Origin of the sequence: Paenibacillus sp. FSL R7-0198 (assembly GCF_038000415.1) — a bacterium.
GTDB lineage: Bacteria > Bacillota > Bacilli > Paenibacillales > Paenibacillaceae > Paenibacillus.
This window is the reverse complement of record NZ_JBBOCB010000001.1, coordinates 346,028-403,698: the sequence shown is the minus strand read 5'-3', so window position 1 is coordinate 403,698 and position 57,671 is coordinate 346,028. Positions and strand designations below refer to the sequence as shown.

The 57,671-nt window shown below is 44.9% G+C and carries 40 protein-coding genes (2 of these 40 running past the window's edge); 10 read left to right on the top strand and 30 right to left on the bottom strand.

Annotation, left to right across the window (positions count from 1 at the left end):
- The 4 genes from MKY87_RS01535 to MKY87_RS01520 form a co-directional block, all read right to left on the bottom strand.
- On the bottom strand, positions 1 to 933 hold the 5' end (the start) of the coding sequence (locus MKY87_RS01535) for an endo-1,4-beta-xylanase (RefSeq protein ID WP_340962606.1). 1,740 nt of this gene lie to the left of the window's left edge; only the first 933 of its 2,673 coding nucleotides appear in the window; the start codon lies at positions 931 to 933; its stop codon lies beyond the left edge, outside the window.
- Positions 934 to 1,301: 368 nt separating this feature from the next.
- The gene (locus tag MKY87_RS01530) at positions 1,302 to 2,153 is read right to left on the bottom strand and encodes a PRD domain-containing protein (protein WP_340962605.1); all 852 of its coding nucleotides are present in this window, start codon (positions 2,151 to 2,153) and stop codon (positions 1,302 to 1,304) included.
- Positions 2,154 to 2,170: 17 nt separating this feature from the next.
- On the bottom strand, positions 2,171 to 3,613 hold the full coding sequence (locus MKY87_RS01525; RefSeq protein WP_340962604.1) for a glycoside hydrolase family 1 protein: 1,443 nt from the start codon (positions 3,611 to 3,613) through the stop codon (positions 2,171 to 2,173).
- A 60-nt stretch (positions 3,614 to 3,673) separates the two neighbouring features.
- Positions 3,674 to 5,632 (bottom strand): beta-glucoside-specific PTS transporter subunit IIABC, encoded by a 1,959-nt coding sequence (locus MKY87_RS01520; RefSeq protein ID WP_340962603.1) that lies wholly within the window; start codon positions 5,630 to 5,632, stop codon positions 3,674 to 3,676.
- Positions 5,633 to 6,033: 401 nt separating this feature from the next.
- Here MKY87_RS01520 and MKY87_RS01515 point away from each other — a divergent pair, with 401 nt between their 5' ends.
- A complete protein-coding gene (locus MKY87_RS01515; RefSeq protein ID WP_339783662.1) occupies positions 6,034 to 7,254 on the top strand; it encodes a cytochrome P450 in 1,221 nt (406 codons plus the stop codon).
- 71 nt (positions 7,255 to 7,325) lie between these two features.
- Here MKY87_RS01515 and MKY87_RS01510 read toward each other — a convergent pair whose 3' ends face one another.
- The 6 genes from MKY87_RS01510 to MKY87_RS01485 form a co-directional block, all read right to left on the bottom strand.
- Positions 7,326 to 8,732 (bottom strand): MFS transporter, encoded by a 1,407-nt coding sequence (locus tag MKY87_RS01510; protein ID WP_340962602.1) that lies wholly within the window; start codon positions 8,730 to 8,732, stop codon positions 7,326 to 7,328.
- A 290-nt stretch (positions 8,733 to 9,022) separates the two neighbouring features.
- Entirely contained in the window at positions 9,023 to 9,796 is a 774-nt protein-coding gene (locus MKY87_RS01505) for an SDR family NAD(P)-dependent oxidoreductase (RefSeq protein WP_339790604.1), read from the bottom strand.
- A 408-nt stretch (positions 9,797 to 10,204) separates the two neighbouring features.
- Positions 10,205 to 11,188, bottom strand: coding sequence for an alpha/beta hydrolase (locus tag MKY87_RS01500; protein WP_340962601.1), 984 nt, complete (start codon positions 11,186 to 11,188; stop codon positions 10,205 to 10,207).
- Between the two features lie 207 nt (positions 11,189 to 11,395).
- Positions 11,396 to 12,625, bottom strand: a complete 1,230-nt coding sequence (locus tag MKY87_RS01495; RefSeq protein ID WP_340962600.1) for a cytochrome P450 family protein — start codon at positions 12,623 to 12,625, stop codon at positions 11,396 to 11,398.
- 199 nt (positions 12,626 to 12,824) lie between these two features.
- Positions 12,825 to 15,665 (bottom strand): alpha-L-rhamnosidase, encoded by a 2,841-nt coding sequence (locus MKY87_RS01490; protein ID WP_340962598.1) that lies wholly within the window; start codon positions 15,663 to 15,665, stop codon positions 12,825 to 12,827.
- 52 nt (positions 15,666 to 15,717) lie between these two features.
- Positions 15,718 to 17,367, bottom strand: coding sequence for a hypothetical protein (locus MKY87_RS01485; protein WP_340962596.1), 1,650 nt, complete (start codon positions 17,365 to 17,367; stop codon positions 15,718 to 15,720).
- A 220-nt stretch (positions 17,368 to 17,587) separates the two neighbouring features.
- Between MKY87_RS01485 and MKY87_RS01480 the strand changes: the two genes are divergently transcribed.
- Together MKY87_RS01480 and MKY87_RS01475 are read left to right on the top strand one after the other, a co-directional pair.
- A complete protein-coding gene (locus MKY87_RS01480; protein WP_340962595.1) occupies positions 17,588 to 19,243 on the top strand; it encodes a histidine kinase in 1,656 nt (551 codons plus the stop codon).
- A gap of 163 nt (positions 19,244 to 19,406) precedes the next feature.
- Entirely contained in the window at positions 19,407 to 20,057 is a 651-nt protein-coding gene (locus tag MKY87_RS01475; RefSeq protein ID WP_340967360.1) for a TetR/AcrR family transcriptional regulator, read from the top strand.
- Here MKY87_RS01475 and MKY87_RS01470 read toward each other — a convergent pair.
- From MKY87_RS01470 to MKY87_RS01450, 5 genes are all read right to left on the bottom strand, one after another.
- Positions 20,047 to 20,916, bottom strand: a complete 870-nt coding sequence (locus MKY87_RS01470) for a DegV family protein (protein ID WP_340962594.1) — start codon at positions 20,914 to 20,916, stop codon at positions 20,047 to 20,049. The two genes, MKY87_RS01475 and MKY87_RS01470, sit on opposite strands and share 11 nt — an antisense overlap.
- A gap of 52 nt (positions 20,917 to 20,968) precedes the next feature.
- Complete coding sequence (locus tag MKY87_RS01465) at positions 20,969 to 23,170, bottom strand: MMPL family transporter (protein ID WP_340962593.1); 2,202 nt, start codon at positions 23,168 to 23,170, stop codon at positions 20,969 to 20,971.
- A 190-nt stretch (positions 23,171 to 23,360) separates the two neighbouring features.
- Positions 23,361 to 24,008 carry a response regulator transcription factor gene (locus tag MKY87_RS01460; RefSeq protein WP_315935581.1) on the bottom strand — a complete coding sequence of 216 codons (648 nt, stop codon included), beginning with the start codon at positions 24,006 to 24,008 and terminating at the stop codon, positions 23,361 to 23,363.
- A gap of 21 nt (positions 24,009 to 24,029) precedes the next feature.
- Positions 24,030 to 25,232 (bottom strand): sensor histidine kinase, encoded by a 1,203-nt coding sequence (locus MKY87_RS01455; RefSeq protein WP_340962591.1) that lies wholly within the window; start codon positions 25,230 to 25,232, stop codon positions 24,030 to 24,032.
- A 177-nt stretch (positions 25,233 to 25,409) separates the two neighbouring features.
- Positions 25,410 to 27,692: a beta-glucosidase gene (locus MKY87_RS01450; RefSeq protein WP_340967359.1), complete on the bottom strand. Its 2,283-nt coding sequence runs from the start codon at positions 27,690 to 27,692 to the stop codon at positions 25,410 to 25,412.
- Positions 27,693 to 28,045: 353 nt separating this feature from the next.
- Here MKY87_RS01450 and MKY87_RS01445 point away from each other — a divergent pair, with 353 nt between their 5' ends.
- Together MKY87_RS01445 and MKY87_RS01440 are read left to right on the top strand one after the other, a co-directional pair.
- Positions 28,046 to 29,647: a response regulator transcription factor gene (locus tag MKY87_RS01445; protein ID WP_340962589.1), complete on the top strand. Its 1,602-nt coding sequence runs from the start codon at positions 28,046 to 28,048 to the stop codon at positions 29,645 to 29,647.
- A 243-nt stretch (positions 29,648 to 29,890) separates the two neighbouring features.
- On the top strand, positions 29,891 to 30,274 hold the full coding sequence (locus MKY87_RS01440) for a hypothetical protein (protein ID WP_047843165.1): 384 nt from the start codon (positions 29,891 to 29,893) through the stop codon (positions 30,272 to 30,274).
- A gap of 70 nt (positions 30,275 to 30,344) precedes the next feature.
- Here the strand turns inward: MKY87_RS01440 and MKY87_RS01435 are convergent, their stop codons facing one another.
- From MKY87_RS01435 to MKY87_RS01410, 6 genes are all read right to left on the bottom strand, one after another.
- The gene (locus MKY87_RS01435; RefSeq protein ID WP_340962588.1) at positions 30,345 to 32,084 is read right to left on the bottom strand and encodes an ABC-F family ATP-binding cassette domain-containing protein; all 1,740 of its coding nucleotides are present in this window, start codon (positions 32,082 to 32,084) and stop codon (positions 30,345 to 30,347) included.
- A gap of 295 nt (positions 32,085 to 32,379) precedes the next feature.
- Positions 32,380 to 33,006, bottom strand: coding sequence for an ABC-2 transporter permease (locus MKY87_RS01430; protein ID WP_340962587.1), 627 nt, complete (start codon positions 33,004 to 33,006; stop codon positions 32,380 to 32,382).
- On the bottom strand, positions 33,003 to 33,863 hold the full coding sequence (locus MKY87_RS01425) for an ABC transporter ATP-binding protein (protein ID WP_338586908.1): 861 nt from the start codon (positions 33,861 to 33,863) through the stop codon (positions 33,003 to 33,005). Before MKY87_RS01425 ends, MKY87_RS01430 begins: the two co-directional genes overlap by 4 nt.
- A 5-nt stretch (positions 33,864 to 33,868) precedes the next feature.
- Positions 33,869 to 34,243, bottom strand: coding sequence for a GntR family transcriptional regulator (locus tag MKY87_RS01420; RefSeq protein ID WP_338586907.1), 375 nt, complete (start codon positions 34,241 to 34,243; stop codon positions 33,869 to 33,871).
- A gap of 18 nt (positions 34,244 to 34,261) precedes the next feature.
- Positions 34,262 to 34,438: a DUF6440 family protein gene (locus tag MKY87_RS01415; protein WP_338586905.1), complete on the bottom strand. Its 177-nt coding sequence runs from the start codon at positions 34,436 to 34,438 to the stop codon at positions 34,262 to 34,264.
- A 200-nt stretch (positions 34,439 to 34,638) separates the two neighbouring features.
- The gene (locus MKY87_RS01410; protein ID WP_340962586.1) at positions 34,639 to 35,502 is read right to left on the bottom strand and encodes a LysR family transcriptional regulator; all 864 of its coding nucleotides are present in this window, start codon (positions 35,500 to 35,502) and stop codon (positions 34,639 to 34,641) included.
- Positions 35,503 to 35,653: 151 nt separating this feature from the next.
- Between MKY87_RS01410 and MKY87_RS01405 the strand changes: the two genes are divergently transcribed.
- The 4 genes from MKY87_RS01405 (at position 35,654) to MKY87_RS01390 (ending at position 39,232) form a co-directional block, all read left to right on the top strand.
- Positions 35,654 to 36,493, top strand: a complete 840-nt coding sequence (locus tag MKY87_RS01405; RefSeq protein ID WP_340962585.1) for an alpha/beta fold hydrolase — start codon at positions 35,654 to 35,656, stop codon at positions 36,491 to 36,493.
- Between the two features lie 306 nt (positions 36,494 to 36,799).
- Positions 36,800 to 38,530 (top strand): methyl-accepting chemotaxis protein, encoded by a 1,731-nt coding sequence (locus MKY87_RS01400; protein ID WP_340962584.1) that lies wholly within the window; start codon positions 36,800 to 36,802, stop codon positions 38,528 to 38,530.
- Between the two features lie 176 nt (positions 38,531 to 38,706).
- Positions 38,707 to 38,958 (top strand): (4Fe-4S)-binding protein, encoded by a 252-nt coding sequence (locus MKY87_RS01395; protein ID WP_091020981.1) that lies wholly within the window; start codon positions 38,707 to 38,709, stop codon positions 38,956 to 38,958.
- A complete protein-coding gene (locus MKY87_RS01390; protein WP_036615433.1) occupies positions 38,951 to 39,232 on the top strand; it encodes a GNAT family N-acetyltransferase in 282 nt (93 codons plus the stop codon). The genes MKY87_RS01395 and MKY87_RS01390 overlap by 8 nt, the downstream gene beginning before the upstream one ends.
- 97 nt (positions 39,233 to 39,329) lie before the next feature.
- Here MKY87_RS01390 and MKY87_RS01385 read toward each other — a convergent pair whose 3' ends face one another.
- The 8 genes from MKY87_RS01385 to MKY87_RS01350 form a co-directional block, all read right to left on the bottom strand.
- Entirely contained in the window at positions 39,330 to 40,997 is a 1,668-nt protein-coding gene (locus tag MKY87_RS01385; protein ID WP_340962583.1) for a glycoside hydrolase family 13 protein, read from the bottom strand.
- 59 nt (positions 40,998 to 41,056) lie between these two features.
- A complete protein-coding gene (locus tag MKY87_RS01380; RefSeq protein WP_340962581.1) occupies positions 41,057 to 42,685 on the bottom strand; it encodes a glycoside hydrolase family 13 protein in 1,629 nt (542 codons plus the stop codon).
- A gap of 21 nt (positions 42,686 to 42,706) precedes the next feature.
- Complete coding sequence (locus MKY87_RS01375) at positions 42,707 to 43,600, bottom strand: carbohydrate ABC transporter permease (protein ID WP_340013044.1); 894 nt, start codon at positions 43,598 to 43,600, stop codon at positions 42,707 to 42,709.
- Between the two features lie 13 nt (positions 43,601 to 43,613).
- Positions 43,614 to 44,528: an ABC transporter permease gene (locus MKY87_RS01370; RefSeq protein ID WP_340962579.1), complete on the bottom strand. Its 915-nt coding sequence runs from the start codon at positions 44,526 to 44,528 to the stop codon at positions 43,614 to 43,616.
- Between the two features lie 61 nt (positions 44,529 to 44,589).
- Positions 44,590 to 46,326 (bottom strand): sugar ABC transporter substrate-binding protein, encoded by a 1,737-nt coding sequence (locus tag MKY87_RS01365; protein ID WP_340962578.1) that lies wholly within the window; start codon positions 46,324 to 46,326, stop codon positions 44,590 to 44,592.
- Positions 46,327 to 46,576: 250 nt separating this feature from the next.
- Complete coding sequence (locus MKY87_RS01360; protein WP_340962577.1) at positions 46,577 to 47,983, bottom strand: response regulator transcription factor; 1,407 nt, start codon at positions 47,981 to 47,983, stop codon at positions 46,577 to 46,579.
- Complete coding sequence (locus tag MKY87_RS01355) at positions 47,980 to 49,692, bottom strand: sensor histidine kinase (protein ID WP_340962576.1); 1,713 nt, start codon at positions 49,690 to 49,692, stop codon at positions 47,980 to 47,982. The genes MKY87_RS01360 and MKY87_RS01355 overlap by 4 nt, the downstream gene beginning before the upstream one ends.
- A 285-nt stretch (positions 49,693 to 49,977) precedes the next feature.
- Positions 49,978 to 56,364: a rhamnogalacturonan lyase family protein gene (locus MKY87_RS01350; RefSeq protein WP_340962575.1), complete on the bottom strand. Its 6,387-nt coding sequence runs from the start codon at positions 56,362 to 56,364 to the stop codon at positions 49,978 to 49,980.
- 208 nt (positions 56,365 to 56,572) lie between these two features.
- Between MKY87_RS01350 and MKY87_RS01345 the strand changes: the two genes are divergently transcribed.
- A complete protein-coding gene (locus tag MKY87_RS01345; RefSeq protein ID WP_074095228.1) occupies positions 56,573 to 57,445 on the top strand; it encodes a helix-turn-helix transcriptional regulator in 873 nt (290 codons plus the stop codon).
- A 130-nt stretch (positions 57,446 to 57,575) separates the two neighbouring features.
- Here MKY87_RS01345 and MKY87_RS01340 read toward each other — a convergent pair whose 3' ends face one another.
- On the bottom strand, positions 57,576 to 57,671 hold the end of the coding sequence (locus MKY87_RS01340; protein ID WP_340962574.1) for an SDR family NAD(P)-dependent oxidoreductase. It continues 642 nt past the right edge of the window; the window shows 96 of its 738 coding nt (coding positions 643-738); its start codon lies beyond the right edge, outside the window; the stop codon is at positions 57,576 to 57,578.

Genomic DNA, 57,671 nt, shown 5'->3' with positions numbered 1-57,671 from the left:
CTGAATCCGGGCAAGTAGTAATTCTCGACTCGCAGGGTTACCCTGAGGATCCTTGAACATCCACTCTGCTGCATCAATATGCCACAACAGCGCATGTGCGCGTACACCCATACCATGCTCCTCGGCGAACTGAACATATTCATCGGCTGCCTCGAACTCATAAACACCTTCGGAAGGAGACATGTACTTCGGTTTCATCTCATAGGTTGCGGTCAAGCTGTTAAAGTGTTTGGTGAGCAGTTGTCCATATGCGCCTTCCAACTGCCAGCGATACACCGCTGCACCAATGGGGAAATCATCTTGATACAGGTCCTCCAGAGACAGAATCCCTTCTTCTATCTCCAGTTGCTCGGCCAAAGTAAAAGATACATCATCCACGTAAAACGATAACGTATCTACGCTATCTTCAGAGATGTAGGGTGTTTCGATGAACAAATTCAATTCAGTAGGATCATCGCTATACTGAAATTTTCCGGTGATCTTGTGCCATGTATTCCATTCTGCTTTGGTAATCTTCACGCTACCGATCGGGTTCCAGCTTTCGCCCGTTGTTTTTTTATATGTGGTGAGCTGTAGTGTTTGATCCGTGGTGGGCTCCTGGGTAAGTCTTACATATGCCGTAATTTCATACTCTTGGTTACGCTCAAGCAGATCCTTCATGGATAACATCGGTCCATGATAGGAACGCTCACGGTTGGCGACCAGCATACTGGACTGACCTTCGTGTGCTTCCTGCTGTGTCACTGTAAGATTTTCACTACCGACACGTGGAGTCCATCCCTGAAGTGTACCGTCTTCAAAGTTTGTGCTCAAATGACTTCCCTCCACTTCCGTAACTGCCTTGGCTGCATGTAAGACATTCGAAAATGGAAGCATGGCGAGTACGAGCACAAGAACCAAGGCTGTAATATTCCATTGACGTAACCGTTTCATACATTTCCTCCTCATGATTTGGTCTAAGTATTTCTGAACGGATTAACATCCAGATAAATAGATTATAGTTCTTTCGATAGCGCTTACATATAAAAAATTCCCAATAATTATAATAAAAAGTTATCATTTGGTAATCTCATGTGAGTTTAGGAAGCTGGAGTTCGTTCGCGTGGAATATCAAAAAAGCCGCTACATATTTGCAAAAATAAAAGACCGCTTCCCGATAAAATACGAGAAAACGGTCATAGTTAAAAAGTATCTTTTTTCCTGTCTGCTAACAGGCATATAAACATGCTGGAAATCAAGGGCGTCAGATATTCAAAGAATCGCTTTCCCCAAAAATAAGGGAATATAACTTTAACTTTGTTTTATAATCGTCCCTCGTCACCCTGTTCCTCCTGCACAATTCGTGCAATGTGAATCATCAAATATAATAATTCCTCGTTTGATATGGAGATGTCCAGCATATTCTGCACGTAGGTTTTGATCATCTCCGCGCATTTGTATTCAAGCGGATGCTCCTTCACCATGTGTTGAAATATAAAATCTTTCGTCGAATTGCCCAGACGCCCTTCTTGTAAACGCTGGATGAAGAATTGCAGATGTGTGACAAGTCTCACATAATGGATAGAATTTTTGTTCAATTGCATATCAAAGGTGTATTGAATCAGGTTAAAAATATCTTTTAACATCTTAACGGATTGCATCGTGCGCTCCATATTCTGTTCATGCGTTTGGGCATTCACGAAATGAAAAGCGATATTCCCTGCTTCTTCTTCCGGCAGTTCAATACCCAATTCTAAATTCAGCATCTGAACGGCTTCAAGGCCCAGTTCGAATTCGACAGGATGAAACCTCTGTATCTCCCATAACATGCGATTCTGTAATGCTACACCTTTTTTCCATCGTTCAATGGCAAACGACAAGTGATCCATAAGCGTAAAGAAGATTTGGTCGTCAAGAGACAGCTTTTCTTTTGCATTGGTAATCAGTTTGTTTATGACATTCACATGTTTTTCTGGCATGTTTTCGATGGTTCGTACGTAAGCCAGGGCAGACGGATTATTTTGCAGAATGAATCGTTTCTGGATATGCTCCTCATCGAGTCGCTCGCCGACTTTGCCTTTGAATGCCAACCCTTTTCCCATGACAATCATCTCTTGTCCTTGTTCATCTTTGGTCAGAAGCAAGCTGTTATTTAATATTTTGATTACTCTCATGAATTCATCACGATCCTTTATTCTTTCGTGACCGCCTGATCCGAATTTCCGATACATCTGCCATTCTGTTTAATGACCTCTTGATACCACGAGAAGCTTTTCTTCTTCAAACGCTTCAAGTCTTTCAGATCCTGTTCACCGCGGTTTACATAGATCATTCCATAACGTTTCCCATACCCCTGATGTGTGCTTACCACGTCAATAACGGACCAAGGGCAATAACCAATCACATCTACTCCATCCGTTAGAGCCAGTCTGATCTGTTCCAGATGTTTCTCGATAAAATCAATCCGGTACGTATCGTTAATGGTGTAATCTGCCTCCAGTACATCTGGGGCTCCTATACCATTTTCCGTAATTAAAATCGGGAGACCATATCGTTCACATACCTTACGCAATGTCAGCCTTAGGCCAACCGGGTCAATGACCCAGCCATATTTCGTTTTTTCCGTATAAGGATTCTCCGCGGCCCGGTATACTCCCTGCTCGCCAAGCATAATTTGCTGATCACCCGCACGAGCTGTAACATCCGACGCATCACCCATACTGGCGGCAATGGTTGCCGTCGAGTAGTAGTTGATTGCTATCAGATCGGGGCGGCCAGACTGGATATCTTCCATGTCACCCTGCTCAATAACCGGCTCGATGCCGCGTTCCTGTAAATAACTCCAGAATAATGGATTATACCGTCCCCACACCGATAAGTCGAGAAAACCCCATCCACGAATCGTCTCCCAGTTATGAGCAGCGATTGCATCGGCTGGTCTGGAGGTTGCCTGGTACATGGATGTCATGTTTAATGCAGGACCAATCTTGCCTTGCGGGAGCATATCATGAAATAGTCGCATCGTTCTGCCTTGAGCTACAAACATGTGATGATTTTGCTGATACAGTTCCTTACTGGAAGGCAAACGTCCGCCCTTCGGTGTACCAATAGCACCGGGATGGAGAATCATCGTATTTTGCTCATTAATGGTCAACCAATATTTCACTTTATGCCCGTAATGCTCAAACAAGATACGCCCATACTCGACGAAGGCATCGATCGTCCCCCGGTTGTTCCATCCTCCGGTTTTCTCAAGCTCGTAGGGTAAGTCGAAATGGTACATGGTCACAATGGGTTCAATACCATGGAGCAGCAATTCGTCAATTAATTGGTGATAAAAATCGAGTCCCTTCTCATTAACAGCCCCTGTGCCTGAAGGCAAGATTCGAGTCCATGCAATTGAAAAACGATATGCTTTGAGGCCCAGCTCTGCAAAAAGCTTTACGTCTTCTCTGAAGCGGTGATAGTGGTCGCTCGCTACTGTGAAATCGGCGGTTCCAGCCGGATGATCACACATATCGATGACGGACAGGCCTTTGCCATCTTTGTTCCAGGCTCCCTCCACTTGATAGGCCGAGGTAGAGCCTCCCCACAGAAATTCATTGGGGAATGGTTTGATGTGTTGATATAACATCTCAAACACTCCTTCATTTTAAATGTTGATCAAGATATGTGACGGACCATATTACGGTTGTTACGAAAGGTGGATAATCGTCGCCCCAACCTCCACAGGGCTCTGTTTCTCCAGCTTAATGTCCGGGAAACGATCCGAATTGGCGATAATGATCGGGGTTATGACTTCATACCCTTCCGCCTTGATGGCATCGATATCAAAGCGGATCAACAAGTCACCCTGTTGTACCCGATCCCCTACTTTAATGGAAGAGTCGAAATGTCGCCCCTTCAGGTTGACGGTATCCACTCCAATATGAATGAGCACCTCTTCTCCATCATAACCGTTTAATTTGACCGCATGTTTGGAGTCCATGAAAGCCGTAACTTCACCTGCGATTGGTGCATACAGTTCTCCTTTTGAAGGAATGATTGCAGCGCCTTTACCCAGTAATCCCAAAGAGAAGACATCGTCTGGTACACGGTCAAGGTGGACTAATTCTCCTTGCATCGGGCTGGCGATTGTAAGTGGGCGTAATTCATTTTGGCTCGGCCCATTTGCATTTGTTGTTGTAGAAGACTTAGTGTCAGTGCTGTTGTCTTGAACAGGCTGCCCGGAAATTGTCTTGTCATCGTTAACATTGGTATTTCCTTCTTCTTCATCGTCCACTGGATCCTCAAAACCAATGATCCATGTCAGAGCAAAGGTAACGATAAAAGCGATCAGACAAGTCACAATGGCATGAACGATGTTCATCGGATTGCTGCCAATGAATGCAGGTAACGCGGCAAGACCCGGAGAAACGAAGGCATAACGTACTAATCCAGTCAGACCAGCATATATCCCTGCTACACCACCACCAATCATTGCGGCAATTAAGGGTTTCTTCAGTTTCAAAGTTACACCGTACAAGGATGGTTCCGTGATGCCCAGTACGGCGGTGAAACCGGATGAAGCAGCGAGCTGTTTCAGTTTTTTGTTTTTTGTTTTCAATGCTACAGCAAGGGTGGCCCCACCTTGAGCAATATTGGACGCGAGCATTCCCGGACCGTTGATCATTTCATATCCATTTTTGGTTAGTTGGCTAGTTGCAATCGGCGTCATCGCCCATGCAGTGCCTGTTACGATCAGGAAGGGTTGCAAAGTTCCCATTAATAAAGGAATCAGCCAACTGGCTCTGGCATTAATCGTTTCTGCACCCATGGCAACCAGATCATTCAGGTACGTTCCGAAAGGTCCAATCGCCACCAATGCAAGTGGTGCTGTAATCAATAGTACAATCATTGGTTTCGTGAAAAATTTGATCATGGAAGGCGATACCCGATCGGCAAAACGTTCAATGTAAGACATGAGCCAAACAACAATAATAATCGGCAAGACGGAGCCTGCATAGTCAGTTAATCGAACCGGAACACCGATGAAAAACACGTCTTTTCCTTCCGCCATCAGTGCGCTCCATCCTGGGTGTAACAATACGCCAGCAACCGTCATCGCCAGAATGGGACTTGTTTCAAACTTAATGGAAGCTCCATAAGCCAACAGAATAGGCATGAAATAAAAAGCCGCGTCCGCAATGGTATTAAGGATATAGTAGTTTTGGCTTTCCGTCGTTACAAGGCCTGTCAGCACAAGCACGGCTAATATCGCTTTGATCATACCCGCGCCAATGATTGCCGGAATGACCGGAGTAAATGTCGTTGAGATTACGCTGATGAATCTGGAGATCCAGCTCTGTTTTTGTTTTGGTCCGTTATTTTTGCCAGAAGCCGATTTGGAGTCCGCACTTCGGGTTGCAGAACCCATCTGTTGAGTGATAACACGATAGACCTGTTGCACCTCATTGCCCACGACAACCTGGTATTGCCCGCCATTATTCACAACGGTAATGACACCTGGAAGTGCTTTAAGCTTTTCTGTCTCTGCTTTGGAGATGTCGCGCAGTTCGAACCGCAGTCGGGTTGCGCAGTGCGTAAGCCGGGCGATGTTGTCTTTTTTTCCAACCAACTCCGTAATCTCTTGTCCCAATTTGCGATAATCCATACGTTTGCCTCATTTCTGAATTTGGATATAAAAAAAGACCAAAACGATATGCTTCCCCTACTCACATAAGGAAAATGCAAAATCATTTTGGTCATGCCTGCTTTACCAGTAACAGCCAAACACTGCTAATATTCAATTCGCTTTTGATGTAAACGTTTACTGGATCATAATATCACACAATAAATTAGTTAGCAATCACTTTATTCGACATTTTTCTGCATTTTGATATGAAAATGGTTCTCTATTTGCGGCTATAAATAGCCCTAAATAATTGATATTTATCAAAACATTTCATTTAATTGCTAAATAAGTATGGTTATGGTAAGTTTAAATTAAATAATGATAGGTTGACTATCATTATTTTGTGATTTCCAATCTACATTAAAGGATGGCGAGGAGACATGCGGGCTAATAACAGATCGATCGTTATTCATAAGGTATCTAATTTAGAGACACCTGAAGAGCTTTGGAATCCATATGCTTACTATGAGGACATGCTGGAGAATCATCCCATCTATTTTGACGAGGAGCAGCAGGTATGGAATCTGTATCGTTATGATGATGTCAATTCCGTTCTAACAGACTGGAAACGGTTCTCTAGTGTACGAAAACGGAGTGTATCCCCGGTTCCACCGGTAGTTACCCGAGTGGACATCAATTCTGTCGATCCTCCTGTTCAACGTGATATTAGAAAGTTAGTCTCTAGCGCCTTCACCCCACGTCAGTTAAAAACCTGGGAGCCTCAAATCGCGGCTATCGTTGATGAGTTAATGCTTGAGATGAAGGCAAAAGATGATGTGGACATCGTTCGAGACCTTGGGGTCCCACTTCCTGTTACTGTCATTGCCGATCTGCTTGGGGTGGAGAGGCAACACCGGGCACAGATCAAAGCCTGGTCTGACATGTTATTTTTCCCCAATGCTGCAGGTAATGAGCAGGAGCAGATGAATGCGAAGTATGCGGCTATGCAGGAATTTAACGAATTTTTGCTCCCCATTGTTCAGCAGAAGAGAAAGCATCCTGCCGAGGACATTATTTCCGATCTCACACTTGCCGAGCTGGATGGGGATCAACTGACCGATGAAGAGGTTGTTACCTTTAGCTTGGGCCTGCTTGCTGCTGGGAACGAAACTACAACCAATATGATAAACAGCCTATTCTACAGTTTTATGTATGATCAACCCGGAATCTATCAGGATATTGCCGCAGATCCAGAACTGATAGAGAATACTGTTGAAGAATCGTTAAGGTACCGTTTTCCAACGACACTTGATCGTGTGGTAGTAGAGGATACAGACATCCTGGGCGTGCCTATGAAAAAAGGAGACGTTATATTAACCTGGCTGGGTGCAGCCAACAATGACCCTAGACATTTTCCCGAACCTTCCCGCTTTGATATCTACCGTCCCAACAGCAATCGTCATCTCTCCTTTGGCAAAGGACCTCACTTTTGTCTGGGCGCTCCATTGGCCAGGCTAGAGGGCCAACTGGTGCTGAGAGGGTTCACGAATCACTTTTCCAATATTACTGCAAAAATCAAATTTGAAGCGGCAAGCCAGCTCTACCCGGGTACACAGACTCTTCAAAACCTGCCGGCCATCTTAACACCCAAGCTTTCTTGAACTAATTGTATCAACTTAAAAGTGCCCTTACACACAAGCGATTGGCTGTGTGTAAGGGCACCTTTATGTTATTATGCCTTTCTTCTATCTTCAAGCTCTCTAATAATAGTTGGATATTCCTTGTCCAGCTTGTTTTTATAAAGGAATACTGCAAGAAGAATGAATACAACAATCGGGACGTATATATTCAACGCAATGATGGCCTGCTTGGCACCTTCTCCTTGGGTTGTGGCTTGTTCAACATATCCTCCTAATGCGAGGAACCATCCAATCATGGCTGTACCAATGGCTGTGCCTACTTTTGAACCGAAACCGATTACACTATTCGTTAAACCAACGAGTCTTTTGTTAAATTTCCATTCACCGTATTCAATCGTGTCTGTGACCATTGCTCCACCTACTGCCATGAGCGGAATTGTACCAAGCGTTTGGAAGATAGAACAGATCAGACCCAAAGTAATGCTCTCAGGAGCGACTAACCGAACGGTTGCTCCGAGGAGTCCAATTACAATACCGCCAAGGGCCGTGGTACGCTTGCCGTAACGTTTAATGAATGGTCCGGATAAGGCAAATCCGATAATCACGGGAATCAAGCCAATAGCGCCCATGATGCCGATCAGGCTGACATTACCCCAAATGTACTTGGCATAATAACTTCCTGCTGCTACACCCAGAGCAAACAAAATGTTGGCGAGAGCCATTACGAAGAACATGTACACCCAGTATTTATTGGCAAAAAGCAATTTCAGTCCTTCACGAATCGGCGTTTTATCCTGAAACATGCCAAGTTCGTCCAGTTGAACATTATTGTACTTTTCTTTATTGGACAGGAATGCAATGAAGATCCCGATTGCTGCAACACCAGCAAAAATGGCTGCGAGCAACGTCCAGTCACTTCTGCTATTCCCCATGGTTGTAACGACTGGAACAAATGCAACGGCAACAACCATACCTGCCAGATACCCGCTGCTTGAACGGATGATACCCATTAAGGAGCGCTCGTAACTGTTACGCGTTGTTAACGCCATCAAGCTGGTATATGGAATCGAGGTTGGAGTGAACACCAAAATGTAGAACACAAGATTTGTAATAATCGCATATATAATTTTGCCTGTGGAACTTATATCCGGCACGGAAAACATTAAGAATAATGAGATGAACATTGGAATGGTCATCCATAACAACCAGGGACGGGCTTGCCCATATTTGGTTTTGGTTCGATCCACCAGTACACCCATACCGATGTCTGCAAACGCATCCAAAACTTTGGTCAGCAGCATTACTGTACCGACTACCGCGGCAGATACACCAACGACATCCGTGTAATAATACGTGATCAAACCCAACAATCCACTTGAAATGTTTAACCCGAACTGTCCCATTGAATCACCAATTAACTTTCTCGTTGGTATTTCCCGGGGTGGCTGAGTCGGCGTATTATCTACTTTAATATGCTTCTCATTCACTGCAACTCCCATAACACTCGCCTCCGTTACTCTTCATGTTGAATTTCTCTTCCTCTTCTATACTTTCATTTTATGTCCTGGCACATATAACAGATATAGCGCATTGTTAAGATCAAATAACGCAATCCAAATAGAAAGTATTGCTGCTGTTTGAACGACAAAAAAACTGATTCAGGTATGCTGAATCAGTTTTTTTGTCTTTATATTTTATGCACGATTCTTATGAATAAAATGAAACGAAATAGACCAGGAATCTGCTTTAAAATCGCTAGAAACATGATTGAAAGACTTGTTGTTAATCCTTAAAGTGTCAATCCACCGTCTGCTACAATGATGGAGCCTGTCATATAACTGGAGCCGTCCGATGCCAAGAATGCTACGAGTTCAGCAAGCTCCTCCGGCTCTGCAAAACGCCCAATTCTCATATTCGGGAATTCTTCAGGCATGTAGTCGCTCTCTTGCAACATTTGTGGAACAGCTGCGGTCAGCGTAGTGGCTACACCCCCAGGGCAGATGGCATTTACACGAATGCCTTTTCTGACGTACTCAATCGCTGCGGCTTTTGTCAATCCGGCAACACCGTGTTTACTCGCTGTATAAGCGGCCAGACTGTGCTCAGCACGCAGTGCTGTTGTTGATGCTGTATTAATCACATGGCCATAGCCTTGTTGAACCATCACGTTGAGCGCATGTTTCATCCCCAGAAAGATCCCTTTCAGGTTAACGTCGATGATTCGTGAGAAATCGTTTAGAGACGTCTCATGAAACGGTTGGAACTTCTGAATGATACCTGCATTGTTAAACGCGACATCGATTTTGCCAAACGTTTCAACTGCTTTTTGAATATAGTTTTCTACATCCTCTTCCTTGGATACATCGGCTTGAACAAAGATGGCCTCGCCATCCTGCTCCTTCACAAGCTCAAGTGTCTCTTCCCCTGTTGTTACATTGTAATCCACCAGAACAAGCTTGGCTCCTCTCGCTGCCATCAACACTGCACTTGCTCGGCCAATACCGCTGCCAGCGCCTGTGATGGTAATCACTTTACCTGCAAGCGAATCGGATTTGGATTTCATAGCTTTGCTCGCTTTAGGAGCCTCTGCGGATTCAAAGGTTACGTTAGCCAGATCCGCTTTCAGTGCGGATAAAATGTCTTCTGGGAGATCGACCTGTGGAATGGCTGCGAGTTGATCCAGCGTAAAATGGGAAGCCATTTTGAATGATGGCTCGTTAATGAATTCAGGCAGATGTTTGGTAAGCAATGCTGTTGCTTCTTCATTATTCAATAGTTCCGAAATTTTAATGTTTTCATTGTAAGTTGTCATGGTTGTTTCCTCCGAATTTTTATTTTGATAGTTATACTATTACATAGATATAAATACTATCATTCCATCTCAATTTTTGCAATTCGTCGTTTTAATAGATTTGGAACGAATCCGAAAATGGTTAAAGGGTCATCCTGCTTCTGCTGTGTTGCCTTCAGGTTATGTCACCGAAATAGTCTTTAGCGCATCGTTAAGCTGCTTCTGCTCTTCCTCAGTCAGCAGGTCCCCGCCATAACTTAAAATCGTGCGAAGTGGCACTCCCATCGCATCAGGATGTGGAGTTTCCCCGAGTTCAGGAATAGCGGCAAGAATCAGCTTTTTACATTGCTCGTTGTTCCATAGAAGACCCAGCTTCACATCGAGACTGTACTCGTGGACCTCTTCATCGAGAACATGCTCAATAGAAGAGGGAAATTCACCAAATACACTGCTGATCCAGCGTGTACACAGACCAAACCACTGGGCGACGGCAGGCTCAACCATACTTTGAAGACCCGAGGAAGTTAGTGGACGGGCAAGGGACAGTCCATGGGTACCTGTAGGGAAAATATGCATTTCAAATGGAATATTCTTGCGGTTAAGCGCATCGGCAAACGCAAGGGAATTCTGTACAGGTACACGTCTGTCGTCAAACGTATGGAATAGGAACGCTGGTGGTGTAAGCTCGTCCACCTCCTGATCAACGCCTGGAACGGGCGCAGGGAAAATATCACTCATCTCCTCCAGAATACAAGGATAACCAAGAATCATCGCATTAGGCCGAGTAGAACCCATCGTCCCCAATGCGGCAGCAAGATGGCCCCCTGCGGAGAAGCCACATACCGCTACTTTTTGAGGATCAATGCTCCAGTCCGCACTGTTGGCCCGTATGAGAGTCAACGCTTCCTCGGCATCGTTCAATGGCCTTGGAAATCCAGCGTGCTGATTAAGTGAATATCGCAGGATAAAGACTTGATAACCTTCAGCCAAAAATGCCATAGCGACGGGTTCAGCTTCTCGATCCGAACAAGCTCTATACCCTCCACCTGGAAGCACAAGTACCGCTGGCCGCTTTTTAATATTTGGCATCTCGGGTGAAGAATCCAGCAGGTAGGCAGTCAATGTGACGTTGGTATTGCTCAGATTAACCGAATGTATTTTCATTTAAAATCTGTCTCCTTAACTCAGTGAATTGGCAGGGCTAAAAGGATACGTCTATTGTAGATTTCAAGGGAGACGATCGACTATAACGCGATACAAAGATCGTGTAGCGTAATTCAAGCCTATTGCTAGTCGAAGACAAAGAAAAAACCGCGAAATCGCGGTTAAGTAAGGCTATCCTGTTTTATAACAAATGATATTGTAATTGGATTAAAAGGAAACCGGAAAATCGTACAGTCCGCGAATAATCATGCCTGGACGCCATTCCAGTGAATCAGGCTGTGTCTTAAATTGAATATCCGGCATTTTACGAAGCAATGCGTTAATAGCGATCTCTCCTTCAAGTCTGGCGAGCGGGGCTCCAAGGCAAAAATGAACACCTTTACCAAAGGCAATATGATGATTGACCTTCCGTGTGATATCAAATGCATCCGGGTCAGCGAACTGATTCTCATCCCGGTTCGCTGAGGAAAAGGAAACAAAGAGCATGTCGCCCTTACGGATGTGCTTGCCCCCGAATTCAACATCCTCTGTAGCCCAGCGAATATTACTCACCTCAGCAGGCCCGTTATATCGCAAGATCTCTTCAATGGCCGGTCCAATCATGTCTGGCTTCTCCAGCAGCAAGCGCTTCTGCTCCGGATTTTCGAGCAAGGCCAGTATACCGTTGCCAATCAGATTGACTGTGGTTTCATGTCCTGCAATGATCAGGACAAAAACAAGGGCATACAATTCCTGTTCGGACAATATGTCCCCTTCCTCTTCTACAATGATGAGGTCGCTAATCAGGTCTTCCTGAAGAGATTGTCTTCGTTCTGTAATGAGCTTCTGCAGATACTCGACAAAGGCACGCATGACTTGATCACTCTGTTCACTCATTTCGGGGCTATTGAAGCCTTCCATAATTGTATTGGACCATTCACGGAACTGCTCCTGATCATCATGGGGAACCCCTAACATCTCGCAGATTACAATGATTGGAAGAGGGAAGGCGTAGTCCTCGATCAAATTCATTTCTCTTTTACCTGTGGCGAGTACACCATCAAGCAAATCTTCACTGATTTCATGGATGCGACCACGGAGGCGTTCAATCATACGTGGTGTAAAGGCCTTCTGGATCAACCTTCTCAACCGACGATGGTCCTCTGGCGTTACACTAAGCAAGTTGCGAGAGATGATCTCCTGATGCGGTGGAACTGAGCCGTCAGCTTCTCCCATGTAGGGAGAGTTGGTTACAAAGCGTTTGTTGTCCTGCAAAATGGCAGAAGCGTCATCGTAGCCAGACACTAACCAGGCAAAGTGGCCGCTTGGCAGAAGAAAACGGTGTACCGGATCTTCTTTACGTAACTGTTCATATACCGGAAACGGATTTTGGATAAACGCTTTATCCATAAAATCAACTTTGGACTTGGGATCGTTTTTGCTCTCGTTTGTAAACATCGTAACGCCTCCTGAATGATAGAGTAGGTATCAATACAATATGAATTCTATCATTTCACCATTCAGCTTTCAAATTTTGATAAAATACTCATTTTTTGCTAATCAAAAATGCACACAAGATCAACTTGTGTGCATCGGTATGAGATGATTTGCATTTAAAGAACGCTATCCTGTTTTGTATCAACGAACAATGATTTCTCTAAACGAGTTGAATGGTCTCCAGCTTGAGATCGAGCTGGTCGAGTTCTTCCTCTGGGGTACTGAACGAAGGATAGCTGGATAGCTCACGCAGGCTTGCTTCCCCCATTGGGCCAATTGTCCCCGGGTCCAACGAAGCCAGCACCGGTGAAAGCTCGTGCAGCATACTCCGGCTATGCTCGTTACGAAGCAGTACATTCAGAGGTGTACGGGTGCTTAACGTTTGTTTGTATGGCACGGACGGTACATAGCTGAAATCATACGTGCCACTCACCACTTCGATGATCACTTCATCTTCACCCTGAACAACAGTCAGACCTGCATCCGAAAGTGTAATTCCGTTTATCATCACCTGATCAACCACGGCACGTGGCAGCTTGATCGTTGCTGTTGCATTAAACGGAACAGAGAAGCTTAAATACAGCCTGCCTGCTTCGTCAAATTTCCATTCACTGCGATAAGTTCCTGCTGTGGTGTCAATGCGGGCTTTGGTCCACTGGATTCTGAAATCAGGCATCGGTGCCAGCAGTGCATGGCGGAAGCCAGGCCGATCCTCTACTGGATTGATCCCCGCCATATGACGATACATCCATTCAACAACAGCACCGTAGGCATAGTGATTGAGCGAGTTCATACCATTTTCACTGATTGTACCATCTGGCAAAATGGAGTTCCAACGCTCCCAGATTGTTGTTGCTCCCATATTGACCGCATATAACCAGCTTGGATAATCATCATTGAGCAGAAGTGTATAGGCGATATCATTGCTGCCATGCGCTGACAGCACTCGGTTTAAATAAGGCGTACCTACAAAGCCGGTTCTCAGATGATTTTGATCTTTTCGTACACGCAAGCGAATAGCTTCTGTAGTCCGTGCCTTATGTTGCTCAGGAACGAGATCCATATACAACGCTACAGCGTATGCGGTCTGTGTATCTACTGCCAGACGTCCATTTGCAGTAAAGTATTCCTTCAGAATTGCAGCTCTAACCTCTTGCGCCAACTGCTCATAGGATGCGGCAAGATCATGATGTCCAAGTACCTTGGCAGCCTTGGCTACGATATCTGAAGAATAGGCATAGTAGGCTGAGGCAATAAAGTAATTATCTGTTCCCCCCATCGGAGAGTTCGGATCATCCCCATCTAGCGCAAGCCAGTCACCAAAGTGAAAACCTACCGTCCACAAACGTGTACCACCGGATTCGTCATCTGAATGCTTGATATAATCTACCCATGCCTTCATGCTGTCAAACTGCTGCTCCAGAATGGACTGGTCCCCGGAATGCAGGTACGTATTCCAAGGAATAATGGTTGCCGCATCTCCCCATGCGCTGGACCCTCCGCCCTGCACACGTCCAACCGGAATGACCATCGGAACCATACCGTTCCGATCCTCCTGTTCCATCCATAGATCATATCCATACTTGTTAAAAAAGGCATACGTGTCCATATTATAATTTGCTGTACCGGAGAATACCTGTGCATCCCCTGTCCAGCCCATGCGCTCATCGCGCTGTGGACAATCGGTAGGGGTATCTAGGAAATTTCCCTTTTGCCCCCATAGTGCATTTTCGAACAAACGATTCACGCCAGCATGACTAGTTTCCAGATATCCCGTGCGCTCCATATCCGAGTAAACCACACAGCCTGTAAAGTCATTTAGATCCAGTTCACCTACCCAGCCTTCAACCTTAACATATCGGAACCCGTAAAATGTGAAATACGGACGCACAATAGCTTCTTCACCGTTTGCTGTATAGATGTACTCCGCCTTAGCCGAGCGAAGGTTCTCCCGGTAGAAATTACCTTCCTGCAACACTTCGCCATATTGCAGATGAATGACCGTTCCGCTTGATGCCGTAGTACGGAATTGTAGCCAGCCTACCATATTTTGGCCCATATCAATGACCGTTTCGCCAGCAGGCGTGGTTAAAATTTCGATCGGCTTTAAGGTTTCCTTGATCACGACCGGGAGACTTTTTCTTGCTTGCAGGCGCTCATAGCCCAGATCACTTTCCCGAACGGGGAAAGTCTCGTTCGCTTCCAGCGTGGCATCATAGATTTCTCCGTCATAGATGTTTCCGTCCAAGACATTCGAGCGGATGGCATGCCAGGACAGATCTGATGGAACAACGTCTTCTGTTCCATCCGCATACGTAATCACCAGCTCGGACAGCAATGCAAAATGATCACCATACAAATTGGCAGTGGTATCTCCTTCAAAACCAAACCGTCCCTTATACCAACCATTCCCTAAACGAACATCTATTGCGTTGGCCCCTTCTTGCAGCAGGTCGGTAATATCGTAGGTTTGATACTGAAGCCACTTGTGATAGGCATTATAATGAGGGGCCAAGTACTCATCCCCAGCCTTGACTCCGTTTAGTTCCAATTCGTATACGCCCAAACCACAGATGTACGCCCGTGCTTTGGCGATGGGACCTTTGACTTCGAACGTTTTTTGGAGGACTGGATGAATCGTCGGTTCCAGCTCAGGTGTAATCCATTTTGCTGTCCATGGCTCATCCTGCTTCGCTGTTTCAAACCAAGCCGCTTCACTGGTCGCCTTTTCTCCAAGCTCGTTCCATACTCGAACTCTCCAGAAGTAACGTGTCCGTGCAGCCAATTCCAGATCCGGCGAATACGCGAGCGAATCCATATCCTCTGTTATTCCGCTATCAAATACAAGCTCTGTAAAGGATTCATTTAGTGAAATTTCTACCTGTGCGGCGATCTGCGTTGTTGCTGTCGTATCCGTAACGGTATACGAAAAGGTTGGCTTGATTACCGCAAAACCGAGCGGATTAGTGATGTGATTTGTTTTCATATGAGTAATGTTCATTGATGAAACCTCCCGCTGTCGATTACCTTTCGGAACGTTTAACCATCCTGTTTTAAGGCTGAGTCTGTGCCGATTGGTACCATTCATTCACTTCTTTCGTGATCTGCTTTCCACCTGAATCCATCCATTTTTTCACGAACTCATCAAAAATGGTGAGTGGCTCCTCTCCATAAATAATGGAGTTAAAGGTGTCCAGTTCCAATTTTTGCAAATAAGTGTTTCGAGCTTGCATTGTTTTTGTCGGGGGCCCCTGAAACAGATTGACTCGATCAATCTGCCGCTGCCTGGTCTCTACAACGTTTGCCTTCATAGTGGCATACTGCTTCTCATCCTTAGGGTCAATTCCCATACTGTACAAAATGGCGCTATCATGCGAGCTGAGCTCTTCTCCCTTGCCCATTCTCAGAAGTGCTGCTCTGAATCGGGAAGGGTAACTCGCATATTGTCCCATGAGGGTATATTTAAACGTTAACACTTTCCCCCCAGGAATAACGCGGCTGTCACTATCCACGGAACCATCCGGGTTCAATACATAATCATATCCATTCTGATAAGCACTTAGATACAACGGATTATCCGTCACAGTAGCCTCATACAGATAGTTCTGATACTTGAAAAAAGCCTGCACGGCTTCTTCAGAAATGTCAGCGCTGATCATTATGGCCCCGCTGTATGAATTTCCTTTGAATCTCGCTGTGGTTCCGTCCATTCCTGCAGGAATCGGATAAGGTACAAACTCAGCCTTCGGATCCTTTTCATTAAGTTGTTGCAGCGGATAATCTCCAAACCAGCGTGGACCAGCCACCATGCCAACTTTGCCATCAAGGATATTTTTATTGACCTGATTGAAGTCTTGCAGAGCTATGTTATTGCCCACATATCCTTTTTTCTTCCAGTCTTGCAGTTTTGCCAGCGCGCTTTTGATCTGAGGCTGAATACTTCCGTATACGAGCTTGTCTTGTGCATTCTTGCTCCATATACTCGGAATCGCTCCATACGCACCAAACACCCAGGATATGTCTCCTGTGGGCGAGGCCAGATACTGGTCCTTGATTGCAAAATCAATACCGTAGGTATCCTGTATGCCATTACCGTCTGGATCATCATAGGTAAAGGCTCTCATTACCGTTTCCAGTTCGTCGAGATTGCTTGGTGCCTTCAGGTTCAGATGATCTAGCCAATCCTTGCGAATCCAGAGTACGGACTGCGAGGCTTGCTCCGTAATGATCGGAATCGCCATCCGTTTCCCGTCAATCTCAAAGGGCTTCCATACCTCTGGCACTTCAGCCATAGCCGCTTTCCAGGTGGATGAGGCATATCGATCAAAGGCTTGTCCAGCGTCCAACAGTTTGCCTGAGATCATGAATCCATTGACCGTGTCCATGACATTGGATGAGAACACATCAGGTAACGTATTGTCGGCAGAGAGCATTAATCGAAGCTTCATATCGTAGTCATCGACAGGAGCACTCCATTTGGTCCGAATATCCACGCCAAGCGTTTCTCTGGCCCAACGGATATGAACATTATCCGCGGCGGTTTCGCCATTTTTGTAGATCGTGGTTGGATCATTCATTTTGACCGTTGTTACGACCACACCTGTTTTTACAGGCTTAGGCTCCTGTGCTTTACCACTGCAAGCGGCGGTAAACAGAATCAAACAAGCAACAGAAAGAGACAGGTATATTTTGCTACAGCTCATGCGAAATGCGCTCCTTCATCTAATTCATCTTCATCATATCGTGCCAGTTATACAGTCGAAATAACGCTTTTCCAACATTAGATAATTCATTCTTAACCTTCATCTATATTACATTCCAAATCACTTGTATTTCATCCAATGCCAGCCTACAATAAGGTGAATTTACATCATTGGCAGGAGGCGTTAAGGGTTGCAAAAGAAATACAGGACCTTTATAAACATGGTGACCATCACGCTGATTATGCTTGTCGCCGTCCTGGTCATGTATACCTTCTCGGTTCAATCCAGTCTGGATACCGTTCAAAAGGATATTGAAACCAACAATCTCAATCGCGTGCAGTTTGTTGTTAACTCACTTGATCAGAGCATAAATCGGCTGAATATGTTATCCATCTCCATGGAAACGGACAATTCTATTGCCCTGCTGCGATCCATTGACGTGATGAGTTCCTTTGAACAGGTACAGTTGATTCAAAATGTTGCTGCGAGAGTTAATCTGCAAAGTCTGTCCGAGGGATGGAATAACAAAATATCGGTCTACTCGGTTCTGTTGAATCAATGGATCATTTCTTCGGAGTTAAATATGAAGACTCCCTCTGTAGATTCACTGAAATCAGGTTGGAACTATGATGCAGCTACAGCTAAATATTATAGATACAAGGTCAGTCCACAGATCATTATTCGGTTGGAGTTCCCGCGCAGCAATCTGGAGGATATAGTTGAGAACTCACATCAGGGCGAGAATGAGACGTTATTTTATAACCCGGACGAACAATTGATTACTCGCAAAGAGGCCAATCCCATTACCCCTCTTATCATGAAGGAACTAACCGGATATCTACAACCATCCTCTGGTACAGAAACCGTTTCGGTTAACGGAGCCCAGTACATTATCAATTATGTTTACTCTCACCAGCTCGGCTGGTATTTAATTGATTTTATGCCACTTGATAAAGCTTTGAAGCCTATACGAATGACCCAATTCTGGTTTTACTCTGCCTGTGTCATGCTGTTTATGGCGGGTGTCACGATTATCGTTGTTCTTTTTCGCAAGGTACAGATTCCCATACTTGCTCTATTAAAAGGTGTTCGTCTTTTGAAGCATGGCGACTTTTCTTATCGGATTCAACGACAGAGTGGTAATGAATTTGATTACTTATATGGTCAATTCAACGATATGGCCGGACAGATTGAGGATTTGATTGAAAAGGTATATAAGGAAAAAATCGTCGCTCGCGAGGCTGTGTTGAAACAGCTACAAGCCCAGATTAATCCTCACTTTTTATATAATTGTCTCTTTTTCATTAATAATATGACAAGATTGGGCAATGAGGAAGCGGTTACTGCTATGACCCAGAACCTGGCCGAATATTTCAGGTACACCACGCGCCTTGATGAGCCGATGACCCATTTGGAAAAAGAGTTGGGCATCGTCCGTAATTACCTTGAGATACAGAGCTTACGTATGGACCGCCTCTCCTATAAGATCGATCTTCCGAGTGAGCTGAGGTCTGTTCCAATTCCCAAGTTACTGATTCAACCTTTGGTAGAGAACAGTATTATCCATGGCATAGAAGCCAAGCGGGATTCTGGTTCCATCCAAGTCTCCGTTGAGCGTACCGAACAAGGGATTTGTATTGTGGTTGATGATGACGGGAAAGGCATGACGGAGGAAGAAATTAACGCACTTAAGGCAAGAATAGCCGAGCCACCTGTGGACACGATGGGATGCGCGCTTTGGAACATTGCAGAGCGTCTACGTATTCATGATGCTACCCATTCGGGTCTTCAGTTTGAACAGAGTCCTCTTGGGGGTATGCGTGTCCGATTAAACTGGTCGCTCGCTACATCGAAGCATCAAGAAGACTCTTTATAATAGAACAAAGCCTCTAATCATCACTTCCAGTGACGGCAGAGGCTTTGTTTGGGTTCAAATTTCTTTTTCGATCGTCAATTGGCAGAACGAATCCTTGCGTTGACAGAAAAGAGTCTAGTTTGATAGCATAGTTTGAGTTCATTCCAACAAGGAGGTTTTTACAATAGAACCCCGTCAACGGCTTCAACAAGAGCGCAGTGACCTCAAAACAAGAAGACGAGCAGCTATAATTGAAGCAGCTAAAATAGCTTTTTTGAATAAAGGCTTCGAGCAAGCGACCATGCAGGATATTGCGGACGAGGCAATCCTGGGGGTGGCGACAATCTTCCGCTACTTTCCGCGGAAAGAGCAGCTTATTGTTGCCGTAGCTTCAGATATTGTCCAGTCCGAGGTACTGGTATTCTCCGATATTATCAGAGGTGAAGGCACCTGCTACGACAAGCTTGGCCGCCTTTTTGACTCGCTTATTTTTTTCCAGCAGGTGGAAAGCCAGCGAAGCTCCAAATTAATAGAAGCGTTTGAGTGTTACGTCGCAATGTCCAAGTCCCCGTTGGAGGATATCGAGATGTATCATTCTAACTACCAACAGATTATTTTGCTTTGTGCAGAGCTGGCTGAGCTTGGTCAAAAGGATGGATCTGTTCGTAACGACGCCAATGTGGTTGAAACGATTAACACGATGATTAATGTCTTTGGCAACTTCTCCAAAAAAACAGCGATGCTCCATGGCATTGAAGCCTTCCAAACAAAAGTGGACGAAGCCGAGCAATTTAATATCCTCAAGAACATATTTTTGGATCATCTCAAGCCCTGAACAGCGGCTCCGATTTTAAGATATAACTGATCGCTATGCTATGAGGACCGCTGTGAGAGCAGATAGAGCAACCTCCTTCGATGATGTGCACATGTTGAATGGAGGTTTGTTCCTGGATGAAGTTGCGGACCCACTCCGCCTTCTCCTCCTCTAATGTTTGGGCGATAATGATCTGTGCGTGATCAATACGGTGGATCTGACTCAACATGTCATTTAACAACTTGTTCACGACCTTGTCCTTGCTGCCTCTGTATTTGACTCCGGCATGAACCAGTCCATCTCGAACATACAAGCCCGGTCGAATTCTCAGCAAGCTGCCCAGCATATGCTGAATGCTGCTGACTCGTCCTCCCCGATGCAAATAATCCAAATTATCCACAAGCACATTTAGTTGTACCTCATGACGTACTGCTTCCAAAGCCTGAGCGATGGTTAGTGCGCTTTTCCCTTCCCTAGCCATCTGCACTGCAAGCAGTACATGCATTGCGGTGCCTGCCGATACATTGAGAGAATCCACCACTGTTACTCTGCCTGGGGGGAACTCTCTGGCCGCACTACACGCATTCTGGTACGTGGATGAAAGGTGAGAGGACATACTGATGCACAGTATATCTTCTCCATTTTCAATGACCGGGCTGAAAGCCTTCATAAAATCTGCGGGTGGAGGAGCCGCCGTTTTGGGCAGCTCTTCATATAATTCGACCATGTTATACATCTCTTGTGGAGTGATTTCGATCCGATCCAAATACGAATCTTGCTGGAAAACGATATATAGTGGAATAATCCCGATATCATACTTTTCTACCCATTCCTTGGGTATATCAGAGATACTGTCTGTGAAAATGCGAACATTAGCCATTGGACTCCTCCTGCTCACGGTGTTCTATGATCTATGAGATGCAAACCTTGTTTTATTTGTTGTCATTATCTGGAGTATTGGATGAGTGATGTCCTTGAGCATCTTTCATCACAGACTCTCCCTCGATATCAATGTTAGGCAACAAACGATCCAACCATTTTGGCAAATACCATGCACTTCGACCCATGAGTACCATCAGCGCTGGAACAAGGGTCATTCTTACGATAAATGCATCAACAAGGATACCAAACGCCAGCGCAAGTCCCATCGATTTGATAATCGTATCCCCTGCAAAGATGAAGCTGGCAAATACTGCGATCATAATCAATCCAGCAGCCGTGACTACAGGACCGCTATGGGATATACCACTTCGTACCGATTTTACAGCATCTCCGGTATGTGTATAATCCTCACGCATCCGGCTAACAAGAAACACCTCATAGTCCATCGCCAGACCAAACAGAATACCTGTAACCAAAATTGGCAGGAAGCTTAGTACAGGTCCTGGCTCAGGGATTCCGAAGAAGCTTCCAAGATAGCCATCCTGTATGACCCAGACAATAAAGCCGAGCGTTGCACCCAGAGTGAACAAAAATCCGGCTACAGCTTTGATTGGAACGAGAATGGAACGGAATACAAGCATGAGCAGAACAAAAGCAAGACCAACAATCAACAAGGCAAACTTTGGTAAAGCTTCGGACAACTTCTCTGAAATATCGATATTAACGGCAGTTCCACCTGTAACCATGATCTCGACATCATGATCCTTGAGGACCTGCTCTGCCTGATCACGAATCGTTTGAACAAGTTCGGTTGTTTTAATATCATTCGGGCCGGATTTGGGTAACACCGTGATAATCGCCGTAGTGCCTGAAGGACTTGGAATCTGCGGAGCTACAGAGGCTACATCCGGAAGTTTGCTGATGAATGTGGTTGCCTTTGTAATGTCTACCTGTGCCTCCTCACTGTTTGAAGCCTTGGCAACGACGATGAGCGGACCGTTAAATCCTTTGCCGAAACCTTCGGAAAGCAGATCATAACCTCGGCGTTCTGTCGTTTCTTTGGATTTCAGACCATTATCGGGTAGGCCAAGCTGCATATGTGTGAATGGAACGGTACACACCGCCAGAATACCAATACACAGAATGGTTGTGAGCCATGGCTTGCGAGTAACCATTTTGCCCCAACGATTTTCTGCTTCGGCAGATTTTTTGCGACCAGACCACTTGCGTAGCCATTTGTTCTCACGAGCAGGATGGATGCGATCTCCTGCTGCTGCCAGCAGCGCCGGGGTAAATATAATAGCGATCAATACAGCGACCAGTACACTGATTGCCGCAGCGAGTCCCATCATGGTGATGAATGGAATCTGTACAACGGACAGCCCTACGAGGGCGATAATAACGGTTAAGCCTGCAAATACAACGGAGCTGCCTGCTGTTGCATTAGCTTGTGCAATAGCGGTAGTCCGATCATAACCTGCGGCCAATTGCTGCCGATATCTGGACATAATGAACAAGGCGTAATCGATCCCTACCGCAAGTGCAAGCATAACAGCCAGCGTAATGGAGAATGAAGCCATCGATACCGTGTTGGAGCCGATGATGATAATCATGAGTCCTATGCCAAGCCCAACAACCGCAGTCAAAATGGGAAGTCCTGCTGCAAGGAAAGACGTAAAGGTGAACGCCAGAATCACAAATGCAATCAGGATACCAATCACCTCGGACACGCCGCCAATTTCAATCTCTGAAAAGGCTACGCTTCCTGCAAGTTCGGTTTGAACACCCTTGTCACGTAATGTATGGACAACATCAAGGATATGCTCTTTGGACATCTCACTTACATCTGAGGCTGGTTGCGTATATGTAATGTCCGCATAACCAACCTCTTTGTTTGCACTGATCGTGCCCCCGTCATAGGGGTTAACAACAGCTTTTACAGAGGAATCGGACGTAACCTCTTTCAGCGCTGCGAGAATTGCTTTTTGGGTGGAGTCTGTTTCAAGCGTGCCCTTCTCCGATTTAAATACCATTCGAACCTGTCCACCGTCATCTGATGACGGGAATTCCTGCTTCAATACATCGGCCGCCTGCTCCGACTTGGTTCCGGGAATCGTCATCTCTCCTGTAAAGGAGGTCCCCAGCCCCATGCCGATTGCTGCCAACAGCAGCAGGACGACAAGCCCTCCTGTAATTACTCCCTTTTTCTTGGAGACAGCCCATTCACCTAATTGATACAAAAATTTAGCCATGTATATGATAGCTCCCTTCTAATCTGAAACTCAGGTTCTCTTGTTCGGACAACCTCATGACATCATCATAGTGGAAACTAAAATAAAAAAAATCGTACGTAGGGGCATGCCCTTCATGTACGATCGTGTTGAACCAAAGGGCAGCCTGCGTACAGGCTGCCCTTTGAAACCTACAACATTATTCTATATTCTACAGATGCAGAATGCCCCTCTCTACGGATACAGCAACCGCTTCGGAGCGCGAGTCTACCCCCAGCTTATTATAGATATTAGTCAGTTGAGCTTTTACTGTTCGTTCTGCAATGCCCATGTCAAATGCGATTTCCTTGCTTCGTAGTCCGCGAGCGACTGCCTGAAGAATTATAAGTTCTTTTTCTGTCAGTAATGTATCTTTGTGCTTGTGCACCACCGCCGGCTTCTGGTGAAAGGCAAATACCCTTGCCGAAATTTCAGGTTGCAGCAATGTTTCACCGCGAAGGGCCGACTCCAGCGTACGGAATAAATGATCACGACTTGTATCCTTGAGCAAATACCCTTTGGCCCCCAGCCCAAGCCCGTTGATCATTAGTTCATCCTCATTGTAGGTCGTCAAAATAATAACTGGAATGTTAATTTGTTCTACGTTCATCTGTTTTAACGTATCCAGACCGCTCAAGCCGCCAGGCATGTTCAGGTCCATCAGGATGACATCAGGCTGAAGTTCCTGCATCAGCTCCAGCGCCGTGTGCCCCTCTTCAGCCTCGCCAATCACTTCATAATTGTCGTCCGTCCCCAAAATCATTTTGATGCCTTCACGTACAACCCAGTGGTCATCTACAATCAGAACTTTATGACTCATTGTTTATGTCCTCCCTTCTATTCAAAATGGTATAGATAAGGTTATACATGTACCTGTATCGCTGCTTTCAACCTGAATCTGTCCTCCGATGAGTCTGGCTCGTTCATAAATGCCAATGAGACCGTAATGCCCGGTCTTTTTTCCGATAGTTGCTGTATTGAATCCTCTGCCATTGTCCTTAATCACCATTTGGAGTGAGCCGGAGATTTCTATAATAGATATATGAACCTGATCAGCATGGGCATGTCGTGCCACATTCATAAGTGTTTCACTCAAAATATGTAATACATGTTCCATGGTAAAACCGGTCAGAGCCGAACGAACCTGCAACTCCAGTTGGATTTGAACGCCTGTAGCAATTCGAAAGCGTTGTAATTGGTCTTGTACTGCCTCGTTGAAATCAAACACTGGAGTAGCCCTTGTTCGCAAGTCATCAATTGCTTTTCTTGCATCACCCAACGTTTGCCGAGCTTGCCCCATCGATGTCAGAACAATCTCGTGAGCACGCTGGATGTTTCCCCGGCTGAGGTATGCATCCACGGCTTCAAGCTGCATAATGAGACCTGCCTGTCCCTGAGCGAGTGTATCATGTAAATCTCTCGCCATACGTTGGCGCTCGTTAGCGAGTGTAAGCTCCTCAACTTTCTGATGGGTAAGCTCCAGATCGCGCAAAAACGTTTGTGTGCGCACCCGGGCATTAACCTGCCTGTAGTACAGGAGTGCATAGGCCATTACCACAACAATCATCAGGAATAACAAGGGGATAAACAGCGCAAGATCCTTAGCGTCCTTAATCCAAAGCGTAACCAGACAGAAAAGGAAATAGAGGACAAACGCAAAAAAAACAACCTTTTTGGGTTCAAACAAAATAGCTACGGTCTGTCCAATCAATACAGGAATCAAACCAATGAGTATGACGGGAAGACCATCTGGCATCAAGGCAGCGCTCCCGAAAATCAAGCCGGCCTGAAGAAACAGATATAACACCTTGGATACCTGAATCAACCTGCTCACTCGCCAGTATAACTGAATATGTGCCGCCATCAAGCCTACAAAAAAAAGGCTGGGCACCAGCAACGGTCTTAACAAGGTTTGCATCGCTACCGTAACCATAGTGACCAGTATAATCCATAACGCAATGGGAAGTCGGGATGAAGCGATTCGGTCATCCTCGGCATCCTGGCTCATTTGCAAGAAGCTGGATCGTTCCGTCCTCTCATTCATAAGTTCACCTCTTCTCCAATGATTATATTACGGATGGTTGTCCTTTTGTATGTACGTTGGTGCATGCCCTTTCGTGCATGAGCTAACGTCCCATAACATCTTAAATGAAAAACGCTCATAAGTCATGACTTATGAGCGTTTTTCGATGTTGTATAGTGAAAGCTGTTGTGTAGTGTTTTACTGACGAACAGCCGCATTTAATCCAGCAAGCAACTGGGAAAGAGTTTCCTCCGTAAGAGCCCCTCCCGTAAACGGAATCAACGCACGAAGCGGCATATATTTCATGGATGCCTGAATCATCTCGGAGGATATGGCATCGGATTGGGCCTCTTCCGTTCCCTCTGGAGCCAGTCCCTGTAATTGACTCATGACAGCCATCGTTTTTGGATTGGCGAGCAGCTCACCCAGCGTTGTATTACGGTCAAAGGTAGGTACTGGCCCGGTTGTCGTGGACTCCACGTTGACCGTCTGTTGCAGCAGAATGGAACGAGAGGATGAGCCAATCAAAATATCATAGGAGCCACTCTCTACATGCCAGTCCTTCAAATCAACATTATAATAAGCAAAGCTGCGTTTATCCAGTGTGAAGGAAACGCTACCCTCAGCGCCCGGTTCCAGTCCGATTTTGGCAAAACCTTTCAGTTCCTTGTCCGGTCGACTTACTACGGTTTGCTGATCCCGCACATATAGTTGCACAACCTCTTGACCGTAACGTTTGCCCGTGTTTCGAATTGTAACAGTTACCGTAACCCGATCCGTATCCTTGAACTGTGTATCGTTCAGACTCAGACCAGTATATTCAAACTGCGTATAGCTCAATCCATAACCAAACGGGAACAACGGTTCAATGTCCTTACGATCATAGTAACGATAACCAACATATATGCCTTCACGGTATTCCACACGATCTCCGTCCCCGGGGAAGAACAGAGCCGAAGGGTTATGATACACCGATTGCGGGAACGTTTCCGCCAGCTTACCGCTTGGATTGGTTTCTCCGAACAACAGATCCGCCATGGCTCCTCCAGCTGCCTGACCACCCAGATACGCCTCCAGTACTCCCTTCACATCAGCAAGCCAAGGCATCACAATCGGTGATCCGTTGCTTAACACGACCACAAGGTTAGGCTGCTCTGCTGCAACGGCTTTGATCAGCGCCGATTGGTTAGCTGGAATGTCCATGTGAGAACGATCATATCCTTCCGATTCATAGCGGTCAGGCAGACCGATGAACAGCACAGCGACTTCCGCTGCTTTGGCCGTCTCGATGGCTTCCTTCATCAATAACGAGTCACTTTCATCTGAAGCAAGCTTATAGCCCGCAGCATAAGTCACCGATGCATCCGCTTCAGCAAGTAAAACCATCTGTTCATAAGGGCTATCCAGTTGAGTCGGATGGATATGCGAACTGCCGCCGCCCTGATATCTGACCTTCTCAGCTAGCTCTCCGATAACGGCGATGCGGCTATTCTTGCTCAGCGGAAGAATATCGTCCTCGTTTTTCAACAACACCATCGTTTCTCTTGCCGCCTCTCTGGCAATCTGATGATGCTGCTCAGAATCAAAGGTTGCTTCTGGACGTTTATTTTCTGCCGCCTTGAAAATAATAGCTAACAACCGTTCCACGGCTTGATCAAGCTTTTCTTCGGATAACTCGCCGCCATTCACCGCCTCCACAATTTTGCGTGGTCCTTCTCCGTTGGAGGAAGGCATCTCCAGTCCAAGTCCCGCAGCGATGCTGGCTGCGATCTCATTCACTGCGGACCAGTCTGTCACAACAAAGCCCTCATGTCCCCATTCTTCCTTCAAAATGGTATTCAGCAAATATTCATTTTCCGATGCATATGTTCCATTCACTCTATTATAAGAAGACATTACTGTCCAAGGCTGCGCCTGCTTGACGGCTTTCTCAAAACCGGTCAAATAGATTTCTCTTAACGTCCGCTCATCGAGTACCGCATCGGTAGTCATCCGGCGATGCTCCTGATTGTTCACTGCAAAATGCTTAAGTGAGGTACCCACACCCTGGCTTTGCACACCTGAGATATGAGCTGCAGCCAGCTCACCCGTCAGGTAAGGGTCCTCTGAGAAATATTCGAAGTTGCGCCCGCACAACGGGGAACGCTTGATGTTCGCCCCTGGGCCGAGCAGAATGGCGACATCCTCCGCCTGCGCCTCTTTACCAATGGTTTCCCCGACAAGCTGCACGAGATCCCGGTTCCAGGAGCTGGCCAGCCCAACCGCCGAGGGAAAACAAGTGGAGGGTACACTTGCATTCAGTCCCAGATGGTCGGCATCACCTGCTTGCTTGCGTAATCCATGAGGACCATCCGTCATCATAATGGATGGAATATTCAAACGTTCTACAGCATGCGTTGTCCAAAAGCTGCTACCTGAGCAGAGTGTTGCCTTTTCGTTTAAAGTTAACTGTTTCACAATTTGCTTGATATCACGATTCATCATCCAGACACTCCTTCATCTATCGGCAGGTATCCTTGACATGTAATACGGCTATGTAAGGTCCCGCATAATATTATAGGGCTTGAGTTTAGTTCTCTTTTTAATAGTACTGTCTGGTTTAATGACATGAAATAGCGCTTTCTTAATGTGATATAACGCAATCCGAATAAAAAGAAAGATCTCTCATGCCTCGCTGGCCACTTGCAACGCTAATTCGCATAAGTATATCTGAACATCTGTATCGTTTTCTTAAGATTACAGGTTAGCCGAGGCTGCATGCATTGAAATGATAGTTCGGCCATCATACAATACAATAAGTGTTGTAACAGCTTGTCTATAGAGGGGGAATTAGCTTGTACGGTTTATTAATAGTGGATGACGAGAAATCGGTTGTTGATAGTCTCGCGCTGACAATTCCCTGGGAAGATTATGGCATCCAGGAAGTACATAGAGCTTACTCTGCTGCGGAGGCTCTCGATATCGCTTCCAAATACGCTGTTGATATTATGATTACCGATATTCGTATGCCCGAGATGGATGGATTGGAGCTTATTTTGGAGATTCGCCGATTCTCCAGTAAAATTAGATGCATTATTTTGTCTGGTCACGATGAGTTTGAATATGCCCAAAAAGCAATTCAGTATCAGGCTGCTAATTATCTCCTGAAGCCGATTAATACCGATGAGCTCATCCAAGCTGTAACAAAGGCTATCGCCAATATTGAGCACGAATGGGAGCGCATCAGTTCATTTCGGCAAATTCAGCATGCCCTTCATGCCAATATGCCCTTGTTGCGCAATCAACTTCTTAAGGAACTTCTTCAGAACAAAGCCATGAGCCATAAGATTCTGGCCGAGCGTCTCAACATGCTGGAGATTCCCTTTGCGTCCTCTGACCCCTTTATTATGATGGTCATTCGGATGGAGGAAGAATTCTCCGGTTATGATCTGCGGTCATTATCCTTGCTCGAATATGCTGTAACCAATATAGCCGAAGAAGTGTTTCAGCATCCGTTCAAGCTGTGGCATTGTATTACAGAGCAGGGATATCTGGTATTTCTGATCAAAAACAGTGATCTGCATGCACTCGATTCAGTCGACTCCCACGCGGTCAGACTGCAAAACAATGTGCAAAAATTTTTAAAGGGAGCCATCTCCATTTGTCTGAGTACAGAGCAATGCTTCCCTGACCACCTCTCCGATCTGTATTTAGCCTCCGTGTCAGCCATCAATCGGAATGTGGGCAGTAACAAAAGCTATTTTATTACGCTGGACAAAAAGGATGCGGATTCCCATGAACAGCAAAATCTCATTAATTTGTATGAGCCGCCCTTGCTCTCTAACTTGCTGGAATCAGGTAATTGGGATGAGGCCATAAGCAAAATTTCCAGAATTCTTTTCTTAAACGAAGTTGGCAAAGAACTCTCCCACGATCAATTGTTTACAGTACTACTCTACCTGTCCTCCACATTCTCAATTTCACTAAAATCGCAGGACACAACGGTTGAGGAAATGCTGGGGGAGGAGTTCGAATTTTTGCTTCGGAAAAAAAGCCAGTTATCCGGCCAACGCATATATAGCTGGGCAGAGAAAATGATTAATCAGCGGCGCAAGCAGGCTTCTAATCAGTTGATGAATGCGCATGAACAAATTACGTCTAAAGTGAGAACATACATTCAGGAGCATTTGGCAGAAGGCATCTCCCTTCAGGTCATTGCCGACTATATCGGCCTGCACCCCGTTTACCTGTCCAAGGTGTACAAAACGGTCACCGGAGAAACGATTGGCGATTATTTGTACAGCTTACGTATGAACAGAGCATCTTACCTGTTAATGAACTCAGACCTCAAAATTGCAGATGTCAGCAAGGCGCTTGGCTTTTTGGCTCCGCCGCATTTTATTAAAATATTTAAAAAGCATTATGGTTGCACACCGCAGGAGTTCCGTACTCGTTAACGAAATGAATGTAAAAAAAACATATTGGGTTTATCGCCCATTTTAAAGGGAAAATGCACCGGGATTGCTCCCAGTGCATTTTTGCAGTTCGTATAAATCTATTATGCTTGAGCATTTCTCTATTTTGAATATCCGCCTGACAAGCTTATGACCAAATTAGCGGCCTTTTATAGGCTTTCACCCATTCCCCTGCTCAATTGCCTACATACAATACATTAGACTAATGAACAGGAGTGATGTGATATGACATTTTTACCTCCTTTTGGACCTGGTGGAGGGTTCGGCGGCCCTGGGGGTCCCGGAGGACCCGGCGGACCCGGGGGATTTCCTGGTCCGCCATCGTTCCCCGGGGGTGGAGGTGGCGGACCACAAGGCGTGCAAGCACCTACCGGACCGCCACCATCATTCATTCCACAGCAACCCGCTTCGTTATATGCGGTAGATCCAAGAGCCATATCCGGCTGTCTGTTTCGCTACACATATATTTGGCCGGATCGTGGTCCCGGCTTCTGGATGTACCCGGTATTTGTAGGTAGAAATTCGGTGGCTGGCTTCCGTTGGAATGGCTTCTTCTGGCTATACACCGGCATTGATCTGCAGCGAATCAGCTCGTTTAGCTGTTTCTAGAAGTAAATCCCCCTGTATGCGGATTAATCCACATACAGGGGGATTTGGATTTATGGAATATTCACCTTGTCTAAAGCAACTTAATCAGCTTTTCTAGCTCATCAACCAAACTCTTTGCAAGTTCAAAATTAGTATCTTTTAAAGCCAATTCAATTTTCATTTCAACAGACTTTTTCTTTTGTTCATTTTCTAAATAGTTTTCATCAAAATGACTCGTATAAATCATCTCTCTAAATTCTTCTATACTCATTTTACTAATCGTTTTGTCTTCGATAATTAAAACATAATCCATGCCATTTACAACAGAATAGAAATCATGAGAAATCATGAGAATCGCACCTTTGTAGTCCTCAATGGCTTTCTCCAATGCGATTTGGCTATAGATGTCTAAATGGCTTGTCGGTTCATCCAGAAGCAATACGTTGGCTTGACTGGCAGACACTTTAGCCAATTGAAGCATGTTTTTTTCTCCGCCAGATAACGATTCAATCCTTTGATCAAGGATTTCTCCTTCAAAGCCATAGTTTGGAAGATACGCTCTAATCTCGTCATACGTTTGAAACCCTGAATCAATGAATTCATTTAGTATGGTATTCGAATCTGTTAGCATTTCGCCTTGAACCTGAGATAAATAAGCCACATTAACATCAGCATTGATTTCAATGGAATCCTGATTGTTTTTAAAGATTTCTCGGAGTAAAGTCGTTTTCCCGGTACCGTTAGGACCGATCAGGGCTACTTTATCTGTTGATTTGATCTCAAAGTTCACATTTTCCAAAAGCAACTCGTCAAAGGAAACGCTATAGTTATTGACGTTAACCACAACGCTGACTTCCATTTCCTTATCGATCCCAAAACGGATATTCGGCTGTTTGATATCGACAAATGGCTCTTTAATTCGACGTGCTTCCAATCTCTCTTGAAACTTGACTCTGGCTTTTAACGCTCTGCCTCTGGAGGCTTCCGAATTATACGTGGCGATTTCTCTAAGATTGTCGATGATGTGATCGTATCTCTCAATTTCTTCAGCCTCAGCAACCGCGATTTCTTGCAGCTCAATCTTCGTCTGAAGCAGCGAGAAGTTATAATCGATATAGCGCCCGTCAAACTCTTGGAGCTCTGTGTTTTCTAGGTGTATGATCTTGTTGAAACAATGGTTCAACAGATATCGGTTGTGCGTAACAACGAGCAGCATTCCCTTGTGTGTGTTAATCAATTTTTTAAGCGCGTTCAGGTTTTCAAAGTCTAAAAATACATCAGGTTCATCCATAATCATGAAGTCTGGACGATTCAGCATTTCCTTCATCACTTGAATAAGTTTGAATTCCCCGCCGCTTATGGCGGATATACTAAGATCTTTGAGCTTCATGAGGTTGGCAAGGTTTAACTGTTTATTGATGTTTTTTTCGAAATTATCCCCATCCATCGCTTCGAAGGCATCCAAAGCCAATTGAAGCTTTTCCATCAGGGAATCCATATCCGATGTGGTAGCCATCTCCGCATAAATTGCTGTAATTTCATCTTGTATCTTGATGAATTCTTCTGCGATATATTCAAAAACGGTCATTTCTTTTGTTTTGTCTACTTGCAAAAACTGACTCACATACCCGATTCTGCAATCGGGGTCTATCTCTAACTTGCCCTCGAACAAATATCGTTCCGGATCCATCAGGATATCGATCAATGTACTTTTTCCACTTCCGCTTGTTCCGATAAAAGCACAATGTTGTGCCTCTTCAAACGTAAATGAAATGTTTTTATATAGTTCCTTTTGTGGAAATGAGAAGGATAAGTTTTCAACTTTTATCATAGTGTTACCTTTCTTTATAACTAAATTGGTGGCTAGTATTGAATATATTGTCGAACACAGACTTTTAGAGTAACACTGTTTACCCCCAAGTACAATGGATTTTTAGCCCTTACCCTCACTTCGTGTCTATTAGCCCTCCAGTGTAAAAATGAGTATCGAACGTTATGAATGAATGTAAAGAGAGCCGACAACTGCGATTCTGCTCGCGGTCATCGGCTCTGCGCTTTAACGTCTGGCTCTGAGATAACGGATACATTCAGTTGTACTATATTGATTGATATTTCCTGTTTTTGCATCATAATTCTTTACGGCTTAGCCATCTTGGGCATATGATCCATGAGAGTATATATACGACAACACTAAACGCAGCTACTACTCCGTATAATAAAAGTAGATTTTCTTCTATGTTCATATAATAGCCTAGCAATGTTCTTAATCCTGCAATGGCAAGGGCAGTGACTACATAAGAAAGGATTATTCCGGCAATACTTTTTTCTCCATCGAGTAAAAAAGAACTAGGGATATTCACACTGGCTGGCAGAAATGCAAGAATAAGCGCAAAGGATACATTCACATATACAGCAGATAACTCAAAGCTCGATAATATCATAGAAGCAATAACACAAATTATCGTGGCAACCAAAATTCCAAATAAACTAAGGAGCACATATAAACCATATTTGCTTGAAGCGCTTTGAATCCTTGAGACAGGGAGTGTTGCGCAAAATTTGTCCCACTGGGCTGTTTTGTCACTTTGAATGCTCATTACTGCCATCATTCCAAATGAGGTTCCCGCGATTACAATCAAAAGCCAAGGAGAGCTTACGACGGACAAAACGATTCCAATGACGACCATTAATAATAGGGGGATAAGCAACGCATCCTTAATAGCATAGAAATCTTTAAGCATAAGTCCTCTCATGTTCTCTCCCCCTTGATATACAACAGCATAATATCATCAATTGTGGCAGGATCAATCACTGCATTAGGGTATTTCTTTTGTGCCAAATCTTTATCAGCAACTAATACTTCCCAAGCATAATCCTGCTTTCGGGAAGAGATTATATCTTGTTCGTCGAGAGCATCAAACTGTGCTGCACCACATTTAATGATCCCGTACTTATATCGCAATTCGTCCTTTGGTTTGTTAAAAATAACCTTGCCGTTATGAATGAATACGATATAATCAGCAACTTTTTCCAAATCACTTGTGATATGTGAGGATACCAGGATAGAGTTGCTTTCGTCCTGCACAAAATCCAAAAACATATCTAAAATATCATCACGGACAACAGGATCAAGTCCGCTCGTCGCTTCATCCAATATCAGAAGTTTGGAGCCGTGAGAAAGTGCGACAGCGATAGACAGCTTCATTTTCATCCCTTTGGAAAACTCTTTGATCTTTTTGCCCGCAGGTAAGGATAATTCATTTAGTAAAGAATAGTATTTTTCTTCATCCCAAGCTGCAAAGATATTTTGGAAGACACGGTTTAGCTTTTTAGGTGATAATCCTTCCGGGAAATTACTGCCGTCAAAAACAACACCAATCTGATTGCGAACGGCATTATCAATTTCCTGATCCTGCTTGCCCAAAATCGTCACCGTGCCGGAATCCTTATTTTTCAATCCAAGAATCGAATTGATCGTTGTACTTTTTCCTGCCCCGTTCTGGCCAATCAATCCCACAATCGACCCGCGAGGCACATGAAACGATACATTGTCCAGAACAAAGTCGTGATAAGCCTTTGTCAGTCCATTTACAGTCAAAGCATGATTCATGATTCTTACTCCTCCTCATAGAATAGCTTTAATAACTCGATGAGTTTTTCGACAGGAATACCATTTGTGCGCCCAATATCTGCGGCTTCTTGCAAAAGTCCCTCAGCTTTGCGCTGAATTTCTTCTTGATAGAAATTTTTGTTTTGTGCGGATACGAAACTTCCCCGTCCTACGGTAGTCTCTATAAAACCGTCCCTCTGCAAATCCTCATAGGCTTTTTGAACAGTAATCACACTGACATGAATAGATTTTGCCATAGATCGCATCGATGGAATGGGGTCGCCAGTCTTTAATTGACCACTCATAATCATCGCTTTGATCTGTGATGTTATTTGTTCATAGATGGGCTTACTTGTATTGCTGCTTATGATAATTTCCATATCATTACTCCGATTAGATTATTTTTTTAGTAAAGGTTTTCCCTCTTTATCCAGTAAAACGGTAAGTCCTGATCCAACATTAGGGAAAATAGCTAGTAGATATTGCACTCCAGTTTCTTTGTCAGTGATGACTTGTGTCATTACTGCACTTTCCGCTTGAGTATGCTCCACTCCAAATCGAGGTACATTTTTCATCGTTCTCCTCCTAGCTTTTACTTTAAACACGGTCTTCCTGTTAAAAATACAGATCTGTACTGTGTGCTTAATTGTACTTGTTGAATAAGTACAATATAGTACACGTGAGTACAATTGTCAAATGATGAAAAAAAAAAAAACCGCTACAATAGCGGCTCTATTAATCCTTATATTAGAATAAACGCGTGTTTCCTCATTTCTTACCAGAGGGAGGCATGCTTTCTAACGATCTCGATAAAAGCTTCTACTTGGGGAGAGATCCACTTGTTTTTGGGATATAACAACTGCGTAGCCAGGTTCTGTTTGTACTGCTGACCTGAAAGTTTTTCTTCCTTCAGCTCCTTCTCTACCGTAATTCGTGGTAACAAGGATATGCCCATCCCGCTCAATATCGACTGTTTCACAGCTTCAATACTCCAGAATTCAATATTGGATGTAATCCCAATCTGATACTCTTCAATGCATTGTTCAAACAATGTTCGATACCCACAACCTCTTTCGGTAAAAAGTAAATTGCTTCGTACAATGTCCCGTTGTAGCTCAAATGAATTGGGGTACAGCAGCATCATGGGCTCCTCAGCCAATTTCTCACTGTACAGATTGGGATCATGCACCTCTGTCCCCAGCATGAAGGAAATATCACTTTTACCTTGCATCAAATTCTCTTTATAATGAACGGAATCTAATTGGTGCCACTCGATATTGACATGAGGATGCAATTTTTTGAACTCTTCAATAATAGGTGGAAAACGATAGATCAACAACGTTTCCCCAATACTGATCACGATATTACCCGTTAATTCACCTTGTGCAGCAGTCACTTCCTTAATCATATGATACAGATCAAGCATTTTTTGGGCATGTGGCAACAATTTTTTCCCAGTCTCCGTTAAAATAACCCGCTTACCAATTCGATCAAATAAAGGGTAGTTAATCTCCTCTTCCAACGCCTTGATATGCAATGTAATTGTAGATTGCGCGTATCCAAGATGCTCAGCAGCTTTGGTAAATCCCTCGTGTTCCACAATTGTAATAAATGTAACCAAATGACGTATTTCCATCATTGGCTCCCTTCTTTTTAACATCATTAAAAATGATCATTTTCATCTAAAGTATCAATTTTACTAATATAATGCAAACGTTTATATTCAATCTAGCTCATTAAGAGCCCATTTCATTTTTAATCTCAATCGTTTATGGAAGGGAGTAATCACTATGCAAACGGCAGCAACGTCATCCATCTTGATTAATGGATATCGAATCGCTTATGAGCAATATGGAGAAGGCTCTCCCATATGGCTCCTTCATGGAACACCGTCTTATAGCTATGAATGGAGAAAAGTAATACCCTCTCTGGTTCAAAAAGGGTATAAAGTCTACGTTCATGACCTTCTTGGATATGGAGCATCCGAAAGACCAATCGAAGCAGATACTTCTGTGGCAGCACAATATAGGATTTTCAGTCAGCTTTTAGACGAACTTGGAATGGATCGTTTACATGTCGCAGCCCACGATCTGGGTGGAGTTGTTGGCCTCCAACTGGCTCAGGAACAACCTGAGCGTATACAATCGCTTACGTTACTCAACATGCCTAGCTATGATTCGTGGCCCTCACCAACCTGGAAGAAAATAATCGAAGAACAGCTTGAACAGGTTGAACAAATGCCCCGTGCTGATTTTGATACCATGCTAAAGAAACAATTACCCATGGCAGTGTATAATAAAGAGCTGATGACTGGAGATACACTGGATGCATATCTGGAACCCCATGCAGGTTCACTGGGGAAAGCCTCTTTTTTCTCCCATCAGGTAGCTCACTATAATGCAAAATATACTGAATCCTATGGAACAGATTTACCTAAGCTGAAAGTCCCCGTTCAAATTATATGGGGGGAAGAAGATGAATGGCAGCCCCTCGCTTATGCAAAGAGGCTTGTCCAGGACATCCCTCATGCCTGTCTACATGTCATTCCAAAAGCTGGTCATTTCGTTATGGAAGATGAACCTGGGCAATGTTCAGATTATATCGACCGTTTCTGCAATAAACATCCATGAGTATGTATGTATATTGAACAGAATGTCTTAGAGAAAAATTAAGTGCTCCACTGGCATAAAGCTGGTGGAGCCTTTTTTGGTTAATGACAACGTTTCTTGATGCAAGACGTAACTTCAACATTCGGTTTGAATGCACTGGCACGACAAATGATCACATTCTCCAACGTATATGTATATACAAATTTAGTGTTAGTCTTCATTTCCCCCTTCAATATTACGATAAATAGTATGGGGTTATACAAATAACCATATTTTTTGATTACATCCAAGGGGGAACAGAACGTGAGACAGACTCGCAAAAAAAAGATGGATTTAAGGTTCAAACTGTATTTGATCATTCTGGTTCCACTACTGACCATGGGCGGTCTAATCATGTGGACCACGATAGATTCCAGTAAAAATGCGTCACTGATGACCATGCAGCATAACAATCAGCAGCTGGCCGTGAATACTGCCTCTCAACTAGGCCAGGAATCTGAATTAATCAAGACATTGTCCTCTACTGCTTCGGAGGAGAGCAGCGAATATAAACGTCTTAGAGACGAACTCGTTAAAGTTAGGCTTCAATCGGGTGCCTTGTATGTTTATATGTATAACAAAACTTCAGACGGGTGGAGCTACACTGTGGATGGAGCGGATTGGGACGATACTGAATATAGCCCTTACGGGACTTCCATGGAATTCAACCCCCAGATTCAGGAACGCTTATTACGCGGAGAAGTCATCACAACAGGTATTGTAGACGATCCAACCTGGGGCCAGCTGCTGTCCTCCTTTACACCAATCAAGGATTCGCAAGGTACGATTATTGGTTATCTGGGCATTGATATTTCTGCTGGAGCAGTGAATCAAGTCTCCACGACATCCGTGAATAATGCTTATCAGACTATTATCCCGATTTTTGTGGTTGTACTGATTCTTTCTTTGGTCATGATGTTATTCGTAGTACGAGGTATTCTTAGACAAGTTCGCGATATTAAGTCAAGCCTCGAGCAGGTTGCTGATGGGAATCTTAAAGTCGTATCCACACATATGACCAATGATCAACTCGGTGACATCAGTGATTTGATTAACATCATGGTTGCCCAATTGACGAACATTCTGATGGGAATACAGCAAGGATCAAATACGTTGCAGCAGTCATCAAAAGATATTTCGGAAACCGCTCAGACGAACCAGCGTCAGAGCGAAGAACTTTCCAGAGCTATTGAGGAAATTGCCATAGGCTCCATGAAACAGGCAGAAGAAACCGAACATTCCGTCCAGCATTCGGAGAATCTCGGCAAAATTATGGATGAAGTCGGTTCTTATGTGCAACAGTTTACCCATACTTCAGAGCAACTGTCTGCCGTACAAGTACAAGTTACACGTGAACATGAGGTTCTGCTTGAAAAAGGCCGGGAGAATGCCAAGCGGGTTGAGCATCAGCAGGAAATTTCCAGGTCTCTAACAACGCAATCGGAACTCGCTTCCTCTATTAGTGGACAAATCCACAATATCCTGAAACAAACCCAGATTTTATCGCTGAATGCTTCAATTGAGGCAGCCCGTGCTGGCGAGGCAGGTAAAGGTTTTGCTGTCGTTGCTGGTGAAATGGGACAGCTTGCTCAGCAGTCCGAACATTCGATCCAGGAGATTGATGTGATCCTGAGTTCATTTGTTCAAGAAATCCACCGGATGGGCAGTCATTTTGAAGCGAACATGGTGGCGGTCAAGGAACAGGAAGAACAGATCGCTGATTGCCTTCAAGCATTCAGACAGGTTAGTCAATTATCGACTGAAGTGCACGAGCTTGCTCAGCGTTTGGCAAACCGGACGATGGATATGCACTCCATTCGACAGGAAGTGGAACAGCACCTGAGCTATATCGCTTCTGCAACCGAGGAAACTTCAGCCATGGCTGAAGAAGTCACGGCGAGTGCTGAGGAGCAGCAGCGATCGGCGAGTGAACTGTCTAACATTTCCGGGCAGCTCGCCGGTCTTGCTGGCAACCTGAAATCATATTCCGATCAATTTCAGATCGAAGTCACTAAATAAGTTCCCAATCTCATTAAACGTGTTGTCTCAGATTCCACACATTGAATATGATTAGCGCGTTGACTTATTAACGATTCCTCATTTATTATTGGGACATTGAGAGCCAGGTACTACTTGCCATGAAAGCCTTGAATATGGATCGTAAACAAACTCAACAGTGAAAGATGTGAGGAATTATGAGTAAACAAAAGTTATACTACGGTAAAGATATCGAGGTCATGTTTAATTCGGATGTCTGCATTCATTCCGGTATTTGCGTAAAAGGCCTCCCTGCTGTGTTTGATTTGAGCAAGCGTCCCTGGGTTGATCCTGATGGTGACACTTCGGAGGCCATTGCCCGGCATATTGACACATGTCCAAGCGGAGCATTGACCTATAAGCTTCTGGACGGTGAATATTCAACAAAGAAAGAGGATGAACATGCATAACGTAGAACATGAACCTGCCAATAAGAGATTTCTTATTCAAGATAACGGTGATATTGCTGCGGTGATGACCTATGTAATCTCGAGTCCAGAGCTATACATAATTGATCACACATTGGTTGAAAATGCATACCGAGGACAAGGGCTTGGCGATGAACTTATCAAAGCGATGGTGGAATACGCGCGGGAAAACGGTATTAAGATTTTACCTTTATGCCCGTTTGCCAAGGGACGTTTCGAACGTATCTCCGAATACGCGGATGTTCTCCATCAATAAAACGAATATTCGCAGCTAATTTTCATGTGGTTACACAACAATAAAAGGCGTCTATATCATTCAGACCATGATATAGACGCCTTTTTACGTATCCTACTTATACTTTATCGCTTAATCCAACAATGGTTTCAAACGGTCGCAACACCAGGGGCAGCATGCCATTTTCATAGTTGGTAAGCCAGATCTCTGAGAAGTTGAGGCCAAGCTCATCTTCTTCAAGCTCCACGATGTGTTCAGAAAGATTGATGACTACCAGCACCTTTTGATCTGCCAGTGTACGTGTATATGCATATACACTCGGATGATCCGGCATAAGAAGCTCATAGATTCCATAAGTCAACGTATCGTGTTTTTTTCGCAGCTGAATCATTTTTTTATAAAAGTGCAGAATGGAACCTGGTGCCTGGAGTTGTTTCTCTACATTAATTTTGACGTAATTGTCATTCACCTTTAACCATGGCGTACCGGTGCTGAACCCGGCCTCTTTGGCCGAAGACCACTGCATCGGCGTTCTGGAGTTATCACGACTTGAAGCCCAGATGATGTTCATGATCTCCTCATGTGACATCCCCTCTTCACGTTTGATCTGATATAAATTCCGATCGGCTATGTCGTTATAATCTTCTATGGAAGGGTAAGCCACGTTTGTCATGCCTATCTCTTGCCCCTGATATATAAAAGGTGTGCCTTGCATGAAAAAGTACATGGCTCCAAGTGCTGTAGCACTTTCATACCAATACTCTGTATCATTTCCCCAAGATGAAACTTTGCGAGGCTGATCATGATTTTCAATAAACAAAGCATTCCAACCGACGCCTTCCAGCGATTTTTGCCACTTGGTCAAGACGTTTTTCAATTTGGGAACATCCAGTTGCCTGTCTGTACTGTTTTTCCAAAGGTCCAGGTGTTCGAATTGAAAGACCATATTAAATTTCCCTCTGACTTCACAGATCCAATCCAGCAGATCTTCTTGGTCCTCTACTTTAACTCCATTCGCTTCCCCAACAGTCACGACGTCATATCTGGATAATGTGTTCTCTTTCATTTCTTGCAGATAACTCTGGATTCCCTTGACATTCATATGCTTTTCAAAAGAAGAGATGTACTTGACACCTTCTCGGATTGGCATGTCCAAGAGGCCCTCTTCTTTGTGAATATGGCTGATTGCATCCACACGGAAACCATCAATCCCTTTATCCAGCCACCAATTCATCATTTCATATATGGATTTCCGGACCTCCTGATTTGCCCAATTCAAGTCTGGTTGTTTCTTGGAGAACAGGTGGAGATAGTATTGTCCGGAGACTTCATCATATTCCCAAGCAGAACCGCCAAATATGCTTTCCCAGTTATTCGGTTCGTCTCCGTTCTTCCCATCTCTCCAGATGTACCAATCTCGTTTGGGGTTATCCAGCGAAGCTCTGGATTCAATAAACCACGGGTGTTCGTCACTTGTATGATTGATCACCAAGTCCATAATAAGTTTCATGCCGCGGTGATGCACTTCATGCAGTAATTGATCAAAGTCCGCCATCGTGCCGAATTCATCCATAATGGAACAGTAATCACTGATGTCATAACCATTATCATCGTTGGGTGACTTATACATCGGACAGATCCATATCAGATCAATACCGAGATCTTGAATATAATCCAGTTTGGATAGGATCCCCTTGATGTCACCAACCCCATCACCGTTGGAATCCATGAAACTTCTCGGATAGATTTGATAGGCTACGGCTTCTTTCCACCATACTCTTTTCATTGAATATAATCCTTCTTTCTTGAGAACTGAACATGATATAACATATTACGTAATATGCTTTAATGATGAATAAGGTACATTCTTGCTTCATATGGACGTAATTTGCTGTCCGAGAGTTCACTTGTATAATTGGATATCAAAAGCTGATTGGACTCTGTTAATTGCTCCTGAAGCGGCAGTTCGGTCGTATATCCCTGGAAATTGCATACCACAAGAATCGTAGTACCATTCAACGTGCGGGTATATGCAAACACGTCTGGGTTCTCTGGAAAGATCAGCTCATAATCACCATATACAATGACTTCATGATCTTTTCTAAGTTGAATCAACTTCCGGTAATAATGAAATATGGATTCGGGATTATTCAAACTTTCCTCGGCATGGATATGTTTATAATTCGGATTCACCTTAATCCAAGGTTCCCCTTGTGTAAAACCTGCGTTATCGGAAGTATCCCATTGCATAGGTGTTCGTGCGTTATCACGGCCCTTGGCGTAGATCGACTCCATCACGCTTTGTTCAGGATAACCTTTCTCCATTCTTTCCTTATAAAAGTTGAGCAATTCAATATCCCGATAATCCTCGATCGAATATTGAACATTTGTCATACCCAGCTCTTCACCCTGATATATGTAAGGCGTACCTTGCATGCCATGAAGAAGGGTAGCCAACATTTTAGCCGATTCAACTCTGAATTCTCCGTCATTTCCCCAACGGGATACAATTCGAGGTAAATCGTGGTTGTTCCAGAACAAACTGTTCCAGGCATCTCCTTTGAGCTCCGTCTGCCACTTGGACAGTACTTTTTTTAATGCCATCACATCCAAAGGTTTAAGAGCCCACTTTCCTTTGCCTTCTTGTTCATCCAAACTGATGTGTTCAAATTGGAAGACCATTGAAAACTCACTGCCGTATGGATTGCTGTACAGTTTGGCGATTTCCGGAGTGGCGCCCCATGTTTCTCCAACCGTTAGCAGGTCTTCCGCTTTTTGAAACGTCTCCTTGCTCAGTTCCCTGATATATTGATGCAGATTAGGTCCGTTTCCTGTAATCTTCATATCCGGTTCTTTACCAATTAAGTCGATCACGTCAAGTCGAAAACCACCAACCCCCTTGTCGATCCACCAATTGATCATGTCGTATATCTCCTGCCGGACTTTTGGGTTTTCCCAGTTGAGATCCGGCTGTTTTACGGAAAAGAGATGTAAATAATATTGCCCAATCTCAGGCACCCATTCCCAGGCTGAACCACCAAAGGTGGACCCCAAGTCGTTCGGAGGTGCTCCTTCAACACCATCTCTCCAGACGTAGTAGTCATGGTACGGATTGTCTTTGCCTTTTTTGGCTTCTTGAAACCAGGGGTGTTCATCCGATGTATGGTTCAACACCAAATCCATGATGATCCGAATGTCTCTTTTCTTGGCTTCAAGAATTAACGTTTCCATATCTTCCAAAGACCCAAACATCGGATCGATATCCTGATAATCTGAAATATCATATCCGTAATCATCCTGAGGGGACTTGCAAACAGGGGACAACCAGATCGCACCAATGCCGAGTTCCTGCAAATAATCCAATCGGGATACAATGCCCTTCAAGTCGCCGATGCCATCTCCGTTATGATCTTGAAAGCTGCGTGGATATATTTGATATACAACGGTTTCTTTCCACCATTTTTTATTTTCCATTCTTATTCAACCTTTCTAATGTTATTCTTTGACCGATCCTACGACAATGCCAGTCACAAAGTATTTTTGCAGCAGCGGATAAATCAGCAATAGCGGGATAACAGCAACTACGATTTTGGCTGCGTTCAGGTTTTTGTTCGAAATTTCAGTCAGGTTGCTGAGTTCACTGGAATTTGTGCCGGCTTGAAGCAAATCGGCAATATTCACGTTAAGGGACTGGATATAGGTCATTAGCGGATAATTGCTGACTTTAGTCATATAGATCAAACCGTTGAAGAAGTCATTCCATGTCCCCACGATACTGAATAAGGCGACAGTCGCCAGTGCAGGAATGGACACAGGAACATATACTTTAAACAAGACCTGAAGCGGATTCGCCCCATCAATAAACGCGGCTTCTTCAAGCGCCTTAGGTACAGCGGAGAAGAAATTCATCACGAGAATGACACTGAATATCGGGACAGCGCCTGGCAGAACCAGTGCCCATATCGTATTCAGCATGTCCAGGTTTTTGATCAGCAGGTAACTCGGAATCATGCCTCCACTAAACAACATGGCAAAAATCATGATATTCATATAAATGTTTCTGCCTTTAAATTCCCTTTTTGATTTGGATAGCGGATAAGCCATCAAAATAATCAGAATCATGTTAAGCACAAGGGTAAGCGCGACACGTAGAACAGATATGCCAAAGGAACGCCAGAACTGTGCATCATCAATAATTTTGCTATAAGCCGCTGTTGTAAAATTGACCGGAACGAGACCTACGGCATTCGCTGATACCGCCTCGCTGCTGCTGAATGAAATGGCGACGATATTCCATAACGGAAGAAGGCAGACCAATGCCAGCATGATGACGATGGCATAGATGACAAACCGGCCAATTCGATCTTTGAAGTTTGCAGAATAGGACACAGGTTTGGCCTCCTTAGAATATTTTTCGGTCCGTATATTTTTTGGCCAACTGGTTGGCAGACAAGAGCAAAACAATACCGATTACGGACTTGAACAAACCAACAGCTGTACCGAAGCTATACTGTCGTCCAACGAGACCGATCCGATAAACATAAGTATCCAGGATGTCGCCTGACTCATAGACAATCGGGTTATACAGATTATAGACTTGGTCGAAACCGGCGCTCAAAATGTTGGTCAGGCTCATTACACCCATGAGCAGAATAATAGGGAGCATGCCTGGTAAGGTAATATGCCATACTTTTCTCCACCAACTGGCTCCATCCATTCCTGCCGCTTCGTATAGACCGGGATCAATTGAGGTAATGGCAGCCAAATAGACGATGGAACTGTAACCAAACTCTTTCCATACGTCTGTACCTATAATCAGTGGCTGGAACCAGGTGTTGCTGCCAAGGAAATTAATATTCTCCAGGCCAAAGAACGCGAGCATTTGGTTCACAATGCCGTCCAAACTGAACATGTTGACAACGACGGATGCGAGTACAACCCAGGATAGAAAGTGCGGCAGATAAACAATCGTCTGCACGGACTTTTTAACGTATTTGATACGAATTTCATTTAATAAAACGGAAAAAATGATGGCCATCATCGTTCCGAGCAAAATCTTGCCAATCGCAATTACCAACGTATTGCTGACGACCTGCGCTATATCCGGCAGCTTGAACATATACATAAAATGCTTCAGCCCTACAAATTCGGAGCCAAACATCCCCTTCGCCGGTACATAGTCCTGAAAAGCTGTGATGACGCCGACCATTGGGATATAGCTGAATACAAGCAAAAACAAAATGCCCGGCAGCATCATCATATGGTACATGGCACCTGGGCCGAGCCGCCCTCTCGCTTTTAAATTCCGCTGTTTCATGGATGAACCCCTTTCGTTGAAGAAAGGCTGCGTATCGCAGCCCTGCTACTGTTCATGGATATTATTGTTTCGATGCGATCTCGTCTTGAATTTCCTGAATAACTTGATCACCGCCTTGTTTCTTCCAGTTACTGACGAATGTATCGAAGTAATCAAGCGGTTCCGAACCCGTTATGATTTTGATAAACGACTCCTGCTCCAACTTTGTCAGATTGGCCCACGTCTGTTTCATGCTTGGTGTAGTACCAGAGTATGCAGGTGTCATCCACACAAATTTGTTTTCCTGTGTCAGTTTGTCGATCAGTCCCACTCCGTTGATCCGTGAATGATATTTGGACCAAGCAGTTACATCATCCGTATCCATGTCGCTCAAATAGGTTTTAATGCTTCCGATGTTGTTTTTTGATTCGGTTGTGCGAACCTCGTCGAGGCCGATCTCTCCTTTAATCCCGCGAACAACGTCAGAGTAATCATCCAGCAGCGATGTAGCCGAGTTAACTTCGATATTAAAAGGTCTCGTGGATCCGTCTACCCCGGTCTCCTGATACTTGGCAGCTTCCGGCATGGTTGTTGCGGCATCTTTATCATTGGCCAGTTTATCGTAGAACAGGTTAAGAATCTTAACGGCCAGTTCAGGGTGTTCATATCCCTTTCTCACCACGATAAACTGATTGGAAGGATTGGCATGCGCCACGTTGACCTTGCCGTTTGCATCCTCCAGTGTATAAGCCGAGAATTTCGCATTTTTATCCATCTGTTTTGCACTGATCAGTCCCCAGTCAGGGATATGCCACGGTCCAAAAGCGATGCCGCTTTGGCCATTGGCGTAGAGTGCGGTAATATCGTCAAACGTGCGGGTTCCAAATTGCGGATCAATGATACCATTCTTGAACCAATCCGCCATGATGCCCAGCATCTGCTTTGTTTCTTCTGTCGTGGAACCATACATGATTTTGCCGTCTTCACCATTCATCCAATATTGCGGGAAGGCTCCCTCGGTTGAGGCCACACCCAGCATCGTATAAGCGGAGCCATTGTAATCTGTTGTATTCATCGTGTTTACAAAAGGAATACCTACCGGGTTCCCGGATTGGCCAGGATCTCTTTTCAGGAATTCCTGTGTGGTCTTCTCCACTTCATCCAGTGAAATGGCGCCGTCACCATCTGCATCCAGTTGAATCCCCAGCAGATCCAGCCAATCTTGACGGACCCAAACCATCGTTGGTGCGGAATCCAGAGAAGTCGCCGGAAGTCCCATCAAACGTCCATCAATCGTTGCATTTTCTAATGCACGTCCATCATAGGAATCGTACATCTGCTTGATGTTATCCGTAGCATATTGATCATAAATGGCGGTCAGATCCTCAATCAGATCGTTATCCACCAGTTCTTTCAGTTCATCTTTGGAATCAACGCGCATCATATCAGGCAATTCCCCGGATGCGATAGCGAGCGAAACTTGACGGCTATAATCTTCACCATTGGCTTCAAATTGATCTGTAATCTGAGCGTTAAATGTGTCTTTGACCAGCCGAGTATATGCGTTGTTCTCATAGGTATCACCAGCCGGCAGTTTTGGGTTGGCTGTGGTTACCCGTCCCATGGTTACGGTAATTTCGTCTTTATAAGCACTGAACGGATCTCCCGGTGTTACCTCATATTTGCCTGCTTCCTCTGCAGTAGGAGGAGTGGAAGAGTCTCCACATGCCGCGAGGGTTGCAACCATCAAGGCAGACATGGACAGCACGGCGAGACGCTTCGTCAACCTGTTGCTTTTCATAGACCATTTTGTTCTCATCTAGTTCGATTCCCCTTTATTCTGATGTTCAATATTTGTTTGCGCTTTCATTATAAAATGAAGTGAAGACCCAGGGAGATAGGGATTACACGTCCGTTTGGATAGAGAAATGTGTACAGTTTTCAGTCCGTAGTATGAAGTATGGTTAACTTGTGATCATTTACCCTACCTACTGACCAACATTCGTCTATCTACCCCTATTCTCGATCAAAAACAAAAGCCGGCAGCTCCTAAAACAGGAAGCTGTCGGCTATTTATTTCCTCTACCTAGCTGCCGATATTCGCTTGGCAGAAGACCTGTCAGTTCGCGGAAAATCCGGCTGAAATATTTTTCATCCGTATAACCCACTCGCTCCGCAATCCAGAAAATTGTGTTGTTTGTATTGAGCAAGTACTCTTTGGATTTCTCTACCCGGATGAACCGGGAGTACTCATTAAAGGTTTTCCCCATCAGATCTTTGAAACATTGACTGAAATAACTTCGGCTGATGTTGAGTTGTTGGGAGAGACCTGAAGCTGTATAGGCCTGCTCCAAATCATGCTGCACGATCATCACTGATTTTTTCACGGCATCGATGATTTCCTGTGAATATGAAGTCTGTTCATCAGCCTTTCGAATGCTTGCAGCAGTCTGTTTGATCCATTCTTCAACCTCGTACCAAGACTCGAAAGAATGGATCATCGAGATTCTTCCAAGCGTAGTTTGGGCAAAAATACGGTTCCATTCCATTACGATCGAGTACAGCAATCCCATCAACTGACCTTTATGTAATCGTAAGGATTTGAACTGATCAATGAGTTGGTTGTAGTAACTCTCATGGTGGGTCCAAGGTGTCTGGAACCAACTTTGTTTAATCCGGTCAAGGTCCTCATCCTGCGGTTCTTTTAAACATGTATCTTCCTCATTCATGGAAATGGTAATGACTTGGTTATTGGGATTGTACGCATAGAATAAAGTCGTCTCTGTATAATTCCTAATCCAGTTTTTGATTTGCGACCATGTTCGCTCTTGTACATCAGACAAAACCAACAACGTACTATGGGGAACTTGATGCAGGCCTTCCTTCAATTGATGGAATAGTTGATCCTCCTCCGACGGGGGAGCAGCCCACATGCAGCTATTACGCTCAATCTCCCACCTTATCTCGTCTTCGTGCGCAGTTAACTCTATTGGCCACTTCTGCTCTGATTTACGATCCTGTGAAACAAGGGCATACACATTTGGATAATGGACATTGATTTCATCCTGCGAAGGCATCTTTTTTGTCGTGTTTGTCAACCCGCTAATTCGGGTATGTATCCGTTGCAGAACATGTTCGAATTGCTCTTTCTCCAGCTGCACTTTGGCTATATAGTCGATGGCTCCGAGTCTAAGCGCTTCCTGGATATAATCGAAATCCTGATGCAGTGTTAACACCACGATATGAAGTTCGGGATAGAGCTGCCTCGCAGCTCGCATCAGTTCAATCCCTGACATGACGGGCATTGCAAGATCCGTCAGCATCAGATCGACCGGTTGGGTTTCCAGGAAATCCAGTGCTTTCGCCCCGTTGCTGGCCTCTCCTACAACCTCCATATTGAACTCGTTCCATGGCATCGCTGAGCTAATGCCTTTGCGTACCAACTTATCATCATCTACAATCAATACCTTAATCATGCCGAGATATCTTCTCCTTTAATAGGCAATACGAGCAGTATGCTTGTCCCTGTTCCCATTTCACTCTCGATCACCAGTTGTGCTTGGTCCCCGTACTGTGCCTTCAACATACGGTGAACGTAATTGAGTCCGATGCCCATCCCAACTTTTTGTTGTTCAGCCACACGATTGTTCAACAGATTATGAATGGTTTCTTCGGTCATGCCTGCACCATTATCTTGGATCATAATGTTCAACGTTGAAGTGCATGTCACTTCAATCTGAATAAAACCTTCGTCACTCAATCCATGATATAACGAATTTTCAACCAGCGGTTGCAGAATAAAGCGGGGCACAGGAATTTGAAGCACTTGTTCATCTGCAGTAATGCGAACGTCAAATTCAAAGTCATATCGAATTTGCTGCAAAATCAGATACTGTCTTAACGCATCAATCTCTTCTTCCATGGTGGATACTTGCCCTAATTTGCCTAGATTGTAATAGAGTAGCTTGTTTAATGATTGCACCAGCTTGTCGATCTCCCCTTGTCCGTTCATGACGGCCAGCCAGTGCACCGTATCCAGCGTATTCATCAGAAAGTGCGGATTGATCTGATAAAGCAGTTTTTCTACTTCCAGGTCTGCACGTATCTTCTCTTTCTGCTGAACTTCCTTGAAGAGGTCACCAATCTGATGCTGCATATTCGAAAATTCACTGAGCAGAAAATCAAATTCTGGAATTTGAGTGCGAGCTCGGCTCCCTGTCATTTGTGGATTTTTGGACATCCCGTTGATTTCCGAATGGAACAGACCGAGAGGTTTGTAGACCATCTTCCACAGAAGCCAAGCAAGAAACACGGTAAAGCCGAGGAAAAATAAAGCGACCAGCAATATTTGAAGCAACCACTGGTTTTTCTCCTGTTGATATTGAGCCTGCGAAATGACCGATACAACGCTCCATTTCTGTGAGGAATCCTCCTTGAACCAGTGATACCCACGGGATATTCCGTCCTTGGCAGGATCGACCGTTAAGCTGGAGAAATTCTCCCCGACCTTCATGGCCTCCGGTATTTCACTGTACACAATGTTTCCTGTACCATCCAGAATGAGATGAGATAATGCACCGTTGTATTGATTGTAACCCAAGATATCCTGTGTAAGGCGAAATCCGGATTCTACGTATACGTACACGTCGTCCCTTTTGGGCAGTTGTACTTTTCGCATGGCAGACAGAACGAGTTGGTCATCAAACCGGTTCATGCTGATATGGGGACCATAATACTTAATGCCATAAGTTTGGAAGAGCACTGGCAAAGATTCAGGAGAAAAATGATCCTTAATCGGAAAGTTGCCGAACTGCGTCGTGCCTTCTTTCTGGAAATAATATAAGGTCAATCCGATATTCGGATTGGTAAACGTGACCACACTTAACTCGCTCTTTAATTCGTCCCTGGCCTCGATTAATTCGAAGATATCGGAGGACGGATTCAAAAATTCATCCAACCTTTTGCCTACAGTACCACCGTAAGATAATTGCTGTGTAACGTGATTCAGATTGGTGATGGAATTCTCCAATGAAGATGTCACCTGCTGTAAATTGCTGCGAATACCATCATCGATCTTATTTGCGAAAATGGAGTCAATCGTATAATAAGAAATCGCAAATATGCTGATAAAGGGGATAAACGCACTGAGAAAGAACAATAAAAAGATTCTTTTTTTGAGTGTCATGGGGACCTATTCTCCTTCTGAAAATGAAACAGCAAGCCTCCTGCGTATGGAAGCTTGCTGTGAATATACATACAGCTATGCCGGTTATCGATTTCTCCATAGGCCTCGTCCAAGTCCAATTTCCTTTCATCATTATAGATTGATATTCAAATAAGTCAAACGCTTTCATATTGTGCGTATATAAAAAGTGCTACTCCTCAAAATGATGAGGAATAGCACTTTTATATGCGTACTTTACTTCAGTTGTAATTACTTCTTGTTAATGGAATGCTCACACATTTCAGTCTACTCTCGTACCGTCACATTTAATTTGTGTGATCTGGTTTCCCCTGAAGAATTACGAAGTACAGCTTCATACTCGTAGATTCCAGGTATCCTTCCAGAGATTGAGGTAACCGCAGACTGTGCAGCAGGCGAATGAGATTGCAGCGATTGTGTGTCAATCAATACACCATTTTCGTAAAGTTCGTATTCGGTTGCGTTTGTTCCCCACCACAGATTCATGGTGACATTATAGTTGCCGTCACCGTCCCAGTTGTCGTTCGACAGAACAGCTTGCCCCGGGGAAGCATCCATGACGATGACTGTCAGCGGAACACTCATGGTTGAACCCAGTGCATTGATCAATTCTCCAGTATAGATATAGGTGCCATTTTTCTTTCCAGTAATATCAACTTGAACGGATTGGGCGGACGGGGATTGATCGACCAGAGAAATTTCCTTAATCAATTCACCATTCTCATACAGCTTGAACTGATTGCCGTTATTCCCCCACCACAGATTCATCGTGATTGTATAGTCTCCGTCCTTGAGCCCTGTGTCGTAACCATTATTATCAGATAACACCGGAGTGCCAGGGGCACCGTTTGCAAGTGGCGTTGTCTGATGGAGCCATTCTTCCCACTTAATCAGCACACTTGCCTGCTCATCCGTAAATACGGTTCCTCTAGCTGCTTGAACGTCATTACCGTAGGATGCAAGCAATTGACGCGCTTTTGCTCCTTCACGATCGTTTGCTGCCTGTTTGGCCTGCTTTAACGTGTTTGTAAGCTGATCAGCAAGAGCGCCGGCATTAGGATCGGTCGATTCATCAGCAAAGGCGTTGGTCAGATTGATCAGGCTGTCGAATGTGGCAATAACGCCAAAATTATATTCTACCGTCTGTTCCCAGCCTGCCAAATCGGAGACGGTTGCCGTAACCTGGTTCAGGCCGGGTTCCAGTGCATACGCCGGAGTGTCCAGGAGCACACCCTCCGGTTCTGCCACACCGGATACCGTATCAGAAGCTGTATAGCCAATTTCCACGTGCTGATCAATGGTGTATTCGGTTTGACCATGAATTTCAATGGTTGGAGGTACGAGATCAATGGATATGGACAAAGACTGTTCGCTCTCTTTGTTACCGTCAACATCGACGCTCCAGTAGGTAATGGTATGTGTACCTTCTTCAGTCAGGGTCAACTGTGTGCCACTCACCGTTTCGCCACCATTAATTTGATAATAGGTCCCTTCGATTTCGGAATCTTCATCGCTTGCTGTGAAGGTTACTTGTGCCGGAGAAGTATACCAGCCGTTCTGCAATTCTCCTTCCACAGTTGCCTTGGTATGCGGGGCCTTCTGCTCCGGAGTTTCTCCTTCCAACGTAACCAAATCAGATAGCGGAATATTCAATTCCTTTACAAGTCGTGCCACGAGTTCAGACACCTTGATTGCGCCATTCATCTGCAAATGTGTATTGTCTTCCGTTGTGCCTACCCACATGAATATCGATTTGGTTCCTTCAGTGCCAAGCTCCTGGAAATGCTCCCAACTGGCTTGGTTCAGATCGATGATAAGTGTTTCCGTTTCCTGCGCCGTTTCTTTCATCGCCTGTACGTATTCCGGGAAGCTTTTGTTCAACACCTCACCAGTAAAATCACGACGATTCACTGGCGTGACCAGAACCGGAATTGCCCCTCTTTGAAGAGCACCGTTAATGTATTCTTTTAGATATACCTTAAATTGCTCTGGTGTAAGATAACGCTCTGGACGTGAAGGTGTGGAATCATTATGAGACCACTGCATGAACAGATAATCGCCTTCTTGAATGTCGAGTAAAATATCGTTGAGATATCCGCCGACCAGGAAGGTTTTGCTGCTCAAACCTCCAACTGCCCGGTTATCAATACTGACTTCATTTGGATCAAAAAATCCACCCAATGTTTCTCCCCAGCCTGCTTGCGGACGATAGTTTTCCGCGTAATTAGCCACAGTGGAATCGCTGGCCAAATAAATAACAGGTTTATCACTTGCACTCTGATCTGGCAGACGCTCCAGTTTCAGCGCATTGATCTTCGGTGCATTTCCGGTGAAATTGAAGTTAAAGACTCCATCAATCAGGGCAATGTCATACGTGATTTCTTTGAATTCGCCCTTGGCAATGCTTGTCAGCGGCAGTTTTGTCATCTGCTCTACAACAACATTTGCGCTGGTCGATTCCTCCGCATCCCCGATGGTCATCGTTACCCGGTAATTCGCCGGCTCCATTTCCGCGAGGAAAGAGGTACCGTTTACTCGTGTGAAATCTTCCTTGAGCAAATCTCCGGTTTCCCGGTTCTCATCTTTGGTCAGCGCAGTATCAGCAAAGCCGTACCCATTGCCTTCGATGTACGCTCTTTTGGCATCTACTTTGATGTATCCGTCGGCTGCGCCGCCTGAACCAAAGTCAAATTTGTATTCGTTTATCCCTTCGCCCGGTTCACTTGTCAATGAATCCTTCGCGACAGTTAACATATTAAACACATGGTCAACTTGAGCTTGGGTAGCTTCCGTATTGAAAATGGCTTCCGCAGCTGCCAAAGCCCGGTTCACCACGGCCTTCGATGCATCTGTGTATTCCGATAGATCAATTGTTTTGATCTCATCATACAGAGCGATCAATGCAGTCTGATCGCCACCCTCCGAAGAGAGCTGAGTGCCTTCTATTCGCACGTTATCGATCTGGGTAGTCCAGTTCAACGTGCCTCCACCACCTTTTCTCGTGCCCAGGAACCGCATGGATCTGACGTTGTCCGCATATGCGGCGGAACTCAGTGGGATATCTCGAATCGTTTGTGTAAGTGTCGGATTCGCTATGTTCGTTAATGTCAGATCAAGTGTTTTCTCGGCAAAATTAACGGTAGCATCCACATTGACCCACTGGTTCTTGGAAATATCTGTAGCCGTTCCCCCTTCAGGTATGGCCGTATCCCCTGTGCCGTAGTCTGGATTATATGCACCGACAAAATAATGAATTTTGGTGCTTCCAGTTTTGGTAAACAGCGTGAACAAGGCATTTTCGTTGGAATCCTGGACCGTGAGATGACCTTCTGATGGGTATGCGCTCACATTACCGGATTGCCAGTCAAAGTTCACGTTCACCTGATCGCCGTTTACGGCATCAAACAGACGGAACACCTTGGCTCGATTGCCCGATCCGGACCCTGTGACGGACAGTACCTTATTTCCGGACTGTTCAACAACGGTTCCCGCCATGGTTCCTGCGATACCCGTGGCATTGACCATCGCATACTGGTAGTTGGCAGCGTCGCCTTCAAAATCCTCCTCATAGAGCTGGGTTTCTGGCTCTGGTTCTGGCTCGGTAATATCTGGGTCAATGACCAGCGATGAGATACTCAGCTCCATGTCTTTGACTGCACCAGCAACGAGTCCGGCAATTTTCTGTGCACCATAGCTGCTGAAATGGGTATTATCGTTGATTCCATTCGGGTATTTTGGATATTCACCCGGATTAGCATATAGGAATACTTTTTCCGTAGCGGTATTACCAATTTTGTCGTAATACGCAATACTTAACTTGCTCAGATCAATCAGCGGCACGTCAAGCTCTTCTGCCACTTCTTTGGCAGCCTGCACATATGCCGGGAAGCTGACGTTGAACTCTTGAGTCACCGTGTTAAAGTCTCTGCGTCCAACCGGAGTGAGCAATACGGGTGTAGCGCCGCGCTGTTTGGTACCGTTTACATATCGAGTTAAGTAGATCTTATAATCCTCTGGTGATGCATACCGGTCCGGTATCCCTGCACTCGCGTCGTTATGACCAAAGGAAATGAAGAAGAAGTCCCCCGGCTTAATTCGCTGCAGGATCGTATCCAGACGACCGTCTACCATGAATGATTTGCTGCTTCGGCCGCCGATCGCATCGTTCACGATCACTGCCCCATTGGAGAAATACCGTCCGAACTGTTGCCCCCATCCTTCTTGAGGAGCCTGCATTTCACTGTAAGATTGCATGGTTGAATCACCGGCCATATAGATCGTTGTTGCCGCACCGGCTACTTTCTCTGGATATTTCTCGATGATGACGTCTTGGATGTCTATGGCTGTACCCGTGAAGAGAAGATCGAGCTGTCCATCCACCACAGCAATGTCATAGGAATACTCCAGTGGTGATCCTGCTGTCACATTGGTTACGGCGAGCTTCTGGACGAATTCGGATTTGACTCCAACGTTCGAGTCATTTGCATCATTGCCCAATCGCAGCGACACCTTATAGTTTGCATTGGGCAGGTCAACAGCAAATGTCGTACCTGTCGCAACCGAAACCTGGTTTGCCCCTACCGTAACACCACTTGTATCCTTGAAGCCGTATCCCGGATTTTGTGCGTAGAGCGTATCCTGTATGTTCGTACTTCCTGACGCAGTCTCTGTACCGAAATTAAAACGGTAGACCGGCTCCAGCATTTCAGCTTCGCGAGTCAGCGCCAGATCGGCTTTAGGGAATGCTGTAGCTTCCGCTCCAAGATAAAAGCCGGTATGAGGCGGCTGGTTGTAGGCTACATTTTGCCAGGCTACGCCAAGTCGATACACAGGGTCCTGCATCAGCGTAGGGATGCGATAGTCTGAAGGAATGGTCGTTGTGTAGAGACGATACTCCGAACTATCTTCGCTCCGCAGCAGAAGCTCCTCACGCCAGTCGCCCAGAATGTCCGCCTGAAGTGCCGGATTGCCTTTGGTATGGTTGTTCGTTAACGTACCGGTTGCCCGGAAGATTTCATTCAGCTTTTTGTTTTGGTAATCCCACTTATAGATGAGCGGAATTCCTTTGGCTGTGCTATTATCCCACTCATGGTCCAATAGCTCCCGCTGAAGATCTCCATCCCACCAGATGGCGAAATTGGCGGTTTTGGGCCCTTCGTCCACAGTGTAGATAGCTTCTCCGGCAGCTGAATAAGTATTGGTTACAGGGACACTTTGCCCGTTGGTAACGGTCGTGGCCCATGATTCGTAACCCGGATAGTTCGGATCAATGTCCGCCGACATCCCGCGACCGGTGTCAAAACCTGTTTTCTCACCCCAAAGGATTTCACCTGTTGCCGCATTGCGCATCTCCAATCCGTATGCCGCATCCGAATGTTCATGCACGCTTACGACCTGGTACCCCTCTCGATTTGGATCGAGCTGGCCGGCATGCATGGCATCACCGTGGCCGAGTCCAGTGCTGTACAGCAAGCTGCCATCATCATCAATGGCCAAGGCGCCAAACATAATTTCGTCCTTGCCGTCCTTGTCGACATCCAGCACACTTAGATTATGGTTGCCCTGTGATTGATATTGTGCTCCTGCTTCATTCGTGTCGAACGTCCAGCGCTTGACGAGTTCCCCGCCAACATAATCATAAGCAACAAGCACTGTGCGGGTATAATAACCCCGGCTCATCACGACACTTGGCTTCGTACCGTCCAGATAAGCGATGGCGCCAAGGAACCGGTCTACACGGTTGCCATAGCCGTCACCCCAATCGTTGACGTTGCCTCTTGGTGGATCATAATTCACAGTAGATACAGCCGCGCCAGTCTCACCGTTAAACAGTGTGAGATATTCCGGCCCTGACAGTATGTATCCGCCGTCGTTGCGATAATCTTTCGTGCCGTCACCAATGACCGTGCCTTGGCCGTCCTTCGTGCCGTCCGCCGTCTTGACAACAACCTCGGCTTTTCCGTTGCCATCCAGGTCATATACCATTAACTGCGTATAATGCGCTCCGGCGCGGATATTGACTCCCAGGTCAATCCTCCACAGCTTTGTGCCGTCCAGTTTGATGGCATCGATATACACATTGCCGGTATAACCTGCCTGCGAATTGTCCTTGGAATTGCTTGGACTCCACAGGAAGACGATTTCATATTCGCCATCTCCGTCCAAGTCAGCCACGGACGCGTCACCTGCATAATAAGAGTAGGTTCCACCATCCTTAGTCCGGCCATCAGCCGGTTTATCGAGCGGAATAGGCAGATAATCGTTATGCCAGACTGATACAACCTCCGGTTGCATTTGCTCTTTGCCTGCAATAACGGTGGAGATCTGATATTGCGAGCTGTCGAAACCAGTGGTGTCCACATAGTTCGTCACATCGCTTATGGGTGATGCGTTCACTTTGGTTCCATTTTTATATATATTGAAAGCGATATCATCTGGGTCGTTGTTTAAATACCTCCAGCTTAAAAAAACGCCGTTGTCTACAAGAACCGCAACCAAACCCCGGTTCAGGTATTCTGCTTGGCGACCCGGCAGGCCGTTTGATGATGACTCTGCACGCATCGGTGCCGGAGGAACAGCCAGTGAAATAACCATAAGGAGTGCTAAAAAAGATACAAACATCGATTTCTGGATGGAAACAGTTCTTCGGATCATTCGATTAACTCCTCCTTATCTAAGAATTCATTTTTAGAATCATCAGTTCGATCCTGCCCTGTTTGTTGTCAAATGCACACAATTTACAGCCACCTCCTCTTTATGTTACCGCTTACATTTATCTTACAGGTCTAAAAAAAGACAGACAATCTAAAAAATGTGACGTATTATATAAAATAATTGACTTTTTTAGGAAGGAGATGAAACGATGGTTCATACGGTTTCTTATGCTTTTCGTAATGACGATACATCAATCATGACACTTGACTCTATTGGATGGCAGATCGTTTCTAGCGAAGAATATCGTTGTCCAAGTGATGATAGACCGGACCCGGGGCACGTCGTTTTTCAATACACACTTAATGGTCAGGGTTATCTGGATATTGAAAATCAAACGATTCCTTTACCAAAAGGACATGCCCTACTTGTTAAAATCTCCGGAGAACATTGCTATTACTATAAACAAGAGAACAACGAACCCTGGGAATTTATATGGATCAACATTCGCGGGGATGAAGCTAACCGAATTTGGGATATGATCCATGATAATGAGGGACATGTCATTCGACGAAACGCGGACTCTCCCTTGATTCAAGAGTTATGGCAAATTATCCATTTGATTCATCAAGAGAAAGTTACGGACAAGTATCGCTTGTCCATGCAAGTCTATCGGTGGTTGCTTATCTTGGTACAGACGAGTCGGGATGCGGAGAAGGATATCGGTGCCTTATCCATAACAACGATTGAAAAATGTAAAAAGTTCATTCGAGAGAATTATGCCTCCCCTTTGACACTGGATCTGCTGGCCAGTCATTGTGATATCAATAAACACTACTTGTGCAGGTTATTTCAGAAATCCGAGAAAACATCACCGTTAGCCTATCTCAAAGACAGACGCATTGAGGTTGCAGTACGATTACTACGTACAACGGAACTTCCGATTTCCCAGATTGGTCAACAATGCGGCTTTGAGAGTCCCAGCTATTTCGGCAAAGTTTTCCGTCAATATATGTCCATGTCTCCCAAAGAATATCGCATGAATAAGCTAGAGTTTCCTTACGAGGCCATCTATTATGAATAGCTAAACTCGCTGTTTGCTAGTTGTCCTTGGCTCGGGAACTGCTCTTGTACCAATAAAACAAAAAAAGCCGCTAGAATAGCGACTTTTAATGGAACTATATTCTTTCTTGTGTACTTCGATACTGCTGCACTTATTGAGCGGTGTATCCTCCGTCTATGATCAAGCTATTTCCTGTCATATATGAAGAATCGTCGCTAGCTAGGAACAGAACGGCTTTTGCCATCTC

Coding starts and splice junctions, on each gene's coding strand:
- MKY87_RS01530 (WP_340962605.1), bottom strand. CDS start 2,153: ATGAGAGTAATCAAAATATTAAATAACAGCTTGCTTCTGACCAAAGAT.
- MKY87_RS01525 (WP_340962604.1), bottom strand. CDS start 3,613: ATGTTATATCAACACATCAAACCATTCCCCAATGAATTTCTGTGGGGA.
- MKY87_RS01520 (WP_340962603.1), bottom strand. CDS start 5,632: ATGGATTATCGCAAATTGGGACAAGAGATTACGGAGTTGGTTGGAAAA.
- MKY87_RS01515 (WP_339783662.1), top strand. CDS start 6,034: ATGCGGGCTAATAACAGATCGATCGTTATTCATAAGGTATCTAATTTA.
- MKY87_RS01510 (WP_340962602.1), bottom strand. CDS start 8,732: ATGGGAGTTGCAGTGAATGAGAAGCATATTAAAGTAGATAATACGCCG.
- MKY87_RS01505 (WP_339790604.1), bottom strand. CDS start 9,796: ATGAAATCCAAATCCGATTCGCTTGCAGGTAAAGTGATTACCATCACA.
- MKY87_RS01500 (WP_340962601.1), bottom strand. CDS start 11,188: ATGAAAATACATTCGGTTAATCTGAGCAATACCAACGTCACATTGACT.
- MKY87_RS01495 (WP_340962600.1), bottom strand. CDS start 12,625: ATGTTTACAAACGAGAGCAAAAACGATCCCAAGTCCAAAGTTGATTTT.
- MKY87_RS01490 (WP_340962598.1), bottom strand. CDS start 15,665: ATGAACATTACTCATATGAAAACAAATCACATCACTAATCCGCTCGGT.
- MKY87_RS01485 (WP_340962596.1), bottom strand. CDS start 17,367: ATGAGCTGTAGCAAAATATACCTGTCTCTTTCTGTTGCTTGTTTGATT.
- MKY87_RS01480 (WP_340962595.1), top strand. CDS start 17,588: ATGGTGACCATCACGCTGATTATGCTTGTCGCCGTCCTGGTCATGTAT.
- MKY87_RS01470 (WP_340962594.1), bottom strand. CDS start 20,916: ATGGCTAATGTTCGCATTTTCACAGACAGTATCTCTGATATACCCAAG.
- MKY87_RS01465 (WP_340962593.1), bottom strand. CDS start 23,170: ATGGCTAAATTTTTGTATCAATTAGGTGAATGGGCTGTCTCCAAGAAA.
- MKY87_RS01460 (WP_315935581.1), bottom strand. CDS start 24,008: ATGAGTCATAAAGTTCTGATTGTAGATGACCACTGGGTTGTACGTGAA.
- MKY87_RS01455 (WP_340962591.1), bottom strand. CDS start 25,232: ATGAATGAGAGGACGGAACGATCCAGCTTCTTGCAAATGAGCCAGGAT.
- MKY87_RS01450 (WP_340967359.1), bottom strand. CDS start 27,692: ATGAATCGTGATATCAAGCAAATTGTGAAACAGTTAACTTTAAACGAA.
- MKY87_RS01440 (WP_047843165.1), top strand. CDS start 29,891: ATGACATTTTTACCTCCTTTTGGACCTGGTGGAGGGTTCGGCGGCCCT.
- MKY87_RS01435 (WP_340962588.1), bottom strand. CDS start 32,084: ATGATAAAAGTTGAAAACTTATCCTTCTCATTTCCACAAAAGGAACTA.
- MKY87_RS01430 (WP_340962587.1), bottom strand. CDS start 33,006: ATGAGAGGACTTATGCTTAAAGATTTCTATGCTATTAAGGATGCGTTG.
- MKY87_RS01425 (WP_338586908.1), bottom strand. CDS start 33,863: ATGAATCATGCTTTGACTGTAAATGGACTGACAAAGGCTTATCACGAC.
- MKY87_RS01420 (WP_338586907.1), bottom strand. CDS start 34,243: ATGGAAATTATCATAAGCAGCAATACAAGTAAGCCCATCTATGAACAA.
- MKY87_RS01415 (WP_338586905.1), bottom strand. CDS start 34,438: ATGAAAAATGTACCTCGATTTGGAGTGGAGCATACTCAAGCGGAAAGT.
- MKY87_RS01410 (WP_340962586.1), bottom strand. CDS start 35,502: ATGATGGAAATACGTCATTTGGTTACATTTATTACAATTGTGGAACAC.
- MKY87_RS01405 (WP_340962585.1), top strand. CDS start 35,654: ATGCAAACGGCAGCAACGTCATCCATCTTGATTAATGGATATCGAATC.
- MKY87_RS01400 (WP_340962584.1), top strand. CDS start 36,800: ATGGATTTAAGGTTCAAACTGTATTTGATCATTCTGGTTCCACTACTG.
- MKY87_RS01395 (WP_091020981.1), top strand. CDS start 38,707: ATGAGTAAACAAAAGTTATACTACGGTAAAGATATCGAGGTCATGTTT.
- MKY87_RS01390 (WP_036615433.1), top strand. CDS start 38,951: ATGCATAACGTAGAACATGAACCTGCCAATAAGAGATTTCTTATTCAA.
- MKY87_RS01385 (WP_340962583.1), bottom strand. CDS start 40,997: ATGAAAAGAGTATGGTGGAAAGAAGCCGTAGCCTATCAAATCTATCCG.
- MKY87_RS01380 (WP_340962581.1), bottom strand. CDS start 42,685: ATGGAAAATAAAAAATGGTGGAAAGAAACCGTTGTATATCAAATATAT.
- MKY87_RS01370 (WP_340962579.1), bottom strand. CDS start 44,528: ATGAAACAGCGGAATTTAAAAGCGAGAGGGCGGCTCGGCCCAGGTGCC.
- MKY87_RS01365 (WP_340962578.1), bottom strand. CDS start 46,326: ATGAGAACAAAATGGTCTATGAAAAGCAACAGGTTGACGAAGCGTCTC.
- MKY87_RS01360 (WP_340962577.1), bottom strand. CDS start 47,983: ATGATTAAGGTATTGATTGTAGATGATGATAAGTTGGTACGCAAAGGC.
- MKY87_RS01355 (WP_340962576.1), bottom strand. CDS start 49,692: ATGACACTCAAAAAAAGAATCTTTTTATTGTTCTTTCTCAGTGCGTTT.
- MKY87_RS01350 (WP_340962575.1), bottom strand. CDS start 56,364: ATGATCCGAAGAACTGTTTCCATCCAGAAATCGATGTTTGTATCTTTT.
- MKY87_RS01345 (WP_074095228.1), top strand. CDS start 56,573: ATGGTTCATACGGTTTCTTATGCTTTTCGTAATGACGATACATCAATC.